Genomic DNA, 54620 nt, shown 5'->3' with positions numbered 1-54620 from the left:
ACCTCTACCAGCGCCTCACGCCCGCGGCCGCGGCGCCGTCCAAGGCGCAGGTGGTGTTGATCGACGCGCCCAGTCTCGCGGCGGTCGGCGGCTGGCCCTGGTCGCGCTACGTCATGGCCCGGCTGACCGAGGCCATCGCCAGCCGCGGGGCCGAGGCCATCGGCTTCGATTTCCTGTTCCCGGAGCCTGACCGCACGACGCCGGGCCTGTTCGCCGATCTCTATCCAGAACTGCCGCCGGCCACCGCCGCGGAGATCCGCAAGCTGCCCTCCATGGACGCGGTCTTCGCCCGGGTGATCGGCCGCAGCCCCGTGGTGCTGGCCCGCGCCGGCGTCGACCAGGGCTCCGTCGACGCCGTGGGGGCGGACGCGCCCCTGCCGCCGGAAGCTCAGTTCGCCGGGGCGGTCCCTGTAGGCCTGCCGATCTATCCGCAGGCCGTCGTCAACCTGCCGCTCCTCGACGGCGCGGCCCTGGGCCACGGCCTAGTGAACGGCCCCAAGGACCCCGACGGGGCGACGCGGCGCGTGCCGCTGCTGGCGAAGGCGGCCGGCGCGCTGACGCCCGGCCTGGCGCTGGAACTGGTGCGGGTGGCCGAGGGCGAGGATGGCGCGGCGCTGATTTCCCGCGCGGGACGGCTGCAGGCCGTGCAACTCGGCCGTCACCGCCTGCCGACCGACGCGCAGGGAGACCTGGCGCTGCGCTTCCGCGGCCTGCCGGGATCGGCCATCACCTCGGCGGCGGACCTGCTGCGCAGCGGCGTCCCGGCCAAGGCCTTCGCGGGTAAGATCGTGCTGGTGGGCCTGACCGCGGCCGGCACCTCCGACCTGGTCACGACGCCCCTGCAGACCCAGACCTACGGCGTGCTGGTGCAGGCCGAGGCGGTGAACGCCATCGCCGGCGCGGGCGGCCTCGACCGGCCGGACTGGGCGCCCCTGCTGGAGTGGGGCTTGGGTCTGGCCATGGCGCTGGCCGCCTGGTGGTTGACGCCGAGCCTGGGCCTGCGGGCCATGGCGGCGGGCGCGGTCGGGCTGGGCGTGCTGGTGGTGGGCGGCAGCTACCTCGCCTTCCTGCGGGGGCTGCTGCTCGATCCGACGCCGGTGCTGGGCCCCGGCGTGGCGACCGCGGCGGGGATGGTGGCGGTGCTGTTCGTCGAGGGTCGTCGGGCCCAGACGCAGCTACGCGCGGCCCTGGACGAGGAGCGCCTGTCGGCGGCGAAGATCGCGGGCGAACTCTCGGCGGCGAGCGAGATCCAGTCCGGCATGCTGCTGCCGCGCGCGGCGCTGCGCCGGGTCTGCGGCGCCGTCGAGATCGACGCTGTGCTGCAGCCGGCCCGCAGCGTCGGCGGCGACCTCTACGACGCCTTCATGATCGACCCCGGCCGGCTGTGCTTCCTGGTGGGCGACGTCACCGGCAAGGGCGTGCCGGCTTCGCTGTTCATGGCGCTGTCCAAGGCCCTGTCGCGCAGCTTCCTGATGCGCCCCCAGCTCGGCCTGGACGCGGCCCTGGACGGCATCAACGCCGAGCTCTCCCGGGACAACGGCCAGATGATGGCGGTGTCCCTGCTGGTGGGCGTGTTGGACCTCGCCGACGGGACCCTCGACCTGGTCAGCGCCGGGCACGAGAACCCGCTGCTGGTCGACGCCCAGGGCGCAGTGCGCGAACTTCGCCTGGATGGCGGCCCGGCCCTCTGCGTCGTCGAGGATTTCCCCTATCCGGTGGAGCGCCACGCGCTCGCCCCCGGCGAAACCCTGGTCTGCTTCACCGACGGGGTGACCGAGGCGCAGGACCCGCAAGGCCAGCTGTTCGACCGCGCGCGGGCCATGGCGGTGGTGGGCGGCCCGCCGCGGCCCTTGCCACAAACGGTCGATGCCCTGGTGGCCGCCGTACGCGCCTTCGAGGCCGGCCAGGAGGCGAGCGACGACCTCACCGTGCTGGCGGTGCGCCGCCTCTAGCGGACGATGATCTCCACGCGGCGGTTGCGCGGCTCGGCGGTGTTGTCCGGGGTCTGCACGAGGAGTTCGCGTTCGCCACGGCCGACGGCGCGGCTGATCGCCGGGTTGAGCCCCTGGGCGATCAGGGCTTCGCGGATGTCGCGGGCGCGTTTGAGCGACAGCATGTCGTTGTCGCTTTCCTTGCCGACGGTGTCGGTGTGGCCGGTGATCTGCACCTCGGCGCCCGGCCGCCTGGCGATCTCGGCGAACACCTTCTGCAGCTCCGGCTGGGACTCCGGCGTGAGCGTGGTGGCGCCCTCGACGAAATAGAGGGTGAAGTGCGCCGCCGGCGGCGGCAGGGCGTCGGTGAGCGCCGCATAGGCCTTGGGGTCAACCGGCTTGGCGGCGAATTTCGCGCCCAGCCGGGTCCGGGTGTTCTCGGCGGTCAACACGCCCTGTTCCGCGCCGGTCTTCGGATCGAACACCGCCACCGCGCCCACCTTGGCCCCGGGCTCGCCGGGCAAGAGGGTCACCGAGCCGCCGGGCGTCGATGCGCAGGCGGCCAGCAGCGGCGGCAGCGCCAGGAGCAGCCAGCGCCTCACGGCACGTCGACGACGAAGCGGGTGCCGCGCGCCGCCAGCAGCGAGGTGGGCGTCTTCACCTTCATGGCGTCCTTGTTTTCCTTGGCGATCTGGCCGGAGACGATGGCCAGCGAGCCGCGGTCGACCTGGGTCAGGGAGCTGCCCTTGTGGGTGGTGTCGTCGAACTCGAATTCGGCCAGCGCGATGTGGGCGTTCGGCCCGACCGCGAAACGGCTGTTGTCGATGAAGGTGATGCCGATGCGGCCGTCCTTGCCGGTGGTCAGCTCGTCCTTGACGTTGAGCGTGGCGCCGGCGGTGGCGGGGACGGTGCTCGTCCCGCGTACGATGCTGGCCTCGCCCGCCACCGTCTTGATGCGGCCGATATCGGCGGCGGCCGCAGCCGTCGACACAAACCCTGCGATCAGCAATCCTGCTGCGATCGTCCTGATCATCGCTTACCCCCAACGTCCGACAGGCCGCCCGTCATAGCAAAGCCTCGCGCCGAGTCCGACACCCAACCGGCGACGACCGTACGACTGGCGGTCGGGCCCGGAACGGTGACGCGCGCGCTATCGGCCGCGCGGACATTCGCCGGGACCGCGGGCCTGGGCGCCGACGCCTCCGACCGGCTGGCGGTGATCGTCGAGGAGTGGGTCGCCAACATCGTCGAGCACGGACGCCCAGCTCCGGACAGCCTGGTCACGCTGCGCCTGGAGAGGGCGGGGCAGGGCGTGCGGCTGGCGTTCAGCGATGCCGGCGTGGCCTTCGATCTTAGGGAGGCCGCCGACACGGGCCCTAACCTGGAGCGCGGCGGCGGTGCGGGTCTCGCGCTGATCGCGGCCTGGTCCGAGGTCGAGGACTACCGGCGCGTGCGGGGCCGCAACCGGCTGACGCTCAGATTGAGAAGCTGACGCCGCAGCCGCAGCTGGTCTTGGCGTTGGGGTTGCGCACCCGGAACTCCGCGCCGGCCAACTCGTCGACGAAATCGATCTCGGAACCCTTCAGCAGCACCAGGGACATCTCGTCCACCAGGGCCGCGGCGCCATCGCGCTCGATCCGCAGGTCGTCGGCCTGGGCGTCTTCCACCAGATCGAACTGGTACTGGAAGCCAGAACAGCCGCCGCCCTCCACCGCCACGCGCAGCATGACAGGCTTGCCCTCGGCCTGGCCGATGGCGTGGATGCGTTGCGCCGCGGCGGCGCTGAGGGTGAGGTCTGTCGTGGTCATGCCGGTTAGACGAATGAAACGCCTGCCCTATATGAGGGCGACTGCGGCTTCGACCAAGAGGCTGTCGCTATAGAGGGGTCAGATGGCCGCAACCTTGCCCGCCCGCGCGCCCTACGCCGAGGACCCCGCCCAGTCGCGGGGCCGCAAGGTCGCCGAGCCGGAAAGCCGCACGCGCACGCCCTTCGCCCGCGACCGCGACCGCATCATCCACTGCACCGCCTTCCGCCGGCTCAAGGAGAAGACCCAGGTCTTCGTGGCCCACGAGGGCGACCATTTCCGCACCCGCCTGACCCACAGCCTGGAGGTGGCGCAGATCGCCCGGTCCCTGGCCACGGCTTTGGGCCTCGACGCCGACCTCGCCGAGACCATCGCGCTGGCCCACGACCTCGGCCATCCGCCGTTCGGCCATGCCGGCGAGGACGAGCTGCAGATCCAGATGCAGGCCTTCGGCGGTTTCGACCACAATGTGCAGACCTTCCGGGTGGTGACCCGGCTGGAGCGCCGCTATCCGCGCTTCGACGGCCTCAATCTCACCTGGGAGACCCTGGAGGGGATCATCAAACACAACGGGCCGGTAGCCGATAAGCTGGAGAAGCCCTCCTGGAGCGCCATCGCCGAGTTCGACGCCGACTACGACCTGCGGCTGTCCGGCTGGGCCTCGGCCGAGGCCCAGGTTGCCGCGCTCGCCGACGACATCGCCTACAACAACCACGACGTGGATGACGGGATTCAGGCGGGCCTGTTCAACCTGGATGAGCTGAAATCGATCCCGCTGATCGGGCCGCATGTGGTGAGCGCCGAGGCTGACTTCCCGCAGTGCGAACCCGGCATCCTGCGGCTGGAGGCGGTCCGCCGGATGATCGGCGCCATGGTCGAGGACGTGCTGGCCGAAACCCAGCGCCGGGCCAAGGCGGACGGCGTGGCCTCGGCGGAGGATGTGCGCAACCTGGGCCAGGCCCTGGTGGCCTTCTCCCGCGACATGGCCGAGGACCTGGGCGCGCTTCGGGCCTTCCTGATGGAGCGGATGTACCGGCACTGGAAGGTGAACCGCACCCGCAGCCAGGCGCGGCGCATGCTGGCCGAGATGTTCCAGCTGTTCCTGGCCGAGCCCGACGTCCTGCCGGGCGAATGGTACGCCCGCACCCAGCACCGCAACGAGGCCGGCCGCGCCCGGGTGGTCTGCGACTATATCGCCGGCATGACCGACCGCTACGCCATCGAGGAGCACCGCAAGCTCTTCCACCTGGATTCGCTGCACTGAGCCGGGCTCAGAGGTAGGACGGCAGCTCCCCGTAGAAGGCCTCGACCCCGCGGGTCAGGGCGCTGACCATCTCCTGCTCGGCCTCGCTGACATAGGGGTTCCAGATGTCGAAGATCAGCACGGCGCGGGCCTCGCCGCTGTTGTTCCAGGCCTCGTGTTCGATGGTGTCGTCGAAAACAAAGGCCTTGCCGGGCTCCCACGGCCGCGTCTCCGCCCCAACTCGGAAGCCGCACCCGGGCGGCACGATCAGCGGCAGGTGGCAGATCAGGCGGGCGTTGTTGACCCCGGTGTGGGGCGGGATGCGGGTGCGCGGCTCCAGGATCGAGAACACCGCCGTCGGCGCCGAGCCCGGCAAGTCGCACTGCGGCCAGGCCTGCAGCGCCGCCACGGTCTTGGGGCAGCGGGCCATGTTGTCGGCCACGGCTTCGCCGGCCCGCCACAGATAGAAGACGCCCCAGCTGCGGGAGTTGTTCAGCGCCCGCCACTTCTCGTCCGGCGTGGCCTGCCGGGCGATGTAGGGCTCCAGCACCTCAGGGCCGTCGGCCAGGACGCCGATCAGCTCCTCGCGGATGTCGTCGGTCGCCGCCTCGATCGTGTCGAGCCAGGGGAAATCCTCGCGCGGGAAGAACTCAATGGCGGGCAGTTCGGGCACATAGAGGAAGGTGGGCTGCGGGCGGTAGACCCGTCGCTTCTGCAGATAGGTCGCCAGCGACTTGTCGAACCGGCCGGTGGCCTCGCCCGCGTGGCGGTCGCGGACCGGGCGCAGGTGCTCGTCCAGGAAGCTTTCCAGGGCGCGGCTGTTGGCCGCCACCACGGCCCGCGCGTGCTCGACGATCATGCGCATCTCTGGCGGAATCTGCGCGCCCGGCGGAATCATCATCATCGCCTTGCGGTAGGTCGCCGCCGCCGCCCGGGTGTCCTGCAGGTGTTCGTGGAGGGCCGCCACCTGCAGCAGGGCGCGCATGTTGGTGGGCTCGGCCAGCAGCACGCGGTTCAGCGCCGCCAGTTCCTCCTCGCGCCGGTTCAGGTCGCGAAGCGCTGTGGCCAGATTCAGCAGGTAGGCGGGATTGCCGGGCTCAGCCTTCAAGGCCAGCTCCAGGGCCGCCAGGGCGCCTGCCGGATCGCGCGCCAGGAGCTTGCGCCTGCCGATCTCGTTCAGGACCAGGGGATGGTTCGGCGCCTCGTTCTCGGCCTGCCGCATCAACCGCTCAGCGTCATAGGGCCGGCCGATCGCGGCGGCCTGGACGCTGGCGCCGACCAGCTCCCGGATGTGCTGATCCTGTGGCTTGGTCTCACTCAACTCGGCTTCACCCGTACGTGGGGCTCGAGTCGTCCCCGCGGTGGGTCGATTGCACGTATTATGTTTCTCTTATGTGTCTCGCATAATGAACTCGTCACGCGGCCGTCGGCCGCCGCGCGCCAAACTTCCGGCGTGGTCTGCGCACAGAAATCGGCGGGCAGGGCGGTTGGACGGGCGCGGGCTCGGCTAGACTGCCGCCTCTAGCGCGCGATTCGGCGATCCGGACGCGCCCCCGCGGGAGCCTTCGATGTCCGATCACGAGCGCGGCGCCTATACGCCTCCCACCGACGCGCCGCTCAGCTTCGACGCGCGCCAGCCGGTGCGCGGGGCGCGGCCCATGCCCTTCGCCCTGATCCTCTCGGCCCTGGTCCTGGCGGGCCTGGCGCTGGTGATGATGATGTTCTACCGCTCGGGCATCCGTCACGCCGGCCAGCCGCCGCAGGCGGTCGGCGCGCCGGTCGCCGCCATGAAGGCGCCGCCGCCCGACGAGGCCCAGCCGCAGGACCCCGCCGCCGGCCTGCAGATCTACAAGACCGAGGGCGGCAAGGCGCCGTCCGACGCCATCACCCCGAAGTTCGCGCCGCCGCCGGAGCAGCCGCAGTCGCGCGTCACCGTTCCGCCGCCGACTCCGCCGGTGACGGTCGCCCAGACTGCGCCCGTCCAGGCCGCGCCTGCGCCGACCCTGCGTCCGGCGCTTCCCGCCGCGCCGCCCGCCGCAGCGCCCGCGCCCAAGGTTGAGGCTCCGAAGGCCGCGGCGCCGCCTGCGGCCAAGCCTGTCGCAGTCGCCAAGACCGAGCCGCCTCCGGCGAAAGCCGTCCCGGCCAAGCCGGAACCCGCCAAGGCTGCGAAGGCCGCGCCTGCGCCTGCGCAGGCTCCGGCGGCCAAGGTGGCTGGCGTCGCCGCCGTGCAGATCGGCGCCGTCTCGTCCCAGGCCCTGGCCGACAAGGCGTGGAGCGAGGCCGCCGCCGTCGCCCCCGGCCTCGCCGCCGGCAAGGGCAAGAACGTCGAGAAGGTCGACAAGGACGGCAAGACCCTGTTCCGCGTCCAGGTCACCGGCTTCGGCGGCCGCGCCGCCGCCACCGCGTTCTGCGACAAGCTGAAGGCCGCCGGGAAGGCCTGCTTCGTCAAGTGAGCATCGCGGCGGCCATCCTGGGCTGCTCGGGCCTCACGCTGACGCCGGAGGAGAAGGCCCTCTTCCGGCGGGTGAGGCCCTGGGGCTTCATCCTCTTCAAGCGGAACGTCGCGACGCCCGATCAGGTGCGGGCCCTGGTGGACGCCCTGCGCGACACCGTGGGCCGCGCCGACGCGCCGGTGCTGATCGACCAGGAAGGCGGGCGTGTGCAGCGCTTGGGCCCGCCGCACTGGGGCCGCTATCCGCCGGGCCGGGCGTTCGGGGACCTCAGCGGCAACGACCCTCTGGTCCGCCGCGAGGTGACCCGGCTGGGCGCGCGGCTGATGGCGCACGACCTGGCGCAGCTCGGCATCAACGTCGACTGCGTGCCGGTGCTGGACGTGCCGGATCCCGCCGGCCACGAGATCATCGGCGACCGCGCCTATGGCCAGACGCCAGAGGAGGTCGCCTTCCTGGGCCGCGCCGCCGCCGAGGGGCTGATCGCAGGCGGCGTCCTGCCGGTGATCAAGCACATCCCCGGCCACGGCCGCGCCATGGCCGACAGCCACTTGGAGCTGCCGGTCGTCGAGGCCAGCCTGGAAGACCTGGACGCCCGCGATTTCGCCCCGTTCCGCGTGCTCTCCGACATGCCCATGGCGATGACCGCCCACGTCATCTACACGGCCATCGACCGCAAGCGGCCGGCGACGACGTCGACGAAGGCGCTGCGCAAGGTGATCCGCGAGGCCATCGGTTTCGACGGCCTGGTGATGACCGATGACCTATCCATGAAGGCGCTTAGCGGCGACTTCACCGAGCGGGCGAAGGCCAGCCGCGCGGCCGGCTGCGACGTCGTCCTGCACTGCAATGGGTCCATGGACGAGATGAAGGCGGTGGTCGACGGCGCAGGCGCCCTGAAGGGCAAGGCGGCGGCGCGGGCGACGGCGGCCCTGGCGCGGCTGGCGCGGGCGGTCGAACCCTTCGACGCCGCCGAGGCCCGGGCGCGCTTCGACGCGGCCTTCGACGGGCGGTTCGCGGCGTGAGCGCGACCTTCCAGCCCAGCCTGGACTTCGCCGCGGCGGCCAACGCCGCCGAGGACGGCGAGGCGCTGATCGTCGACCTCGAGGGCTACGAAGGCCCGCTGCACGTGCTGCTGGCGCTGGCCCGCAACCAGAAGGTCGACCTCCTGCAGCTGTCGATCCTGAGGCTCGCCGAACAGTACCTGGCCTTCGTGCAGCAGGCGCGGAAGGCGCAGTTCTCGCTGGCCGCCGACTACCTGGTGATGGCCTCGTGGCTCGCCTACCTGAAGTCGCGCCTGCTGCTGCCCAAGCCGGAGCAGCCCAAGACCGACGAGGCGCCGGCCGAGGAGATCGCCGCGCGGCTGGCCTTCCGCCTGGCCAAGCTCGACGCCATGCGTACGGCCGTCGAGGCCTTGCACACCCGCCCGCAGCTCGGCCGCGACGTCTTCGGCCGCGGCGATCCGCAGGCCATCACCGTGATCCCTTCGGGCCGTATCGAGGGCGACCTCTACGGCCTGATGAGCGCCTACATCGCCCAGCGGACCAAGGAGGCCAGCCGCAGCTATTCGCCGGCCACGCCCAAGGCCTATCCGCTGGAGGAGGCGAGGGACCGCCTGCGTCGCCTGCTGCCGGAGCTGGGCCGCTGGACGCCCCTGGCCGGGGTCGCGCCGATGGGGCCCCCCGGGCCCGGTGACGAGGGCCGGCCGGGCCGCGCCTCCTATGTGGCCTCGACGCTCTCGGCCAGCCTGGAGCTGGTCAAGGAAGGCGCGCTCGAGGCCCGCCAACTGGAGGCTTTCGCCGACATCTACCTGCGCACCCGCCAGGGAAAGGCCGCATGACGGGCGAACGCTCCCAGATCCTCCCCCTCAGGGGGAGGTGGCCTGAAAGGTCGGAGGAGGTTTCACCCGCGGACCCGGCTGATGGAACCCCCTCAGTCGCTCAGCGACGGCTCCCCCTGAGGGGGAGCATCTGTTCATGAGCGACGTCGTCCATACCGAGCGCGAGGTCGAGGCGCTGCTGTTCGCCGCCGCCGGGCCGCTCAGCGACGCGGACCTCGCCAAGCGCTTGCCGGAGGGCGCGGACGTGGCCGGAGCCATCGCCGCCCTGCAGGCCCGCTATCAGGGCCGGGGCGTCGAGCTGGTCGAGGTGGCGGGCCGTTGGCGCTTCCAGACCGCCGGAGACCTCGCCTGGCTGATGACCGACGAGCGGGACGAGCCGCGCCGGCTTTCAAAGGCCGCCCAGGAGACGCTGGCGATCATCGCCTATCACCAGCCGGTGACCCGCGCGGAGATCGAGGCCGTGCGCGGCGTCCAGGCCAGCAAGGGCACGCTCGACGTCCTGCTGGAGCTGGGTCTCGTGCGGATGCGTGGGCGCCGCCGTACGCCCGGCCGGCCGATCACCTACGGCACCACCGACGCCTTCCTGGAGCACTATGGCCTGGCCAGCGTCGGCGACCTGCCGGGCGCGGCGGAGATGCGCGCCGCAGGCCTGCTGTCGCTCGATTTGCCCGCCGACTTCGCCGTGCCGGACCCCAACGCGCCGGTGATGGACGAGGACCCGCTGGAGGACGGCGATCAGCCGGAGTTCCACACGGATTTCCTCGGGGAATAAACGGCGTAGTTTTAAGGTCTAACGCCTCGGAATGTCGCGTGGCGCGGCGTCCGAAGACCGATTATATAGCCCCTTGGATAGGGTCGCCGGGGCGCGACGGGTGAGGAGTTTTCGACGCCATGGGCGGACTTTCGATTTGGCACCTGATCTTCGCCGCGGTGGTCATCCTGCTGCTGTTCGGCGGCCGTGGGAAAATCTCCGGGATCATGGGCGACACCGCCAAGGGCATCAAAGCCTTCCGCGAAGGCCTGAAGGGCGAGGAAGAGACCGCCAAGGAAGAAGAGCCGGCGCCGCCCGCAAAGCCGCTGCCGAAGCCCACCGCCAAGCCCGCGGCCCGCGCGAGCGCGCCGCGCACCACCAAGGCCAAAACCACCGCTAAGCCGGCGGCGAAGCCCCGCGCGAAGACCAAGGCCTGAGCCTTCTTCCCGCGCAGACGCGGCCCTCCTTTCCCTTGCGCCTGAAACCGCGCTAAGCCCACGGCCATGTTTCCCGAAGGACGCGCAGTCGAATTCTTGGTCGCCGCGATCGTGGCGCTGATCGTGGTGGGTCCGAAGGACCTGCCGGTCCTCTTGCGCAAGCTCGGCCAGTTCATGGCCAAGGTGCGCTCCATGGCTGCCGAATTCCGCGCCAGCTTCGACGAGATGGCCCGTCAGTCGGAGCTCGACGAGCTGCGCAAGGAAGTCGAGGCCATGCGCAAGGGCCAACTCCCCGACCTGGTCGGCTCGCCGGAGATGACCCAGACCTTCAACGACATCCACCAGGGCCTCAGCGATGTGCACGCGGACCTGCAGACGCCGAACTACCCGTACGTTCCTCTACAGCCTGAGCCGATCGAGACCGCGCCGGCGCCGAAGGCCCGGAAGTCCCGCAAGGCCCCGGTGAAAGCCGCCAAGACCACGGCGGCCAAGGCGACAGCGCCCAAGGTGGCGGCGCCCAAGGTCACATCTCCCAAGGCCGGCGTGAAGACGGCCGCCAAGCCCCCCGCCGCCAAGCCCCCCGCCGCCAAGCCCGCCTCGGCCAAGGCCGCCAAGCCGCCCGCCAAGGCCAGGGCTTCGACCAAGGCCGCGCCGGCCAAGCCGCGGCCCCGCAAGGCGACCGCCTCGTGAGCGCCACCGACGACGACGAGATCGAGGCCTCGCGCGCGCCGCTGCTCGATCATCTGATCGAACTTCGCTCGCGGTTGATCGTCTGCATCCTCGCCCTGTTTGTGGCCTTCATCTTCTGCTTCGCCTTCTCGCAGTCGCTCCTCCTCTTGATGGTGCACCCCTACACGATCGCCCAAGGGCTGGTGGCGGTGCGGGCCAAGGCGCCACCTGAGGGCGGGGGCTTCTTGTCGAGTCTCGTCAACGCCTGGAACGGGGCGCGGGACATGTTCCTGGTGTTGATCGGCAAGCAGGTCGCGCCCGTGGCGCCGCCGGCGACCGACCTGATCTCCACCGCGCCGCTGGAAATCTTCTTCACCAAGGTCAAGCTGGCGGCGGTCGGCGCGGTGGCGCTGAGCTTCCCGGTGCTGGGCCAGCAGATCTACGCCTTCGTGGCGCCGGGCCTCTACAAGAAGGAACGCCGCGCCTTCCTGCCGTTCCTGATCGCGTCGCCCTTGCTGTTCGTCGCCGGCGCGGCCTTGGTCTACTTCACGATCCTGCCGTTCGTGATGTGGTTCGCCTTGCACCAGCAGATCGTCGACGGGCCGATCTCCGTGAAGCTGATGTCGCGGATCTCCGAGTATTTCGACCTGGTGACGGCGCTGCTGCTGGCTTTCGGCCTCTGCTTCCAGCTGCCGGTCATCCTCGCCCTTCTCGGGATCGCCGGCCTCGTGAACTCCAAGATGTTGATGGCCGGTTGGCGCTACGCGGTGGTCGTGGTCGTTGTGGTGGCCGCGATCATCACCCCGCCGGACCCGATCAGCCAGATCCTGCTCTCGGTGCCGATCGTCGGGCTCTACTTTGTCTCCGTCGGCTGCGTCTGGCTGATCGAGCGGCGGCGCAAGAAGGACGACGACGCCCAGGCGGCCTGAGCAAGCCTTGGCGCCCTCTCGAACGCACTCTAGAGAAGGCCGCTTCCCTTCCATCGGCGGCCGCCATGCACGATATCCGAGCCCTTCGCGAAAACCCTGAGCCCTATGTCAAAGGCTGGGATTCGAAAGGACTGTCCGGGTCCGGCCTGGTGGGCGAAATCACCGCCCTCGACGCCAAGCTGCGCGCCGCCCAGACCGCCTGGCAGACCGCCCAGGCCGAGCGAAATGACGCGTCCAAGAAGATCGGCCAGGCCAAGGCCGGCAAGGACGAGGCCGAGGCCCAGCGCCTGATGGCCCAGGTCGAGGCGCTGAAGACCACGCTGGAGACCGCCCAGGCCGAGGAGCGCGAGGCGTCGCAGGCGCTCAACGACCTCCTGGCCGGTCTGCCGAACATCCCGGCCGAGGACGTGCCGTGGGGCAAGGACGAGCACGACAACGTCGAGGTCCGCCGCTGGGGGACGCCCTTCGCCATCGCCAAGCCCAAGGACCACGTCGACCTGGGCGAGGGCCTGGGGCTGATGGACTTCGAGGCCGCCGCGCGGATGAGCGGGGCGCGGTTCGTGGTGCTGAAGGGGGAGCTCGCCCGGCTGGAACGGGCGCTGGGCCAGTTCATGCTGGACCTGCAGACCCGCGAGCACGGCTACCTCGAGGTCTCGCCGCCGCTGATGGTCAATGACGCGGCGGCCTACGGCACCGACAAGCTGCCGAAGTTCGCCGACCAGCTCTTCCAGACTACCGACGGCCGCTGGCTGATCCCCACGGCCGAGGTGCCGCTCACCAGCCTGGTGATGGGCCAGATCGTCGCCGAGGAAGAGTTGCCGCTGCGCTTCACCGCGCTGACGCCCTGTTTCCGCTCGGAGGCCGGCGCCTCGGGCCGCGACACCCGCGGCATGATCCGCCAGCACCAGTTCTATAAGTGTGAGCTGGTCTCGATCACCGCGCCGGAACAGTCGGCCGCCGAGCACGAGCGCATGGTGGAGTGCGCCGAGGCGGTGCTGAAGCGGCTGGAGCTGCCGTTCCGCACCATGCTGCTCTGCACGGGCGACATGGGCTTCGGGGCGAGGAAGACCTACGACCTGGAGGTCTGGCTGCCCAGCCAGGAGACCTACCGCGAGATCAGCTCGTGCTCCAATGTCGGCGACTTCCAGGCCCGGCGCATGGATGCGCGCAGCCGCGCCGCTGGCGAGAAGGGGACTCGCTTCGTCCACACGCTCAACGGCTCGGGCCTGGCGGTGGGCCGCACCCTGGTGGCGCTGATGGAGAACTACCAGGACGAGGGCGGCCGCATCGCCATTCCGCAGGCGCTGCATCCCTACCTGCCGGGCCTGACGCACATCGGCGGGCAGGGCTAGGTGCGCATCCTGCTCACCAACGACGACGGGATCCGCGCCGAGGGCCTGGCGGCGCTGGAGCGGATCGCGGCCCAGCTCTCCGACGACGTCTGGATCTGCGCGCCAGACGAGGAGCGCTCGGGCGCCAGCCGCGCGCTGACGCTGAGCGAGCCGATCCGGGTGCGCCAGCTCGACGAGCGGCGCTTCTCCACGTCCGGCACGCCCACCGACTGTGTGATGCTGGGCCTGCGCGAGCTGGTGACGGGGGCCAAGCCCGACCTGGTGCTCTCCGGCGTCAACCGGGGCGCGAACCTGGCGGAGGACGTGACGCTGTCCGGCACGGTGGCGGGGGCCATTGAGGCCATGGCGCTGGGCGTGCGCGGCATCGCCCTGTCGCAGATGGGCTTCTACGAGGGGAACAAGGGCTACGACGCCGCCGAGGCCTATGCGCCCGGCATCATCAGGAAGCTGGTGGCGGTCGGCTGGCCCGACGACGTGATCATGAACCTGAACTTCCCCGGCCGCCCGCCGGAGGAGATCACCGAGGTCGAGGTGACGCGCCAGGGGTTCCGCGACGCGCCTGTCCGGGTGATGGAAAAGCGCACCGACCTGCGCGGACGCGACTATTACTGGATGGGATTCCGCCAGGAGCGTTCGCAGCCGGCGCCCGGAACCGACCTGCGAGCGCTCTATGACGGAAAGATTTCCGTGACGCCGCTGCATATCGACCTCACGCACGGCGAGTCAGTGCACAAACTGCGAGGCGTGTTGGGCGGGCCGCCGCCCAAGGCCTAGGCGGCGATGGCTTGAAGATGGCGAAGAAGGACGACCAGGACAGCGCCGAGACGCGGCTCGCCCGCCTGATCCTCGCGCTGAGGTCGCAGGGGGTCAGCGAGCCCGCCGTGCTGGGCGCGATCGAGACGACGCCGCGCGAGGTGTTCACCCCGGACCTGTTCAAGGAACGGGCCTTCGAGGATTCCGCCCTGCCCATCGCCTGCGGCCAGACCATCAGCCAGCCGTTCATCGTCGGCCTGATGTCCCAGGCCCTGAAGGTCGACAAGCGCGACCGGGTGCTGGAGATCGGCACCGGCAGCGGCTACCAGACGACGATCCTCTCCAAGCTCTCGCGGCTGGTCTATACGGTGGAGCGCTACCGCACCCTGATGCGCGAGGCCGAGGCGCGCTTCAAGGCGCTGGGCCTGACCAACATCATCACCCGTTTCGGCGACGGCGGCGAGGGCTGGCCCGAACAGGCGCCCTTCGACCGTATTATGGTCACAGCTGCGGCGTCTGATGAGCCGAAGGCCTTGCTTTCTCAGCTTAAACCGAACGGCATCCTGGTGGCGCCGATCGGCAAGGGACCGGTGCAGAGCCTCAAGCGCTACACCGGCGATGGCAAGGGCGGCTTTGCGATCGAGGCGCTGACCGACGTGCGGTTCGTGCCCTTGCTCGACGGGGTGGCGAAGGAACTTTGACGAAGACGTGTGGCGCCTGCGGTGGTTTGCAGGTTGGCGGCGCGGGCCGGGTTAACCCAAGATCAACCCTAACGCCCCGACTCATGCCACGACCAATACCGGAGCGGCGATGACGCAATTTTCTCAGCGATCGATCCTTCAGCGGTCGGCCCTGATCCTGATGGCCACCACGATCCTCGGCGCCTCGCCGGCGCTGGCGGCGAGGCATGCGCCAAAGCCGGAAGAGGCGCCCAAGGCCGCCAACGGCAAGATCGTGACCCTGAAGGGCGAACGCGCCGCCTATGTGGTCAAGAAGGGCGACACCCTCGAGAAGATCGCCGACAAGCTCGACACCACCGTCGCCGAGCTGACCAGCGTCAACGGGATCAAGAAGACCGGCGTCCTGCAGCCGGGCGACGTACTGAAGGGCCCGGCGGTGGCCAAGAAGGCCTATGTGGTCGCCAAGGGCGACACAGTCTTCTCCATCGCCAAGCGCTTCCACGTGAGCGTCGATGAGCTGCGCTCGGAGAACGACCTTTCGGCCAGGACCTCGATCCGGCCGGGCCAGCAGATCCGCCTGCCGGACGACTATCGCGCCCCCGCGGTTGAGGCGGCTGAAGACCAGGCCGACAAGGAAGCCGACGCCGCGCCGGCGAAAGGCGCTAAACCCTCCCGCAAGGGTAAGACGCCAGCCGCCTCCGACGACACCGGCGTGGCGGCCGCCGCCGACCGCGCCGCCGGCGGCAAGGTGGTCACCCGCGAGGCCAAGGGCGAGAGCTATAAGGTCCGCAAGGGCGACACCCTCGCCAGGGTCGCCGACAAGCTCGACACCGACGTGGGTGAGCTCAAGCGGCTGAACCACCTGAAGGGCAACGCGGTGCGTCCCGGCCAGGTGCTGCGCGGCCCAAGCTTCGCCGAGCACGTCTACACCGCCGAGGCGGGCGACACCCTGGCCAACATCGCCGCGCGCTTCGGCGTCAGCATCGCCAGCCTGCGCGCCGAGAACGACCTCTCCAAGCGCGTGCTGAGCGTGCGGGCCGGCCAGAAGCTCTATCTGCCGGACGGCTATCACGACCGCAGCGCCCCCGCCGAGGAGCGGCCTTCGCGGTCCTATACACAGCCCTATCAGCCGCCGAGCCGCGGCGAAGATTTGACGCTGCCGGCCCATCCGATTCCCTACGCGCCGCCGCCGGGGGGCGTCCCGACGCCGCCGTCGGCCGCCCAACCGGCGGCGCCGACCACGCCGGCGTTGTCCGACGCCCAGGTCTCGCAGATGGCCAAGGGCCGCTTCCAGTGGCCGCTGACCGGAGCGATCCTGTCGGACTTCGGCCCCAAGGCCGGCGGCCAGCGCAACGACGGCATCAACATCCAGGCCGAGACCGGGGCGGCGGTGCACGCCGCGGCCGACGGCGACGTGGCCTACGCCGGCGACCAGGTCCCGGGCTTCGGCAACCTGGTGCTGATCAAGCATGCCGACGGCTGGGTCACGGCCTACGGCCACCTCGGCCGCGTCGACGTGAAGATGCGGCAGAAGGTCACCCAGGGGCAGCAGATCGGCCAGGCCGGCAATTCCGGCGGCGTGCCCGAGCCGCAGCTCCACTTCGAGGTGCGCTACGCGCCCAACCCGCTGGAGCGCGCCGTCCCGGTCGACCCGAAGCTGGTGCTGCCGAAGAACTAGAGCGGCAAGGGCCTGCCCAGTTCGCCCGCCAGGTCGCGGATGAACTGCCAGGCGACGCGGCCCGAGCGGCCGCCGCGCAGCTGGGCCCACTGCAGGGCGCGCCGCTCCAGGCCGCCCGCGCTGAGGCCATAGCGTTCAGCATAGCCCTCGACGGCGGCCAGGTAGTTGGCCTGGTCCATGGGCGGAAAGCCGACCCACAGGCCGAAGCGGTCGGAGACGCTGACCTCTTCCTCGGCGTCCTCCGCAGCGGCCACGAGCCCTTTGTCCTCGCCGTGCCCGCGCGGCATCAGGTGGCGGCGGTTGGACGTGGCGGCGAACAGCACATTGGCCGGCGGTCCGGAGACGCCGCCCTCCAGCGCCGATTTCAGCGCCTTGGCCGCCGCCGCGCCCTCCTCGAAGGACAGGTCGTCGCAAAGCACGACGAACCGCTCGGCCCGGCCGCGCAAGGCGTCGAACAGGGCGGGCAGGGCGGTGACCTGGTCGCGGTCCACCTCCACCAGCTTCAGTTCAGGCGAGGCCCGCGCCACATCCATGAAGGCGGCCTTTGCCAGTGAGCTCTTGCCGGTGCCGCGCACGCCCCAGAGGAGAGCATGGTTGTACGGCAAGCCATCGGCGAAACGCCGCAGGTTCTCCACGAACCGGTCCTTCTGCCGTTCCACGCCCACCAGGGCGGCCAAGGGCAGGGGATAGTCCGGCGCCGGATGGAAAGCCCCGCTGGCGGGGTCGTGGCGGAACAGCCGCGCGGCGGTGAAGTCGGGCTCAAGCGGGCGCGGCGGCGCCAGTCGCTCCAAGGCCTCGGCGATGCGGGTGAGGACGGGTTCCAGCTCGTGCGTCATGGCTGCGACACCTAACGGCTCCCGGTTCCATTGCAAATCGGGGTCGCAGCGCATAGCTTCCGCCGACTTTCGAGCGGGGGCCTCCCAAGGGCCGCCGCAATGATGCTTTCCGGAGAGGCCATGTTCGCCACCCCTGCCTATGCTCAAGCCGCCGGCGGCGGCCTCCTCGGCGGAGGCGGCCCGATGGACATGCTGGTCCAGTTCCTGCCGCTGGTCGCCCTGGTCGTTCTCTTCTACTTCCTGATGATCCGCCCGCAGCAACAACGGATGAAGGCGCACCAGACGATGTTGGGCGGCCTGAAGCGCGGCGACAACGTTGTGCTGTCCTCGGGCGTGCACGGCAAGATCGTCCGGGTGGAAGACGCCGACGTGGGCGTCGAGATCGCCACCGGCGTCACCGTCAAGGTGCGCAAGGCGATGATCTCCGAGGTGCAGGCCCGCGGAACCCCTGCGCCCGCCAACGACGCCAAGGTCTAGGGCGCTTCCCCCGCTATGATGAATTCCAGCCGTGTGAGGGTGTTCTTCGTCGTTATCGCGACGATCCTTGGCCTACTGTTCACCTTGCCGAACCTGTTGCCGGCCAATGTCCGCGACCGCCTGCCGGCGTTCATGCCGAAGTCGACCCTGCACCTGGGGCTCGACCTGCAGGGCGGGTCCTATCTGCTGTATTCGGTGGACACAGTGGCGCTGCGCGACGAGCGGCTGACCAACATGGCGGAGGACATCCGCACCCAACTGCACGACAAGAACATCGCCTTCACCGACCTGGCGGTGGTGAGCGGCCAGATCGGCCTTCGCATCACCGATCCCGCCCAGGTGACCGACGCTGCTAACGCCTTGCGCCAGACGGTCGGCGCGCCCCTGGCCGGCGTTCCCGGAGGCCGCGACGTCACGGTGACGCCCGGCGCCGATCAGCGCCTATTGGTGGCCTTTGTGCCGGAAGCCTTCGACGCCGAGGCCTCCAAGGCCGTGGAGCAGAATATCGAAGTCATCCGCCGCCGGGTCGACACGACCGGCGCCAAGGAGATCAATCCCGTCCGGCAGGGCAAGAACCGCATCGTCATCGAGGCGGCCGGTGAGAACGATCCGGAGAAGCTGAAAAGCCTCATCGGCCAGACCGCCAAGCTGACCTTCCAGATGGTCGACGACGGGGCCGCGCAGGAGGACATCGCCGCCGGCCGCATCCCGCCGGGCGACGAGCTGCTGGCCTCCACCGACGGCATCGCCCCTAGCTACATCGTCAAGAAGCGCTCGGTGGTCACCGGCGAGATGCTGACCAACGCCTCGCCGGGCTTCGACCAGCAGAGCGGCGGCTCGGTGGTGGAGTTCCGCTTCAACGGCCTGGGCTCCAGGCGGTTCGGCGACACCACTCGTCAGAACATCGGCAAGCGCTTCGCCATCGTCCTCGACAAGAAGGTGATCTCCGCCCCGGTGATCGAGACCGCCATCACTGGCGGGTCGGGCCGCATCACGGGCCACTTCACCCCGGAAAGCGCCAACGAGCTCTCGGTCCTGCTGCGCGCGGGCGCCCTGCCGGCGCCAATGAAGGTCGAGGAGCAGCGGTCGGTGGGCGCCGAGCTGGGCGCCGACGCGGTCAAGGCCGGCACGATCTCGGCGGTCGTCGGCTTGGTGGCGACCATGGTCTTCATGCTGCTGATCTATGGCTTCCTGTTCGGGGGGATTTCGCTGATCGCCTTGGGGGTCAACGCCCTGATGATCATCGGCGTCATGAGCTTCACCCAGGCGACGCTCACCCTGCCGGGCATCGCCGGCTTGATCCTGACGCTCGCCGTCGCCGTGGACGCCAACGTGCTGATCTACGAGCGGATGCGCGATGAACTGCGGTCCGGCAAGAGCCTGATCTCGTCCATGGACGCCGGTTTCGCCCGCGCCTGGGGCACGATCTTCGACGCCAACATGACCCACGTCTTCTCGGCTGTGATCATGTTCAACCTGGGCTCCGGTCCGGTGAAGGGCTTCGCCTGGACGCTCTTGATCGGGGTTTTCACCACCGTTTTCTCGGCGGTTCTCGTCACCCAAGTGCTTCTGGCCTGGTGGTTCAAAGCCGCCCGCCCGAAGACCCTGCCGATCGCGTAAGGACGCCAGCGCATGAAATTCTGGCCCTTCATCAAGGTTCTGCCCGTCCGCACCCACTTCCGGTTCGTGCGACTGGCACGGGTGTTCGCCTCGCTGTCGGTGCTGGCGATCATCGGTTCGTTGTTCCTGACGCTCTATCCGCTGAAGCCGCCGTGCGGCGGCCTGGCCTGCGGCATCGACTTCCAGGGCGGCACGGTGATGGACATCTCCACGGCGCCCCAGCCCGCCGATCCCGCGAAGATCCACGCCGCCCTGCAGGGGCTGAACCTCAACGAGACCGTCCAGACCGCCGGCGCCCCCGGCGCGGCGATCCTGCGGTTCGAGGCCCCCAAGGGCGCCGACATCAGCGCGACGGTCACCCGCGTGCAAGGGGCGCTGACCAAGGCGTTCGGCGCCGTCAAGTTCGCCAGCACCGACGTGGTGGGCCCGACCTTCTCCGGGGAGCTGCTCAGCAAGGGCCTCCTGGGCCTTGGCCTCGCGATCCTGGCGATGCTGCTCTACATCTGGTTCCGGTTCGAGTTTCAGTTCGGCCTGGGCGCCGTCGCGGCCCTGTTCCACGACGTCTTCCTGACCTTCGGCCTGATCGCCATCATGGGCCGCTTCGGCAAGATCGAGTTCGACCTGAGATCGGTGGCCGCCATCCTGACCATCATCGGCTATTCGATGAACGACACCGTCGTGGTGTTCGACCGGTTCCGCGAGAACCTGCGCAAGTACAAGTCGATGCCGCTGGGCGAGGTGATCGACATGTCGATCAACGAGATGCTGACCCGGACGATCATCACCAGCCTGACCGCGGTCATCGCCCTGGTGGCGCTGGCGGTGTTCGGCGGCCCGACGCTCTACGGTCTGTCGGTGATTATGCTGTTCGGCATCGGCATCGGCACCTATTCCTCGATCTATATCGCCGCGCCGGTGATCATGCTGTGGGGCGTCAAACGGGGCGCTGCCGACGAGCCGGCCGAGCCCCTGAAGCCCGCGACGGCCCGCTAGGCGAGGGGCGGCGGCATGGCCCGCGACGCGCCCTCCATCGACGCCTACGGCGAGGGCGGCTTCCGCCTGTCCGGGGAACGGCACGAGGGCTCGCTGCTGATCGTCGGCGACGTGGCGCAGGCCTGGCCGGTGACCGCGCTCTCCGAGCTGACGGTGGAGAGTCTGGCGCCGGTGTTCGCCGCCGGCCGGGCTGAGGTGGAGTTCCTGTTGTTGGGCGTGGGCGCGCGCAACGCCCAGCCGCCACGCGCCATCCGGGAAGCGCTGCTGGCCGCCGGCTTCGGGCTGGAATTCATGGACACGCCCGCCGCGGCCAAGCTCTACAACGTGCTCACCTCCGAGGGCCGCCGCCTGGCGCTGGCCCTGATCGCCGTCTGACCTCGAAGCTCGACCGTTTCCGCCTGCGGCAAACTGCCCTATAGCTGAGTGTCAGGGTAGGATTCTTGAGGGGCATAAAATGGCCGGACTGCTTTCCAATTTCCGCAACACTTTCATCGTCGGCTTCCTGCTGGCGGTGGTGATGATCGTCGCCTACGCCATGGGGCCGCAGGGCGCGGGGCCGATCTTCGTCCAGGCGGTCATGCGCTGGATGCATGTGTTCTTCGGCATTCTGTGGATCGGGCTGCTCTACTACTTCAACTTCGTGCAGATTCGGGTGATGCCGGCCGTCCCCGCCGAGCTGAAGCCGGGCGTCTCGAAATACATCGCGCCCGAGGCGCTGTTCTGGTTCCGCTGGGCGGCGTTGGCGACGGTGATCATGGGCTTGGCGATCGCCGGACAGCGCGGATACATCGTCCAGACCCTGAGCTTTGGTCTGGCTGGCGCGGCCGATCCGACGAGCCGCAAGCAGTACGCCCTCCTGGGCCTGGGCATGTGGCTGGGCATCATCATGATGCTGAACGTCTGGGGCATCATCTGGCCGAACCAGAAGCGGGCCCTGGGCCTGGTGGAAGCCGACGCCGACACCAAGGCCAAGGCCGCGCGCATGGCCATGCTGGGCTCGCGCACCAACATGATGCTGTCCCTGCCGATGCTGGTCGCCATGACCATGTCGCAGACCATCTTCGGCTGAAGCCGGGAACGAGCATGGGAAGGCCCGCCTTAACCGGCGGGCCTTTTCATTTGCGGCCATGAGCGAAGACATCAGCCCCCTCGACCTCGACGCCCAGATCCGGCGGATCGACCCGGACCGCTGGCTGTCGAGCCGCTTCATCGCCGACCCGCGGGCCCGCGCCGACGTGATCGCCCTCTACGCCTTCGACAACGAGCTGGCCCGAGCCCCTAAGGTCGCCTCCAACGCCCTCCTGGGCGAGATCCGCCTGACCTGGTGGCGCGAGGTGCTGGACGAGGTCTTCGAGGACCGCGCCGTGCGCCAGCATCCCGCCGCCCAGGCGTTGGCCGAGGTGGTCAGCCGCCGCGGCCTCGACCGCGCGCCGCTGGAGACCCTGATCGACGCCCGCTACCGCGAACTCGACCGTTCGCCCATGGGCGAGGGCGAGGCCCTGGACTGGGCGCGCGACACCGGCGGCCTCACGGCTCTGCTGGCCGCTCAGGTGCTGGACCCGGCGACGGACGCCAAGATGGCGCTGGCCGGCGGCTCGGCCTGGGCGCTCGGCCGGCGGCTGGCGGACGCGCCGGAGCTGCGCCCCGCCTTCCTGCGGGTGATCCACGCCGCGCGCAGCGCCTCGCGCGCCCTCAGCGTTGCGGCCTTTCCCGCCGTCGCCCACGCCGCCCTGGCCGGCCGGCCCGCCAGCAACGACTTCGCCCGGCGGCTGCGGCTGACCATCGCTGTGGCGCGCGGGAAGATCTGAAGGCGAAAGCTACTCCGCGGCGAGCGCCGGGGCGCCGGCGATCCACGCGTCGAGGTCGGCGAGCGCGCGTTCGCCCATCAGCCGCTTCTTGGCCCGGCCGCGCTCCTTGTGGGGCAGGCGCTTGCCGTCGGCGCCGTGGCGCGGCGGCTCCAGCGGCGGCAGCAGGCCGTAGTTGATGTTCATCGGCTGGAAGGAGCCCGCGCCGCCGTCGAGGTGCCCGCCGGTGATGTGGCCGATCAGGGCCCCAAGCGCCGTGGTCGGCGGCGGCAGGACGACGGCGCGGCCCAGGCGTTCGGCGGCGGCGAAGCGGCCGGCCAGCAGGCCCACCGCGGCGCTCTCCACATAGCCCTCAACGCCGGTCACCTGGCCGGCGAAGCGGAGGCGCGGATCGGCCTTCAGCCTGAGCGAGGCGTCCAGCAGGGCCGGCGAGTTCAGGAAGGTGTTGCGGTGCAGCCCGCCGAGCCTTGCGAACACCGCCTTCTCCAGCCCCGGGATCGTGCGGAAGATCTCGGTCTGGGCGGCGTGCTTCAGCTTGGTCTGGAAGCCCACCATGTTCCAGAGCGTGCCCAGCGCATTGTCCTGCCGCAGCTGGACGATGGCCCAGGCCTTCTCCGCCGGCTTGTGGGCGTTGGTCAGGCCGACCGGTTTCATGGGCCCGTGGCGCAGGGTCTCGCGGCCTCGCTCGGCCATCACCTCGATGGGCAGGCAGCCGTCGAAATAGGGGACGTGCTCCCAGTCCTTGAACTCCGACTTCGGACCGGCCAGCAGGGCGTCGATGAAGGCGTCGTACTGCGCCTTGTCCATCGGGCAGTTGATGTAGGCGGCCGCGTCGCCGCCGGGGCCTTCCTTATCGTAGCGCGACTGGCGCCAGGCCACGTCCATGTCGACGCTTTCCAGGTGCACGATGGGCGCGATGGCGTCGAAGAAGGCGAGCTGGCCCTCGCCGGTCAGCGCCAGGATGGCGTCGGAAAGGGCGGGCGAGGTGAGGGGCCCGGTGGCCACCACCACGCTGTCCCATTCGGCCGGCGGCAGGCCCGCGACCTCGCCGCGTTCGATGGCGATCAGCGGATGGGCCCCCAGCCGCGCCGTCACAGCTTCGGAGAAGCCGTCGCGGTCCACGGCCAGCGCGCCGCCCGCCGGCACCTGGTGCGCGTCGCCGCAGGCCAGGATGACCGACCCCAGCCGGCGCATCTCCGCGTGCAGCAGGCCCACCGCATTGCCGGTCCAGTCGTCGGCGCGGAAGGAGTTGGAGCAGACCAGTTCGGCCAACCGGTCGGTCTGGTGGGCGTCGGTGCCGCGCACTGGACGCATCTCGTGCAGCACGACCGGGACGCCGGCCTCGGCGATCTGCCAGGCGGCTTCCGAGCCGGCCAGGCCGCCGCCCACCACATGTACAGGCTGTGTCATCATGCGTGGCTAACTAGCAACGATCCGGACGGATCGCGAGCGGGGCCTTGCGCACGGTGGGGCCCAGCCCCAACCTTGCATCCAAAGGGGGGCCGACTCGTTCCAGTTGATACGGGGCCGGGCCCGAAGGACGAGGATGTCGGGGTTTTCAGCTACTGAAGCGGCGCTCGAAGGGTTTCGAGTCACACGCGAAAATCCCAAAGCGTTCGGCGTTTGGGTAATCGTGAGCTTCGCCATCAGCGTCCTGGGAGTCGTCATTGACGGCTTCATGCCAGGAAGCATCAAGGCGGGCCTCGACGCGATAAATGCCGAAGAGGTTCTTACGCCCCAGCAATTCGTCGACACCTTAATTCTGATCGCGCCGATCCTGGTCCTCGGGCTGGCTGTGCTGAGTGTGATGGCGGCGGCGGTTTATCGGCTGATCTTCCGTCATGACGATACTCGTTTCGGCTACCTCCGCCTGGGAGCCGACGAGTTGCGGCTCATGGGGCTGACGGTGATCTTCATGGGTATCGCCATCGGCTTGGTCGTCAGCGTGGGGATGGCGGTCGGCGTCTTGGTCGTCCTGATCTCGACCGTGGTTCCGGCGGCGGCGACCTTCGCGAGCTTGGTCGGAACGGTCTTCTCGTTCGGAGTGATTATCTACGTGCTGGTGCGCCTATCTCTGGCGCCCGTGGCGACTTTCGCCGAGCGGCGGCTGGCGATCTTTGAGTCCTGGACCCTGACCCGTGGCCAGTTCTGGCCGCTGTTCAGCGCCTATTTCCTGGCTGTGATCTGCATCATCGCGGTCGGGGTGTTGCTGATGACCGTTTTCGCCGGCGTTGCCGGGGCTGTGGCGCTGATGATGGGTAGACAGCTTTCCGATGTGAAAGCGATATTCGCTGCGGATGGTGCGAACCTTCGAAGCCATCTCAGCATCGGCGTGATCGCTTATGCGATCGTCAACAGTGTGTTGAGCGCCCTCTACAACGCGGTGATCGCTGCGCCAGGAGCCGTGGCGTACCGGGATCTGCACGGCTGGCCGCCGGCTCAGCCGCTCAGCGTCCAGCCCGAGGCGGGCTGAGGCCCGCGCGCCATGGGCGCCTTTTCCGCCAGCGACGCGGCCCTGGAAGGCTTCCAGGTGGTGCGCACCCGTTGGCGCCTGGTCCTGGGCTGGTGCCTGTTCTCGGTGGTGAGCTTCGTGGCCCTGGTGATCCTGGCGGTCATCGGCATCGTCATCGCCGCCCTGGCCGCCCGCTCGCAGGACCAGGCGAACCTCATGGGCGCGGTGATCGGAGGGACGGTGCTGGGCCTGGGCGGAGCGGCGGTGCAGTGGGTGGTGCTGGCCGCCCTTTACCGGATGGAACTCCGGCCCGCGGCCCCGCCCGGACTCTATTACCTGCGCTTCAGCCGCGACGAACTTCGGCTGTTCGGCCTCTACCTGACCGTGATCGTGGTCTTCGTCCTCCTGATGACCTTAGGCGCGATGCTGCTGCGGGGATTGGAGCAGATCAGCGGCCCCGCCGCGGCGGTGGGGACTGCGGTCTTTGTCGTCCTGGTGATCTGGCTGGTGATCCGCACCAGCCTGGCCGGCCCGGCCAACTTCGCCCTCGGCCGCTTTGGCCTGGCAGATTCCTGGCGGCTGACCAAGGGGCGGTTCTGGGCGCTGTTCGGCATGATCGCCATGGCGCTCTGCCTGCTGGTCCTGATCGCCGTCGTGCTCTTCATCGTCACCGCCCTGATCCAGGCGGCGATCGGCGGTTTCCACACCCTGGCGCCGGTCAGCCTGTCCGACCCGCAGGCCTTCGCCGAGCGGCCCGGCGCCTACGTCTTCGCCCTGATCGCCGAGCTGGTGGTGGCGCCGGTCTATATGCTGATCGCCCAGGCCCCGTTCCTGGCCGCCTACAAGGCGCTCACCGCCCTGGAGGCCGAGGGCGAGGCAGCCTAGGCCGAGGCGCTGGGCCGCGCCGAGACGCGGTCGTGCCAGGCCTTCAGGTTCTCATGCTCAGGCTCCAGCGGCAGGCCGATCCAGCCTGCGAAGTCGACGGTGGTCAGCAGGCAGATGTCCGCCATGGTGAAGGTCTCGCCGGTCAGCCAGGGCCGGTCCGCCAGCTCGCGGTTCAGCCAGCGCTGGGCGCCCTTGTAGGTCTCCTTGTTGCTCTCGCCGAAGTCCTTGTACTGGGTCAGCAGGGCCGCCGTGCGGGGATGGGCGTGGCGCCAGAAGTTGCCCACCGGCATCATGACCGTGAACTCGGTGCGCCGGGTCCACATGTCGACCAGGGCCTTCTCCACCGGCGTGGTCCCGAACATCGGCGGCTCGGGGTGGACCGCGTCGAAGTAGCGGCAGATGGCCACCGTCTCGGAGATGCAGGTCCCGTCGTCGAGCTCCAGGGTCGGCAGCTGGCCCATGGAGTTCTTGGCGCGGAACTCCGGCGACTTGTGCTCGCGCTTCATCATGTCGACGCGCGTCTCGGGTAGTTCGACGCCCTTCTCCGCCAGGAAGATGCGCACCCGGCGCGGATTGGGGGCTGGGTTCGGCGCGCCGTAGAGGATCATGTTGGTCGTTCCCTAGGTTATTCATCCCTCCTCTTCAGGGGAGGGTGGTCGGCGCAAAGCGCCGGACGGGTGGGGGGTTCTGGTTCAAACGGGAGCTTAGCCGGAGGATTCACCTCTTGTCGAAGGTCGAGCCTCGAGCGCGAGAACAATCGCATCCATCACACCATCGATATCCCCGCGCACCGCCGCATGCGGAAAGCGCATGACCTGATATCCGGCCCGCCAGAGCACCGCGTCGCGTGTGGCGTCGTGTTCGGATTGAACCGGCTCATTGTGATGGCCGCCGTCTAACTCCACGACCAGCAATCGTCGATGCAGACGAAGTCGAGGTAGTAGCCTTGGAAGGGCCGCTGCCGGCGCAAGTGGTGGCCGCGAGCATGCAGTTGCTTGAGCCGACGCCACAGCCAGATCTCCGGCTCGGTCATGCTGTTGCGAAGGTTACGCGCCCTTCTGGTCTGCGCTGTGACCAACCCAGAATCCCCCACCCTGGCCGCTGCGGCTTGTCCCTCCCCTGAAGAGGAGGGATTGTTTAGGCGCTGACCGTCTTCCGGGCCGGCTTGGCCTTGGCCGCTTGCGCGCGGCGCCGTTCCGCCTGGCGTTCCAGCAGTTCGGCCAGGTATTTGCCGGTCCAGCTGTTGGCGCTGGCGGCGACCTGTTCCGGGGTGCCGGTCGCGACCACCTGGCCGCCGCCGTCGCCGCCTTCGGGGCCGAAGTCGACGATCCAGTCGGCGGTCTTCACCACGTCGAGGTTGTGCTCGATGACCACCACGGTGTTGCCCTGGTCGACCAGTTCGTGCAGCACCTCGAGCAGCTTCTTGGTGTCCTCGAAGTGCAGGCCGGTGGTGGGCTCGTCCAGGATGTAGAGCGTCTTGCCCGTCGCCCGGCGCGACAACTCCTTCGAGAGCTTCACCCGCTGGGCTTCGCCGCCGGACAGGGTGGTCGAGGACTGGCCGACCTGGACATAACCCAGGCCCACCCGGGCCAGGGTTTGCATCTTCTCGCGCAGCACCGGCACGGCCTTGAAGAACTCCGCCGCCTCGTCCACCGTCATGTCAAGAACATCGGATATGCTCTTGCCTTTGAACAGGATTTCCAAGGTCTCGCGGTTGTAGCGTTTGCCGTGGCAGACGTCGCAGGTGACGTAGACGTCGGGCAGGAAGTGCATCTCGATCTTGATCAGCCCGTCGCCCTGGCAGGCCTCGCAGCGGCCGCCCTTGACGTTGAAGCTGAAGCGCCCGGGGCCATAGCCGCGGGCCTTCGCCTCGGGCAGGCCCGCGAACCAATCGCGGATCGGCTGGAAGGCGCCGGTGTAGGTGGCCGGGTTCGAGCGCGGCGTGCGGCCGATCGGCGACTGGTCGATGTCGATGACCTTGTCGAACAGCTCCAGCCCCTCGATCCGTTCGTGCGGGGCCGGCGCGTCGGAGGCGTTGTGCAGTCTTCGCGCGGCGGCCTTATACAGAGTCTCGATGGTGAAGGTCGATTTGCCGCCGCCGGAGACGCCGGTGATGCAGGTGAAGGTCCCCTGCGGGATCTCGGCGGTGACGTTCTTCAGGTTGTTGCCGGTGGCGCCGATGACCCGCAGCACCTTCTTCTTGGAGATCGGCCGCCGATCCCGCGGCACCTCGATCTCGCGTGCGCCGGAGAGGTATTGGCCGGTCAGGCTGCGCGGCTCGGCCATGATCTCTTCGGCCGTGCCCTCGGCGATGATCTCGCCGCCGTGGACGCCGGCCGCCGGGCCCATGTCGATGACGTGGTCGGCGGTGAGGATGGCCTCCTCGTCGTGCTCCACCACCAGCACCGAATTGCCGAGGTCGCGCAGGCCCTTCAGGCTGACCAGCAGGCGGGCGTTGTCACGCTGGTGCAGGCCGATGGACGGCTCGTCCAGCACATAGAGCACGCCGGTCAGGCCCGAGCCGATCTGGCTGGCCAGGCGGATGCGCTGGCTCTCGCCGCCCGAGAGCGTGCCCGAGGCGCGCGACAGGTCGAGATAGTCCAGGCCTACGTTCACCAGGAAGCGCAGGCGGTCGGATATCTCCTTCAGGATCCGCCGGGCGATCTCCATCTGCTTGTCGGTCAGCTTGCCGTCGAGCGTCTCGAACCAGGCTGCGGCGTTCTTGATCGAAAGGTGGCTGACCTCGCCCACATGCTTGCCGTCGATCTTTACGGCCAGGGCCTCGGGCTTCAGCCGGTAGCCGTGGCAGGCCTCGCAGGGGGTCTCCGACTGGTAGCGCGCCAGTTCCTCGCGCACCCAGGAGCTGTCCGTTTCGCGCCAGCGGCGCTCCAAGTTCGGCAGCACGCCCTCGAAGGTCTTGTTGACCTCGTACTTGCGGGCGTTGTCGTCGTAGACGAAGCGGACCTTCTCGTCGCCCGACCCGTGCAGGATCACCTGCTTGGCCTGGTCCGGCAGCTTGTAGAACGGCGTGTCCATCGAGAAGTCGTAGTGGCGCGCCAGGGCCTGCAGGGTCTGGGTGTAGAGCGGCGAGGGGCCCTTCGCCCAGGGCGAGATCGCGCCCTTGTGCAGGGTCTTGTCCTTGTCCGGCACGATCAGGTCGGCGTCGAACGCAAGCTTCATGCCCAGGCCGTCGCAGACCGGGCAGGCGCCGTAGGGGTTGTTGAACGAGAACAGCCGGGGCTCGATCTCGCTGATCGTGAAGCCGGAGACCGGGCAGGCGAACTTTTCCGAGAAGATCAGCCGCTTGGGCTCTTCCTCGGTGGGATCCTTGTCGGCCCATTCGGCCACCGCGATGCCGTCGGCCAGGCGCAGGGCCTGCTCGATGGAGTCGGCGTAGCGGGTCTCAAGCCCGCCCTTGGTGACCAGCCGGTCCACGACGATGTCGATGTCGTGCTTGAACTTCTTGTCGAGGGTTGGCGCGTCCTCGATGGGGAAATACTCGCCGTCGATCTTCAGGCGCTGGAAGCCCTGCCTCTGCCAATCGGCGATCTCCTTGCGGTACTCGCCCTTGCGGCCGCGCACGACCGGGGCCAGCAGGTAGATGCGCTCGCCCTCGGGCAGGGCCGTCAGCTTGTCGACCATCTGGCTGACGGTCTGGCTCTCGATGGGCAGGCCGGTGGCCGGTGAATAGGGCACACCCACCCGCGCCCAAAGCAGGCGCATGTAGTCGTGGATCTCGGTCACCGTGCCCACGGTGGAGCGCGGGTTGCGGCTGGTGGTCTTCTGCTCGATGGAGATCGCCGGCGACAGGCCCTCGATCAGGTCCACGTCCGGCTTGCTCATCAGCTCCAGGAACTGGCGGGCGTAGGACGACAGGCTTTCCACATAGCGGCGCTGGCCCTCGGCGTAGATGGTGTCGAAGGCGAGCGAACTCTTGCCGGAGCCCGATAGCCCGGTCAGCACCACCAGCTCGCCGCGCGGGATATCGACGCTGACGTCCTTGAGGTTGTGCTCGCGCGCGCCACGCACGCGGATGAAGTTCTGATGGTCGGCCATGCTGTCCCGGAAACGCGAATACGCCCCAAGAAGTCCCCTTGGGGAGGGTCCTGTCGAGCGCTTGTCCAATGTAGGTTCGCGAGTCAGTGATATCACGTGAACATAGGCAGAACAAACACCTCGCGGCGAGGCGCCGCAGCCCGGCTGCTGACACCACGGTGGCAGCAGGGCGCGCAAGGCTGAGCTAGGATGGCGCCATGACCGACACCGACGCCATCCGCTGGCCCGACCGCTATGCGCCCGCCCTCGCCCCGATCCACGTGGTCAACGACCTGGCCATGGCCGCGCCGCCGGAGGCGGTCTGGGCCGTGCTGATCCGCGCCGCCGACTGGCCAGGCTTCTACGCCAACGCCTCCAAGGTCGTGGTGGAGGGTGGCGGGCCGGACCTCGGCGCCGGCGCGCGGTTCAGCTGGAAGACCTTCGGCGTCGACCTGAAGACCCAGGTCCTCGAGTTCGAGCCGCCGCACCGGATCGCCTGGCTGGCGATGGGAACGGGCGTCGAGGCCTACCACGCCTGGCTGATCCAGCCCGCGCCCGGCGGTAGCCACGTGGTCACCGAGGAGACCCAGTACGGCGTCGCCGCGCGGGCGGGGCGGCTGTTGTTCCCCGACCGCATGGAGCGCTGGCATCAGCGCTGGCTGGAGGGCCTGGCCGAGGCCGCCGAGCGCTAGGCCCGGTCGATCCGCGCCAGGTAGCAGCCCCAGCCGACCGTGTGGGCGTGGAGGTAGGCGACCTGCGGGTTGGCGAACAAGCGGGCGATGGCGGCCTCGATCTGCGGCCTCGGCGCATAGTCGGCGTCGATCATCATGCCGTCCTCCCGAAACGCCCGGAGTGAGACGGCGTCGCGGGCGGTAAGCGCCCCCGGCAGCTCGCCGACCGTACGGCGGGTCTCGCGGGCCTTCTCGTTGACGAAGATCGCGTGGCGGGCGCGGAACGGTGTGTCCGCCGGCTGGTGCTCGTAGTTGAGTAGCAGGACGGTGTCGCCGACCTGGGCGTCTTCCAACTCGACGCGGCTGGGATAGCCGGTGGGGCTGTCCACGACCTTGCGGACGACGCCTTCGGCGGCCAGCGCCTCGTCGGACAGTCCGAACAGCGGCGCGAACGGTTCCAGCGGCAGGCCGGTGACGGCGTAGGATTGGGATTGCGGCATAAGGGCCTCCTTTGCGGCCCGGAACATCGGCGCCGCCGGCCTCAAATCCAATCCGGCGAAATCAACACAGGTCCGAAAGCCGCGAAGGGCGGCGCTCGCTACTGGACGTCGCCAGCGCCTTCCCACTTGCGCAGCCTGGCCTCTTCGGCGGCGTAGGCGGCCTCGACGCATTTGCGGGTCGAACACCGCATCCGCGCCTGTTCGCCGGCCTCGGCGATCCTCCTGGTCTCGCCCAGGGTGTCGCGGGTCTCGGCGTTGGCGACCAGGGCGCTGACGCGACGCTCCTGCTTGCCCCAGTCGCCCGGCGAGAAGTGGTAGGGCGGCTCCACGGCCGGGGCCGCAGCCGCGGCGGGCGTGGCGGCGGCTGCAACGTCGGCGGGCGGCGTCGTCGCGGCCTGGGGGTCAGCCGCAGGCGCGGCCGGAGCTGGCGCTGCGGCGGCCGAAGCTGGGGCGGGCGCAGCGGGCGCGGCAGCTTGCTTGGGCGAACAGGCCACGGCGCTCAGCGCCAGGGCTGAAACCATCATCCAGACCGATACGCGCATGCGACCCTCCCTGGCTTTGATCCGCAGGATCAGCCGCCAGCGCTTGCGGTCAAGCTTTCTCTGGCGCGGGAGGGCGGCGGCGTGGGCGCGGTCGCAGCCTCTTCGATCAGCCATTCGCGGAAGGCCTTCAGCCCGCGCTTCGGCGGCTGGCCGGGCAGGACGAGGTGGAAGCGCGCCGGCGTGGCGGTGAAGCCGAAGGGCGCCGCCAGCCGCCCCGCGGCGATGTCGTTGGCGACGTAGATCCAGGGCGAGATACCGACGCCCAGGCCGGCGACCGCGGCCTCCTGCAGATAGAACATGTGCTCGTATTCGCGGCTCTCCGGCTCCGGTGGGATCGGGATGCCGGAATGCGCCGACCATTCGGCCCAGGCCTGCCGGTGCGAGCGCGTGTAGAGGCGCGGCGTGTGGGCGAGGTCGAGGCCGCCGACGGCCAGCTCCGGCGCGACGATCGGCCCATGGAAGTTGTCCAGGAAGGGCGTCGCGGTCAGGCCCTCGCCGGCGACGGTCTCGGCCAGGCGGATGGCGGCGTCGAAGGGCTCACGGGTGAAATCCACCGGCCCATAGGCCTCGGTCACCCGGATCGACAGGTCCGGATGGCGGGCGTGGAAGCCGGGCAGGCGCGGGATCAGCCACTTCATCGCGAGCGTGCCGACGCAGGAGACGTGCAGTTCGCGGTCGGCGGCGGCGCGCACCTCACGGAACAACTGCTCCAGCTCGTCGAAGGTGCGGCCGAGCGAGCAGGCCATGCGCTCGCCGGCGTCGGTGAGTTTCAGGGCGTTGCGCGGGCCCTGGGTCAGTTTCACGCCGCAGAGCGCCTCCAGGCCACGCACCTGGCGGCTCACCGCCCCGTGGGTGACGCAGAGTTCGTCGGCCGCCAGGCTCATCTTGCCGAGCCGGGCGAAGGCCTCAAAGGCGCGAAGCGCCGTCAGCGGCAGTTGGCTGCGCTTGGCCATGGATGCCTCGCTTCTTTGTGAGCTGACCTCAAGTATCAGGGCGGCCGCCGGCGCCCGCAAACGACATCTCGGCGCCTCGTTCGTGAGTTCAGATCACATATACCAGCCGCTTGGCGGCCAGCCTAGAAGGGCGCGGTGACCTGCAGGCCCTTGCCGCCGACCTTCACACTCTGGTCCGGCAACCACTCCGACTTGGGCTCGCCGGGCGGGATGACAGGGTCGTTGGCGGAGGCGGCCTTGTCGGCGGCCTTCTGGGCGGCGCCGGGCTTGGCGAAGATGGCGCTGGCCAGGGTGCGGGTCGATCGCTGCTCGGCCGGCGTCACTGTCGGCCCCCGCGTTGCGGAGAGGTCGGAGGTCACCGGCGGCTTGACCGTCAGCGCCGAGTCCTGACCCGGCGCACGGTTGGTGTCATAGGCGTCCTTGGCCGCGGGCGAGGGCGGGTCCGCGAGCGCCGCGCCCGCGGTAACGGCGAGCAGGATCGCGGCGAGGGCCGGTGTGAGCGCCTTGTAAGACCTGGTCTGCGTCATGGCAGCGGAACCCCCTGGGAGCGGCTTGGTTGCGCAAGCTTCAACGTAGTCCCGCGCACGGCCGTCCGCCAGGGGGCGCCACGGCTCAGGTGGCGGTTCTGCGCACGGAATCACCCATCACGCGAAAGACGCCGTCCGCCCGCGCGCAGATCTGGCCGTCGGCGGTGACGAACGCCTGGGCGAAGGTGAGCGTGCGGCCAGGCTTCACGAACACCGTGTCGAACTCCAGCCACTGGCCCTCGAAGGCCGAGGCCAGGAAGTCGACGCCCATGCTGACGGTGAGCAGGCCGCCGATCTGGCCCAACCGGCGCGCACAGGACAGGCCCATGGCGTTGTCGCAGAGCGCGGCGATCAGCCCGCCGTGGGCGAAGCCACGGCTGTTGGTGTGGGCCTGGCCGATCTTCAGGCCCAGCACTACGGCGCCGTCGGTCTTGCGGGCATAGAGCGGCTCCCAGGGATCGGTGAGCGGGCTCTTCCGGTCATGCCGCTCGAAGCCCAGCGGCGGGGCGTAGGTCTCGGTCTGCATGGCTGCCCCCTCACGCCGCGGCCGCGAGCTGGGCGAGGCTTTGCAGCGTGCCCACGCAGGCCCGCGCCGCCTCCTGGCCCTTCACCCGGAAGTGGCCATGGAAGAACCGCTGGTGGATGTCGTGCTCGTGGAAATGATGCGGGGTGAGCACCACCGAGAAGATCGGCGTCTCGGTGGCCAGCTGCACCTGCATCAGGGCCTGCACCACCGTCTGGGCGACGAACTCGTGGCGGTAAATCCCGCCGTCCACCACGAAGGCCGCGCCGACGATGGCGGCGTAGCGGCCGCTGCGGGCCAGGGTCTGGGCGTGCAGCGGGATCTCGAAGGCGCCGGGCGTCTCGAAATGGTCGACGGTCTCGGGGCCGAAGCCGAGGGCCGCCATCTCCTCAAGGAAGCCCACATGGGCCTGCTCGACGATCTCGCGATGCCAGAGCGCGTGGACGAAGGCGATGCGCGCGGCGCGGAAGGCGCCGTTGGCGGTGGGCAGCTCCAGCGCGGGCGCCGGGGCGGTCTGGGTCTTTGCAGCTTGGGTCATGGTCATCTCCCTGACGGGTTCGAGGAACCACGACTCAGGGAGACGCCGTCGGCGCGCGGGCGTCGGCCAGGGCCGGGCGCACTCTCCGTCAGCGGTTCTCATAACCGGACTCTAACCGTCGGCCCCGGGATCGCACCGGTGTCTGCTTGTCCCTGAAGCCGTCGCCGGCCCCAGGCGCCCGCGGGCTCGTCCCCCCGAAGCGCCGCAAGACGCAAAGGAGGGCATTACCGCCGGTGGGGACTTTCACCCCGCCCTGAGAACGTAGATCGCCGGGTCGTTCGGCGACGAAGCGAGGTTAGCGCCGTGGCGGGAAGAGTCAAACGCTTGTTTGAATTTACGCCCGCTTGTTGAGCGTGATGGCGGTGGCCGCGGCGGGGCGGGACTGGATGCCGGTCGAGCCATAGCTGACGCCGCGATGGCGCTGGCTGGCGACCTCCTCGGCGATGGCGCGGACCAGGCCTTCGGTGACGGTCTTGGCGGCGCCAACCGCCCGGGCCTGGCGGGCCAGCACGGCGTCGAAGGCCTCGCTGGACCGGCGCAGGCGCTTGCGCAGCTCAGCCGGGGCGCCGGAGATCAGCGCCGGATTGGCCCGCACCCGGGTGGATTCGTGCCGGTAGAGGTTGGCCAGGCGTCCAGTCTCCTCGACGAACCGCACGGCGTCCTGCGGCCGGCGGGACTCGAAGGCCTTGGCCTGATCGGCGACCAGTTCGGTCAGCCGGTCGGTCAGCAGGATCAGTTGTTCGACGCGTTCGGCGGCGATCTCGGGCGTGACGCTCATCAGTGCAGTCCCTGCATCTTCAGCATTTCCTTCTGGACCGAGGCGGCCAGGCCGACGCCGCCGGCGGCGACCATCTTGTTGGCCATGGCCTCGGCCAGGAACGACTTGAACATCTGGCCGCCCTGGCCGCCGCTGAAGGCCGGATCGGTGCTGTCGTCCTCGGTCTCGAACATCTGGCCGATCATCGCCGAGAGGAACGAGGCCTCGAACTTCTGGGCGGTCTTGTGGATCTCGCCGCGCTTGGCGAGTTCGGCGGCGCTGGGGGCGGTGGCCGTGGACGCGGCGGGCGTCAGCAGGCTGGCCGGGACGGCGGCGGCGGTCAGGTCGGTCATCACTGAACCTCGATGTCGGCTTGCAGAGCGCCGGCGCTCTTGATGCTTTGCAGGATGGAGATCATGTCGCGCGGCGTGACGCCGAGGGCGTTCAGGCCCGCGGCCAGGGAGGCCAGCGAGGCGCCTTCCTTGAGGATCACGAACTTCTTGCCCTTCTCCTCGTCCACCGAGACGTCGCTCTTGGGCACGACGACGGTGGTGCCTTGCGACAACGGATTGGGCTGGCTGACCTGGGAGCTTTCGCGGACCGTGATGGTCAGGTTGCCCTGCTGGATCGCCACGGTGGAGATGCGCACGTTCTCGCCCATGACGATGACGCCGGCGACCTCGTCGATCACCACCTTGGCCGGCGCGTCGGGCTGGACGGTGAGGTTCTCAACCTGGCCCACGAAGCTGACCATGTCCTGGCCGTTCACCGGGTGGATGGAGACAACCCCGGGGTTGTCCATCTGGGCCGCGCCCGGGAAGCGCGCGTTGATCACGTCGGCGACGCGCTGGGCGGTGGTGAAGTCCGGGTTGCGCAGAGTCAGGCGCAGCTTCTGCATGTTGGCGAGCTGGAAGCCGGTGTCCTTTTCCACGAGGCCGCCGCCGGCGATGCGTCCGGCGGTGGGCACGCCCTTGGAGATCGAGGAGCCGGACGCGCCCTGGGCGCTGATCGCACCGGTCTGCACCGTGCCCTGGGCGGCGGCGTAGACATCGCCGCTTACCGACACCAGCGGCGTCATCAAGAGCGTGCCGCCCAACAGGCTCTTGGCGTCGCCGGCCGAGGACACGGTGACGTCGATTCGCTCGCCCGGGGTGGCGAAGGCCGGCAGGTTGGCCGTCACCATCACCCAGGCGATGTTCTTGGTGTTGAGCTGCAGGTCCGCGGCGCGGGTGTTGATGCCCAGGCGCTCGAGGAAGGACTCCATGCTCTGCTTGGTCATGGCGTTGTTGCGCAGGGCGTCGCCGGTGCCGTTCAGGCCGACCACGACGCCATAGCCGATGAGCTGGTTGTCGCGGACGCTTTCGAAGGTGACGATGTCCTTGATCCGCGACTTGGCGGACGCGGCGCCGGCGCTGAGCGCCAGGCCGGCGGCCAGGAGGAGGACAGAGACGGCGCGGCAGGTTGAACGCATGGAACCCCGGATGAAGCAGCTTCGCGCCAGCTCCATGCGATCCGCGTGCCAGTTGCGCGCGGCCTGAAACATCAGGGAAAACAGAGGAGAGCGGCAGGCTGACGCGGCTGCGGCGGATTCCTCGCGGCAGTTTTTGCCCGGCATTAACCATGCCGCAAGCGTTGCGGCCGACAACAGGGTAAGACTCGCCATCGCCCTCAGGATTGAACGCCAGCATGAAGGTCACCGGCCCAAGCGGGATCGGATCGTCCTCGGGAGCCAGCCCGGCGCGCACCGGCGGGGGCGGCGAGGGATTCCGCATCGCCACGCCCGAGACCGCCGGCGCCACCAGCCAGGTCGGCTCCACGGGCGCCACGCGGGGCGTGATGGGCGTCGAAGCCCTCCTGGCCCTGCAGGATGTCGGCGGGCCGCTGGAGCGCAAGCGCCGCGCCGTGCGCCGCGCCGGCCGCATCCTCGACGTCCTGGACGACATCAAGATTGGAATGCTGGAAGGCGAACTCTCCGCCGGCGATCTCGACCGTCTGCGCCGCGCCATCCGCGACGAGCGCGAACTGACCGACGACCCGCATCTGGAAGCGGTGCTGGACGACATCGAACTGCGCGCAGCTGTCGAGATGGCCAAGCTCGAACGGTCGGATCGTGCGGCCTAAAAGCACGCGCTCCAGAGGGCCCGTTGAAACCACTGTTTTGTTTGCTATAAGCGCCGCGCGTGTCTCGGGCAGTGCAGGGGGCTCGGAGTGTCTATGAAGGTGTCCGCCGCGTTGGTTGAAAGGCCGGACTACCGTCCTTCCGAGGACGAAGAGTTCATGAACGAGCGTCAGCTTGAGTATTTCAGGCAGAAGCTCATCGACTGGAAAGAGGACATCCTCCGCGAATCTGGAGAGACCCTCAAACATCTACAGAGCGAGACTGAGAACCATCCCGACCTGGCGGACCGCGCCTCGTCGGAGACCGACCGCTCTCTTGAACTGCGCACCCGTGACCGGCAACGCAAGCTGATCTCCAAGATCGACGAGGCCCTGCGCCGGATCGAAGATGGCAGCTACGGCTATTGCGAGGAGACCGGCGAGCCGATCGGCGTCGCCCGCCTCGACGCCCGCCCGATCGCCACGCTCAGCCTGGAGGCCCAGGAGCGCCACGAGCGCCGCGAGCGCGTCCACCGCGACGATTGAGTTGGGTTCGGAACCGCGTTTTTGCCATTCCGCAATCTCGCGCCTATATATGCTCAAAATGAGCATTTCTCTCCGACGGCAAATCGGCCCTAGGTGAGGGGTCGAAACCGGCGGAGCGGTTCTGTGAGCCACCCCTTCCACGCCCTGCACACCCACGGCTTCGTCCGTGTCGCCGCCTGCACGCCGGCGGTGGCCGTGGGCGACCCCGGCTTCAACGCCGCTGAGACCCTGGTCCTGGCCCGCGAGGGCGACGCCCGCGGCTGCGACCTGATGCTATTCCCGGAGCTGGGGCTGTCGGCCTACGCCATCGACGACCTCCTGCTGCAGGACGCCCTGCTGGCGCGGGTCGAGGCCGAGATCGCGGGCCTGGTGGCGGCCAGCCGCGAGCTTTCGCCCGTGCTGATCGTAGGCGCGCCGGTACAGCATTCGGGGACGCTCTACAACTGCGCCGTGGTGATCGCGCGCGGCCGGATTCTCGGAGTCACGCCGAAAAGTTTCCTGCCCAACTATCGGGAATTCTACGAGAATCGCTGGTTCGCGCCGGGCGCTGGAATCTCCGGGCTGACGGTCCGCCTGGCCGGGCAGGACGCGCCCTTCGGGACCGACCTGGTGTTCGAGGCCGCCGACCTGGCCGGCTTCAGCTTCGCCGCCGAGATCTGCGAGGATTTTTGGGCGCCCGCGCCGCCGTCGACCCGCGCGGCCCTGGCCGGGGCGCTGATCCTCTGCAACCTGTCGGCGTCGAACATCGTGGTCGGCAAGGCCGATGACCGCGAGCTGCTCTGCGCCTCGCAGTCCATGCGCTGCCAGGCCGCCTACCTCTATTCCGCCGCCGGGCCGGGCGAGAGCACCACGGACCTGGCCTGGGACGGGCAGGCGACCATCCACGAGCTCGGCCGGCTGATGGCCAAGACCGAGCGCTTTCCGCAGCACGCCCAGATGGCCATCGCCGACATCGACGTCGACCGTCTGCGCCTGGAGCGGCTGCGCACGCCGACCTTCAACAACGCCGCCGTCGCCGCGGGCCGGCCGGAAGCCGCGTTCCGCAAGGTGCGCTTCGACCATCAGCCGACCTTCGAGGACATCGGCCTTCTGCGGCCACTGGACCGCTTCCCCTTCGTGCCGCACGACCCGGCGCGGCTGGACCAGGACTGCTACGAGGCCTTCAACATCCAGGTCCAGGGGCTGATCCAGCGCCTGCGCTCCACCAAGGCCGAGCATCTGGTGATCGGGATTTCGGGGGGGCTCGATTCCACCCACGCCCTGCTGGTCGCCTGCCGCGCCTTCGACGTCATGGGCAAGCCCCGCGCCGACATCCTGGGCTTCACCATGCCCGGCTTCGCCACCAGCGAGGGGACCAAGTCCAACGCCTGGGCCCTGATGAACGCGCTCGGCGTCACGGGCCAGGAGATCGACATCAAGCCGGCCGCCCGCCAGATGCTGGCCGACATGGACCACCCCTTCGCCAGGGGCGAGCCGGTCTATGACATCACCTTCGAGAACGTGCAGGCGGGCCTGCGCACCGACTATCTGTTCCGCCTGGCCAACCGCCATGGCGGTTTCGTGCTGGGCACGGGCGACCTCTCGGAGCTGGCCCTGGGCTGGTGCACCTATGGCGTCGGCGACCAGATGAGCCACTACAACGTCAACGGCTCGCTGGCGAAGACCCTGATCCAGTATCTGATCCGCTGGGTGGTGAAGTCGGGCCTGCTGGAGGAGACCGTCACCAAGACCCTGATGGCCATCCTCGACACCGAGATCTCGCCGGAGCTGGTGCCCGCCGACGTCTCGGGCGCGATCCAGTCGACGGAGGCCAAGGTCGGCCCCTACGAGCTGCAGGACTTCAGCCTCTACCATATCACCCGCTATGGCCTGCGGCCGTCGAAGGTGGCCTTCCTGGCCTGGCACGCCTGGCGCGACGCCAAGGCCGGCGCCTGGCCGCCCAACTTCCCCGAGGACGCGCACCACCAGTACGGCCTGGGCGACATCAAGGCCTGGCTGAAGGTCTTCCTGTTCCGCTTCTTCGAGATCAGCCAGTTCAAGCGCTCGGCCATGCCCAATGGGCCGAAGGTGATCTCGGGCGGCGCGCTCTCGCCGCGCGGCGACTGGCGCGCGCCGTCGGACGGCACGGCTAGGGTGTGGCTGGAGGAGCTGGAGGCGAACGTGCCCTAGTAGGGCGTCCCGTCCTTGTGGGTGAAGCGGCCGTCGGCGGCGGCGCTGATCATGTCGATATCGGAACATGTGGTCAGGTCGTCGGGCGAGCGGGATCCGACCTCCAGATAGACCGCCGTCGCCCGCGAGCGGTTGATCATGTGGTGGCCGTTCCCCGAGGCCTTCGGGAAGGCCGCGCAGTCGCCTGCGCGCAGCACCGTCTCGCCGCCGTCCTCGATCAGCACCAGTTCGCCCTCGAGCACATAGACGAGCTCGTCCTCATGGCTGTGCCAATGGCGCTGGCTCGACCAATTACCGGGCGGCAGGCGCATCAGGTTGACGCCGAAGTCCTTCAGGCCGCCGGCGTCGCCCAGCCGCTGGCGGATGCGATCGGCGCTGAGGGCGGCGAAGGGCGGCGGGTAGCCCACGCCCTGGCGTTCCGGGACGGCGGCGATGTCGATCTTGGGCATGGGCTCCTCCCGCTCTCAGGTGATCGCCGTCAGCATCGGCAGCTTGCCGGCCTTCGGGCCCGCCAGCAGCGAGGGCACCACGTTCTCGATACGGTCGACCACGTTCCAGGCGCCCATGAAGCTGGGCGGCGTCAGCTTGGCGTCCACGGTGTGCTGGAAGAGGCCGAACAGCGGCTGCCAGAAGTCGTCGGGATTGTAGAACACCACCGGCCGGGCGTGCAGGTCGAGGCGGCGCCAAGACAGGAGCTCCACGACCTCTTCCAGGGTGCCGATGCCGCCTGGCAGGATCACGAAGCCGTCGGATTCCTCGAAGAACTTCTGTTTCCGCTCGTGCATGGAGCGGACGATGATGTGCTCGACGCTTTCCAGCGCGCGCTCCTTGCCCACCAGGAAGTCGGGGATGATCCCCAGCACCTGGCCGCCGGCCTCGTGCGCCCCGCGCGCGCAGGCGCCCATCAGCCCCACGCCGCCGCCGCCGTAGACCAGGCGCAGCTTGGCCGCCGCGAGCGCATGGCCGAGGTCGCGCGCCGCCGCCAGCCAGGCGGGCTTGGCCGCATCGGAGGAGCCGCAGAACACGCAGACGGACTTCAGGCTGTCGGGCGAGACGCCCATCAATGGATACTCCCCATCAATCGATACTCTGGGAGGATTCGCGCATTGTCGGCGCGCGGCGAAAGCCCGATTAGCTAGGCCCTGGACCCAGGAGTTTCAACCGAGCCGTGGTTTCCGCCAGATCGACCTTCCTTTGGCTCTGCGCCGCTCTCGCCGTGGCCGGCTGCAACGGCAAGCCGCCGACCGCTGGAGCCGCCAGCGGCGGGGAGAGCGCCGGCGACAGCGCGCAGGAGAGCGACCTCGCGCCGCCCCGGGTCGAGCTGGTGCAGGGCGGGATCGGCGGCGTGACCCTGCTGGGCAGCGCCCCGGCAGGCGGAGAGGTCCGTCTGGCGCAACCGACCGGCCAGGCGCTGCTGGCGTCGGTGGACACCCAGGGCCGCTGGGCGATCGCCGTGCCGCCCGCCAACGAGCCGCGGATCTTCGGCCTTTCGGTCGCCGTCCGCGGCCGCCGCGCCCAGGCCGAGGGCTATGTGCTGGTGACGCCGACGGGGCAGGCGGCCCTGCTGCGCGCCGGGACCAGCGCGGTGCGCCTCGATTCCCTTCCGCAGCCTGGCCTGCGCGCCGTCGATTTCGACCGTGGCGGCGGCATGGAGGTCTCCGCCGTCGTTCCCGCCGGAGCCACGGTGGTCGTGCGCCTGGACGGACACCAGGCGGCCGAGGGGCGGGCGGACGCGGCGGGCCGCTATCGGGTGAGCCTGGGCGGCTCCACGGGCGTCAAGCCCGGCCTGCATCAGGTGCAGCTGTACGGCGACGGCTTCACCGACCAGGTCGCGGTGCAGATCTCCCCGGCGCAGCCTCTTGCGCAGGGGCCCCTGCATAGCCAGCTCACCCCTGTCGGCCTGCGGGTCGACTGGATGACGCCCGGCGGGGGCGTCCAGTCCACCCTTCTCGTCCACTGACGGAGCCTTTTCGCTGGCCTTCGCCCATCCCGGAATGACCGGCCGTTTCGGCGGCGCGCCCGCGCCGGCCGGGGTCAAGTTCAGCTTCTGGCGGTCGATGGCCGATCTCGGGCGGCTGGTGCTGCGCTCCGGCGCGCCGTTCTTACGGCTGCGGATCGCCGCGGCGCTGGGCCTGGTGATCGTCGGCAAGTTCGCCGGCGTCTGGGCGCCGGTGGTGCTGGGCGATGCGGTGAGCGGCCTCAAGGGGCCGCTGCAGAGCGGCGTCCACAGCCTGCCCATGGCCTTCGTGACGGGCGCGGTCGCCTATTCCGCCCTGACCCTGTTCTCGTCCTGGATCCCCTATGTCCGCGACGCCATCTTCACCCGCGTCTCCCAGGCGACCATGGCCAAGGCGGCGGTGGAGACCTTCCAGCACGCGCTCTTGCTGTCGCTCGACTTCCACCAGAGCAAGCAGATGGGCGCCCTGTCGCGGATCATCGACCGCGGCTCGCGATCCACCGACTTCCTGATCCGCAGCGTGGTGTTCAACATCGGCCCCACGGCCATCGAGCTCGTCATGGCGATGGCGGTGCTGGAGGCGCGGCTGGGCTGGCGTTTCGCGCTCACCACCTTCGTCACCATCGTCATCTACACCGTCGTCACCTTCCGGATCACCGACTGGCGGCTCGGCCATCGGCGCGAGTGGGCCGAGGCCGACTCCAAGGTGGCCGGCCTCTCGGTCGACGCCCTGATCAACTACGAGACGGTGAAGACCTTCGGCTCGGAGGACCGGGTGGTCGCCGACTACAGCCGCGCCATGGACCGCTACATCGACGTCAGCGTGCGGGCCAACACCTCGCTCAACATGCTGAACGGCGCCCAGTCGCTGATCCTCAACCTGGGGCAGGCGGCGATGACGGTGATGGCCGGCGCCGCGGTGGCCGGGGGCGCCCTGCGGATCGGCGACATCACCATGGCGATCCTCTTGCTGCGCGGCCTCTACCAGCCGCTCGGCATGCTGGGCTTCAACTACCGCGAGATCCGCCAGGCCTTCATCGACATGGAGCAGATGGTGGAGCTGCGGGCCGTGGCGCCCGACATCCGCGACGCCGAGGACGCCCAGGATCTGCCGCCGGCCAGCGGCAAGGGCGCGGCCCTGGCCTTCGACGAGGTGGGCTTCCAGCACGACGCCCGCTCAGTGGGCCTGCGCGACGTGAGCTTCGCCGCCGCGCCGGGTACGACCACGGCCCTGGTCGGGCCTTCAGGCTCGGGCAAGACCACGGCGGTGCGCCTGGCGCTGCGGCTGCTGGACCCGCAGGCCGGCCGGGTGCTGATCGACGGCCTCGACATGCGCCAGGTGAAGCAGGCGGCGCTGCGCCAGGCCGTCGCCCTGGTGCCGCAGGACGTGGCCCTGTTCAACGACACCCTCTACGCCAACATCGCCTTCGCCCGGCCGGGCGCGGGGCCGGAGGAGGTGCGCGCCGCCGCCGAGGCCGCCGAGCTCGGCCCCTTCATCGACAGCCTGCCAAACGGCATGTCGACCCTGGTGGGCGAGCGGGGCCTGAAGCTCTCCGGCGGCGAGCGCCAGCGGGTGGGCATCGCCCGCGCCCTGTTGGCCGATCCGCGCTTGCTGATCCTCGACGAGGCCACCAGCGCGCTGGACGGCCCTACCGAGGCGGCGATCCAGGAGACCCTGCGCCGGGTAAAGGCCGGCCGCACCACCCTGGTCATCGCCCACCGGCTCTCCACCATCGTCGACGCCGACCAGATCCTGGTCCTGCGGCGTGGCCGCATCGTCGAGCGGGGCACGCACGCGGAGCTGCTGGACAAGCGCGGGGAATACGCCGCGCTCTGGAAGCGGCAGACGCGGGAGACCTAGTCCGGCCCGAGGGCCCAGGCGCGCGCGTCAAGCGGTCGTCGGAAATCGCGCGCCGCTTTTTGTGCATCGATGACTCTTTACGCAGATCGGCTCCCATCTCGCGCGGCATCGCCCATATCTCGTGCGTCGCCAGCGCTCGGTGCTGCGGCGCCGACCTCGGCTCATGAGAAGCTGAACTTGCATAGGACTGAAACCATGAAGACCCGGATGATCGCTTCCCTCGGTTGCGCCATGGCCCTTGCCGGCGCCCTTTCGGCCCATGCCGCCGGTCAGAGCGAGGCGGATGCGGCGCGCGACATCGAGCGGCAGCCGGTCCAAGTCGTCGTCAAGGCCCATGACCTCGATCTCACCAGCCAGGACGGGTCGGCCACGATGCTGCAACGCCTCAGCCGCGCCGCCCAGGAGGCCTGCGGCGCGTCGAGCTTCAGCGTGCCGGACTACCGCTGGGCGGTGAAGCGCTCGGACTGCTATCGCGGCAGCATGTCCCGGGCCGTCGCCGATCTTGGCGCGCCGGCCGTGACGCGCCTCTACGAAGAGCATCCGGTGTTGGCGTCCAACTGACGCCAGTGCGAGGTCTCAGCGGGCGGGGATAGTCTTTCCCATCCGCGTCAGCGGCACGGGCGCGCCGCCGCGGGCGTCGAGGATGTCTTCGATCGGCGTGAAGCCGTAGCTCTCGTAGAGCGGGCGGCCCGACATCGTCGCCATCAGCTCCAGGCGGCGGAAGCCCTCGGCGCGGGCGGCGTCTTCGCAGAGGGCCAGGATCAGGCGGCCGACGCCGCGGCGGGCGAAGTCAGGGTGGGTGTACATCGCCCGGACCCGGGCGGCGTCCTCGGCCGGATCCAGGAGTTCGGGATCGCGTCCGGGCGTGTGGTCGCCGCCGTAGAGGGTGGCCCTTCGGCTCCAGCCGCCGCAGCCGGCGATGCGGCCGCCGTCCTCGACCACGAAGTAGGTCCGATCCGCCACCAGCTGGCGGTCCAGGCCCATGATGGTGCGGCTGGCGGCGATCTGCTCGGGACTGAGGAAGCCCCTCTGCAGCTCGCCGATGGCGGCGGCCATAACCGCCTCCAGGGCGGGCAGGTCGTCCGGGCCCGCCAGGCGGGAAGTGAGCCCCGCCACGCGCCTATTCCGCCGCGCGGGGGACTTCGTAGGGCTTCACCGGCGCAGGCTGCGCCGGCGCGCCGCGGGCGAAGCGCCAGAGCCCGCCAAACCGCTGTGACATCACCTTGGGCGCGGCGAGCAGCACGGGGGTCAGCACAAGGGTCAGCAAGGTCGCGAAGGAGAGGCCCCAGACCACCGCGCCAGAAAGCTGCACCCACCACTCCGACCCCGGCGCCTTCAGCTCGATATGGCCGGTGTGGAAGTTCGGGTGGATCTGGAACATCAGCGGCAACAGGCCCACCACCGTCACCAGGGTGGTCAGCATCACCGGGCGGAAGCGCTGGGCGGCCGCGCGCGTAGCCGCCTCGTCGGCCGGATAGCCCTGGCGGCGCAGCTGATAGAAGGTGTCCACCAGCACGATGTTGTGGCCCACGACGACGCCGGCCAGCGAAACCACGCCCGTGCCCACCAGGATCACCGAGATGTAGTCGAAGGTGTGCAGCAGGTTCACCTGGATGCCCAAGAGGACGCCAACGATGGACAGGGCCACCGCCGAGAGCGTCACCAGCACCCCGTAGAAGCTGTTGAACTGCCAGAGCAGGATCACCCCCATCAGGAACAGCGAGACGCACATGGCCACCACGAAGAAGTTGGTGGCGTTCTGGCCTTCCTCATCGGCGCCCACGAACTTGACGTGCACCTCGGGATCGATGGCGGCCTTGGCGATCCAGGGCTTCAGCTGGGCGATCTTCTGGTTGGCGGCGACGCCCTTCAGGGTGTTGGCCTGGATCAGCACCAGCCGCTGGCTTTCCCGCCGCTGGATTTGGGTGACCTGCTGGGCCGGCGCGCGCTTGACGAAATAGCTGGCCGGCACCGGGCCGGACGGCGTGGTGATCTTCAGCTGGTCGAAGGCCGCCACGGTGCGCGCGTCGCCGGGGAAGCGGAGGCGGATATCGAGCTCGTCCTGGGCGTCGTCGGGGCGGAAACGGCCCACCAGCACACCCTCGGTCATGAACTCGATGGCCTGGCCCACCGACAGCACGTCGACGCCATAGCGGCCGGCGGCCACCCGGTCGACGGTCATGTTGTACTGAATGCCCGGCGAGGTGCGGTTGTCCTCCAGGTCGATGAGCTGCGGGTCGGAGGCCAGCTTGGCCTTCACCAGGTCCGCGGCCTTGTCGAGCACTGCGGGGTCGTGGCTGGAGAGCTGGACCTGGATGGCCTTGCCGATCGGCACGCCGCTTTCCGGCTCGCGCACCTCGACCTTCATGCCGGGAAGGTCGGTCACGCGGGCGCGGATGGCGTCGGAGACGTCCTTGCCGCGCAGGCCGCTCTCCTTGCGGTCCTCGTACTTCTGGAACTCCACCTCGATGCGGCCGATGGTGTCGTTCGGCGCCGACCCCGGGCCGCCGTTGGAGACGATGCCGCCCGAGCGGACGTACATGGAATCGATGCCCTTGATCCCGACCAACCGGCTTTCAACCTGGCGCATCAGGAGGTCCTGCGCCTCGGGCGAGAGGTTGCCGCGCGCCTTGACGTAGACCGTCACGGAATCGGGGTCCTGGTCGAGGAAGAACTCGGTGCGGTGCGGCGTCATGACGAACCAGCCGCCGATGAGGACGATGATGACGAAAGTGCCCGCCAGCGTCCGCAAGGGGTGGCCGCCCAGGTAGGCGACGGTGCGGGCGTACCCGCCCATGAAACCCGCCATCTCGCGCGGGTCGCCGTGCTCGGACTTCTCGATCTCGGCCAGGTGCTCGGCGTCCATCGACGAGGCGCGGCCGAACATCGAGCCGATGGCCGGGGTGAAGATCAGCGCCACGAAGATCGACGCGCCCAGGACGAAGAACAGGGTGAGCGGCAAGAAGCTCATCATCTTGCCGGGGATCGAGTTCCAGAACATGAACGGCAGGAAGGCGCACAGCGTCGTAAGGGTGCCGTTGATCACCGGCCAGAACATCCGCTTGCCGGCGGCGGCGAAGGCCTCGGTCTTGCTTAGGCCCTCGGCCATCTTCCGGTCGGCGTACTCCACCACCACGATGCCGCCGTCCACCAGGATGCCCACGGCCAGCACCATGCCGAACATCACCATCTGGTTGAGGGTGACGCCCATCATGTTGATCATCATCAGCGCGATCAGGAAGCAGATCGGGATCGCCAGGCCCACGATGATCCCCTGGCGGATGCCGAGGCTGGCCACCACGATCATCATGACCAGCAGGCTCGCCATCAGGATGCCGCTCTCCAGGATGTTGAGGGTGCGGGCGATGAAGTCGGAATTGTCGTAGGTGAAGTCGACCTTGACGGTGGACGGCCAGCGCCTCTGCTCCTCGGCCACCACGCGCCGGACGGTCTTGACGGTCTCCAGCAGGTTCGCGCCGTTGCGCTTGGTGACGTCCAGCGCCACCGCCGGCTGGCCGTTGAAGCGGGTGATGAAGTCCGGCTCCTTGAAGGTGCGCCGCACGTTGCCGATGTCGCCGATGGTGATGATCCGGTCGCCGTTCTTCTTGATCGGCAGGGCCAGGATGTCGGCAGGGTTCTGCACCACACCGGGCACCTTCATGGCGAACATGCCCGCGCCCGAGCGCAGGTCGCCGGCCGGCACCAGCTGGTTGTTGCGGGCGATGACGCTGGAGAGATCGGTGGCGGTGACGTTGTAGGCCTCCATCCGCAGGGGATCGATCGTCACGTCCAAAAGCTCGTCGCGCGCCCCGCTCTCGAAGGCCTCCTGGATGCCCGGCGAGGCCTCCAGCCGCTCCTTCAGGTCCTTGGAGATCCGCGCCAGCTCGCGCTCCGGCGCCTCGCCGTGCAGCACCACGCCGATGATCGGCTGATCGGAATAGCTCTGTTCCTCGATGATCGGCTGCTCGGCGTCGGGTGGGAAGCGGCCGCGGGCCAGCTCCACCTTGGCGCGCACATCGGCCAGCGCGCGGTCCTTGGAGAAGTTGGGCTCGAACTCCAGGGTGACGATCGCCTCGCTCTCGCGGGCCACGGCGTTCATGTGCTTGACGCCCTGGATGGTCTGCAGCTGCACCTCCAGCGGCTTGACCAGCAGGCGCTCGGAATCCTCCGGGCTGACGCCGGGGAACGGCACGACCACGTAGATGTAGGGCAGGTTGATGTCGGGGTTGGCCTCGCGGGGCATGGAGAAGTAGGCGAAGAGACCGAACAGGCACGCCACCAGAGTGACGCCCATCACCACCTTCTTGCGCTTGATAGCTCCGTCGATCAGGGCGCCGATCATCGCGTTCCTCCGGTGTCGCGGGCGCTAGCGCGCCTGGGCGACACGAACCTTCTGGCCGTCGGCGACATAGGACTGGCCGACGGTGATCAACTGCACAGGGCCCTTGAGGCCGGTCACCCAGACGCCGTCGCGGGTCTCCTCCAGGATGCCGATCGGAGCGAAGGCCACCCGGCCGTCGGCCTGGACGTAGCGCACGCCCTGGCGGCCGGCGGCGTCCAGCACCAGGGCCGAGACCGGGACCAGGTGCGCCGGGCCGGACCCCGCGCCCACATGCAGCTCCGCCGACAGGCCGGACCGGATGTCCAGCTTCGGATTGGGCGCGGTCACCTCCAGATGATAGGTGCGGGTCTGCGGGTCGGCGTCGCGGGAGATGTAGCGGATGCGGCCGTTGATCTCCTGACCGGACACCAGGCGGGCGTGGGCGAGGGCGCCCAGCTTGACGCTGGCGGCCTGGGTCTCCGGCACGTCGCCGACGATCAGCAGGGGATCGATCTCGATCACCGTCCCGCAGGGCTGGCCGGGGCTGAGGTACGTCCCGACCTCAGCGTCGCGATGGTCGAAGACGCCGGTGAAGGGCGCCTTGATGTCCACCTGGGCCAGCGCGATCTCGGCCTGGCGCACCGCGGCGCTGGCGGCGTCGAGGTTGGCCTGGCTCTGCAGCACCTGGGTGGGCGAGCGGAAGCCCTTCTTGGCCAGTTCGTCGTTCTGCTGCTGGGTGAGTTGGGCCGACTTAGCGGCGGCCTTGGCCTGGTCCAGCGCCGCCTGGCGCGCATCCACCGCGAGGCGGCACAACACCTGGCCCTGCTTCACATAGGTGCCCTGGAGCACCGGCGCGGCGGCGACCACGCCGGCCGTCTCGGAGCGGAGCACCACCGTACGGGTCGCCTGTGTCCGTCCACGGACGACCACGTCATAGGTGCGCACAACCTCCGGCGTCATCTGGGCCTGGACGGTGGGCGGGCCAGCGACGGGGGCGGTGGTCTTGGCGTGGGCCGTACTGGGGCTCGCGACGCCGAGCAGGGTGCGCACGATGAAGTAGAGCGCCACCACGCCGGCGACGGCGATGACGAACACATATTGCGACTTCATGCGCATCCGGTTGACCGGGCCCCCAATGTTTCCCCTTCGCGAATCAGCGTCGCTGTTGCGCGTTCCCTCTCATCCTAGAGGTTTTGGGCGCATGTGATGCCACCGTTACGCGAGTTCGAAGCTGAAATCGCCGTGAGTTTGGCGCCACGCCGTTTATGAGTGGTTCGCAGGGTTCTATTGCAGCACGGGAATGCGGAGCACGCCGCGTGACCTCGTGTCGCGCGGGCTTTGGACGTAGGGGACGACGCGCGTGAAATATCTGCACACCATGGTCCGGGTGACCGACCTGGAGGCCTCGCTGGACTTCTATTGCGACAAGCTCGGGCTGGTCGAGGCCTCGCGCAGCGACAATCCCGGCGGCCGTTTCACCCTGGTCTTCCTCTGCGCGCCCGGCGACGAGGCGGCGGCGAAGGCGGCCAAGGCGCCGATGGTCGAGCTGACCTTCAACTGGGATCCGGAAGCCTATGAGGGCGGCCGCAACTTCGGCCACCTGGCCTATGCGGTGGACGACATCTACGCGACCTGCCAGCGGCTGAAGGACAAGGGCGTGACCATCAACCGGCCGCCGCGCGATGGGCGGATGGCCTTTGTCCGCTCGCCGGACAATATCTCCATCGAGCTCCTACAGGCGGGTCCGGCGCTGGACCCGGCCGAACCCTGGGCCTCCATGCCCAACGTCGGGGTCTGGTAGGGTTCAAGCGGCGGCCTTGAGTCGTCTTCCGGAGGCCCGAGATGGGCGAAATCCCGCAGGTGGGCGAGCCCGCGCCATTCTTCGCCGCCGCCACCGACGGCGTCGAGCGCTACAGCCTGGACGTGGTGGCCGGCCGCTGGATCGTCTTGATGTTCTTCGGCACCGCGGGCCAGCAGGCGCCGGCCGACGGCCTGGCGCTCGCCATCCAGCGCCGGGAGCTGTTCAACGGGACCGATGCGGCCCTGTTCGCCGTCAGCATCGATCCGAACGACCGGGCCCAGCGCGGCCTCGTCAATTCCGACCCCGGCATCCGCTTCTTCTGGGACTTCGACCTGGCGGTGACCCGGCTCTACGGCGCCGCCGACGAGGCCAACTTGCAGCCCTGCCTGTTCCTTATCGACCCGGCCTTCCGCATCGCCATGAGCGCGCCGATCGAGGCGACGGGCCTGGTGCTCGACCGGCTCGAGAAGGAACTGCGCGAGGCGCCGGGCCAGGAGGCGCAACTCGCCCCGGTGCTGACCCTGCCGCGGATCTTCGAGCCGGAGTTCTGCCAGGCGCTGATCGCCTACTACCACGCAGGCGGGGCTACGGAATCCGGCTTCGCCAAGGACGTCGATGGCCGGACGGTGCAGCGGATCGACACCTTCCTGAAGCGGCGCAGCGACGTCTTCATCGAGGACGAGACGGTGATCGCGGCGATCCGCGACCGGCTGGAAAAGCGGCTGTTTCCGATGATCCGCCGCGGCCTGGGCTGGCAGCCGCAGCACATCGAGCGCTACCTGGTCAGCCGCTATGGCGACGAGCAGCTGGGCTTCTTCTCCCGACACCGCGACGACGTCACCGCCGGCACGGCGCATCGCCGGTTCGCGGTCTCGCTGAACCTCAACGACGGCTACGAGGGCGGCGAGCTGGTGTTCCCGGAGTTCGGGATGCGCACCTATCGGCCGCCGCCGGGCGGGGCGACGGTCTTCAGCTGCAACATGCTGCACGAGGCGACGCCGGTGACCAAGGGCGAGCGCTTCGTCTTCGTGCCCTTCCTTTACGACGAGGAGGGCGCGCGCATCCGCCAGCGCAACCTCGGCAAGGTCGCCCCCGACCTGCGCGGCAACCGCCAGCAGCGCCGAGCCAAGCGCGACCGCTAAGGCGCGCGGCGGATCATCGAAAGCAGGGAGGGGCGCTTGGCGTCACGTAAGGGATCGAGCGTCGGGGCGACGGCCGCCGGGATCGGCATGGCGGTGGGGCTTTGCGGCCTGGGCGCCCTGTCGATGATCTACCAGGACTACGCCCTGCAGTGGGAGCCGGTCCCGGCGTCCTGGCCGCAGCACGCGGCGATGGGCGCGCTCTCCGGCCTGATCCTGCTGGGCGGCGGGGTGATGATGGCCATGACCCGCTACCGGGCGCTCGGCGCAGGCGTGGCGGGCGCGTTCATCGGCCTGTGGGTCCTGGGCCTGCACCTGCCGAAGGTGGTCGCCCGGCCATCGGACCTGACAGAGTGGCTGGCGTTGGCGGAATGCTCGGCCATGGCGCTGGGCGGCTTCCTGCTGCGGCGCGAGGCGTTGAGCGGCCCAGGGCGGCTCTCCGATATCGAGGTGCGGCTGTTCGGCCTCTGCTGCCTGGTGTTCGGCCTGTCGCACTTCGCCTATGCGAAGTTCACCGCCGCCATGGTTCCTGCCTGGCTGCCGGCGCGGCTCGATCTCGCCTACCTGACGGGGGCGATCCATGCGCTCGCCGGCCTGGCGCTGATCGCAGGCTTCCAGCGGCGCTGGGCGGCGGCCGTCGAGGCCCTGATGATGACCTCCTTCGTCGTGCTGGTGCACCTGCCGCGGGTGGCGGCCCACCGCGGCGACCGCACCGAGCTCACGCTGCTGTTCGTGGCGGTGGTGCTCAGCGCCTCGGCCTGGATCGTGGCGACCTCGCGCACCGCCGCGCGTCGCTGACGGCGGCGAGGGCGCCCTTCCACCTCAACTCCGCGGGCTTCGATCGGGTGATGTTCTCCGATCAGTGTTGCACATGAGAATGACTTGCAATCGCAGGGGGTTGAGTCTTACTGCGGACGCCACGTCGTTCGTTGTGGAGCTTTCATGTCCGTCTCGCGTCTGCGTTCTGCTCACCGCTTCCTGGCGCTTTGCGCCGCCTCCGGCCTCGCCCTGGCCCATGCCGCCCGGGCGGCGGACGACGCGGGCGCGCCGGCGGTCAGCGAAGTGGTGGTGCGCGGGCAGCAGGCGGACGATCGGGCCGACAGCGCCCTGAAGACCGCGACCCCGCTGGTCGAGACCCCGCAGTCGATCAGCGTCGTCGACGGCCAGGAGCTGGACCTGCGGGTGGTCCAGAACCTCAACGAGGCGCTGCGCTACACCGCCGGCGTCGGCCCCGACACGCGCGGCAACACCGCCGGCCGCTACGACCAGCAGACCTTGCGCGGCTTCGTCCCGGACCAGTACCTGGATGGCCTGCGGGTGATCGGCTCGGTGAACGGCTACGCCGTGCCGCAGCTCGACCTGGGCTTCCTCGACCGCATCGAGGTGGTGAAGGGCCCGGCCTCGGTGCTCTACGGCCAGGCGAGCCCGGGCGGCCTGGTGGCGCTCTCCAGCAAATTGCCCACCCTCGACAACTTCGGCGAAGTCGCGATCTCCGGCGGCAGCTATGGAACGGCGCGTGCGACCTTCGACCTGGGCGGCAAGCTGGACGAGGAGGGGACCTTCAGCTTCCGCCTGGACGGCACGGGCTACCGCTCGGACACCGAGACCTCGCATGCCCTGGCCGAACGCTATGGAGTGAGCCCGGCGCTTACATGGCGGCCGGACGACAAGACCAGCTGGACCTTGCTCTACGTCTACCAACACGACCCGAAGGGCGGCGACTACGGAGCCATGCCGATCCAGGGCTCGCTGCTGCCCAACCCCAACGGCCAGATCCCGCGCGACTTCTACGATGGCGAGCCCGGTGCGGAGCGTTTCGACCGCACCCAGAATGCGGTGACCTCGCTGTTCCGCCGCGACCTGGGCGTCAGCGACTGGGTGTTTCGCCAGAACCTGCGGTTCATGCGCACCGAGACCAGCTACCTCAGCGTCTATCACGACGGATTCACCCCGCCGGACCTGACGACCATCGACCGCTTCGTGGCCCTGGCCAACGAGGCGGTGGACGCCTTCACCGTCGACAATTCCGTCGCCGGGACCCTCCACACCGGGCCGGTGACCCACACCATCGTCGCGGGCCTGGACTACCAGCATACGGGCCAGGAGGAGGCGGCCGGTTTCGGCGGCTCAGCCCCGCCGCTCGACGTCTTCGCGCCGGTCTATGGCGGGACGGTCACGCCGCCGGCCGTCAGCTTCAGCGTCCGCCTGAACCTGCAGCAGACAGGGCTCTACGCCCAGGACCAGCTGGCGCTGGGCGGCTGGCGGCTGGTGCTGAGCGGCCGCGAGGACTGGGTGGACGCCTCGCAATTCGACCGGCTGGCCAAGACCACCAGCGCCTTCGACGAGCACAAGTTCACCGGCCGCGCCGGGCTGCTCTACCTCTTCCCGAACGGCGTCGCGCCCTACGTCTCCTATACGACCTCGTTCCAGCCGCAGACCTCCACCGACAAGAACGGCGACATCCTGCCGCCCACCGAGGGCGCGCAGACCGAGGCCGGTGTGAAGTACCAACCCAAGGTCTGGAACACGCTGCTGACCGCCGCGGTCTACGATCTGCGCGAGACCAATGTGGCCACCCAGGACCCCAGCGCGCCCTTCGGGTTCGGCTCGATCGCGGCCGGCGAGATCCGCTCGCAGGGGGTGGAGCTGGAGGCCTCGGCGCAGCCCCGCCAGGGCGTCACGCTGAAGGCCAGCTACACCTACATCGACAACCTGGTGGTGAAGGACAATTCCGGCCTGCAGGGCGCGCGGCCCTATGGCGTGCCGCAGGCGACCGCCAACGCCTTCGGTTTCTACACCGTGCAGAACGGCCCGCTGGTGGGGCTCGGCATCGGCGGCGGGGTGCGCTACCTCGGCCGCAGCTTCAACGGCGTGGCGGGCGGCCCGGCGGCGGGGACCCTGACCATTCCCGACACGACCCTGGTGGACCTGCTCGCCAGCTACGACCTGGCGCGGCTCAATCCGTCGCTGCACGGCCTGACCTTCAACCTCGACGCCACCAACCTGTTCGACCGGCGCTACGTCTCGTCCTGCTATTCGACCATCTGGTGCTGGTACGGGTCGGGCCGCGACGTGCAGGCCAGCCTGCGCTACCGCTGGTGAGCCCGACCGCGGCCCTGATCGCCGCCTGGGGGCTGACCGTAGCGGGCGTCGTCCTGCTGCGGACGGCCTGGCGGGCGCGGGCGGGCGGCTGGCGCATGGCTGCGGGCTGGCTCGCGCTCGCGGCGGGCGTGGTCGCCTGGCGCGGGACCGGCGTCGCCTGGGACAAGGCGGTCGCCTTCGGGCTGTTGGCGCCCTTGCCGCCGGCGCTGGTTCTCGTGGCGGCCTCCGCCAGGCTGCCAGGGCGCTGGCGGCGCGCCGGGCCTGAGCCCCGCACGGCGATCGAACCGGCGTCCAACGCCGACCGGCTGTGGCGCGGAGTCGGGCGGACCCTGCTGGCCGGGCCCCTGGCGCTGGCGGCCGCGGCGGGCCTTTGCAGCGCCCTGGCCGTGAAGGCGCCCTGGCAGGAGGCCGACCGCTTCATCCTGGCGCTCTTCCTCCTGCCGCTGGCCTGGGCGGCCGGCGCGATCTGGGCGACGACCGACGCGCGGCTGGCGCGGGTCGCCGCGGGCTTGGGGGGCCTGGCGCTGGCCGGCTTCGGAGCCGCCGCCCTGTGACGCCGCGCCCGCCGATCTGGCCGAAGGTCCCGCCGCGGTTCACGGCCGCCGTGCTGGCCAGCCACTCCGTGATCGCGCTGGCGCTCAGCGCCCTGATCTACCTCGTCTGCCTGACTGGGACGGTGAGCGTCCTGGTGGATGAACTGAAGCTTGTCGAACAGCCATCGCCGGCCGCCGCGGCCCCGCGGCCAGGCGCGCTCAACCGCGCGATCGCTGAGGTGGCCGCCAAAGCCGTGCCGGGCTCGACGATCTATGCCCTCGCGCCGGTGACGCCGCGCCAGCGGCTGTCCGTCAGCACCAACGGTCCCGGCGGCGAGCAGGCCTTCGTCGCCGACGCCGATGGCAGGGTCTTCCCCCTGCGCGCCCCCTTCACCGACTTCGTCACTGAGCTGCACATGACGCTGACCGCTCCGGCGCGTTGGGGCTCACTGATCGTGGGCC

58 protein-coding genes and 1 pseudogene (1 of these 59 running past the window's edge) are annotated in these 54620 nt (G+C 69.5%); 35 read left to right on the top strand and 24 right to left on the bottom strand.

The features are described from left to right. A protein-coding gene (locus E8A49_RS16760; protein ID WP_293383957.1) for a CHASE2 domain-containing protein crosses the window boundary here: on the top strand, window positions 1-1952 show its 3' portion. It extends 64 nt beyond the left edge of the window; the window shows 1952 of its 2016 coding nt (coding positions 65-2016); its start codon lies off the left edge, out of view; the stop codon is at window positions 1950-1952. Here the strand turns inward: E8A49_RS16760 and E8A49_RS16755 are convergent. Further along, entirely contained in the window at window positions 1949-2533 is a 585-nt protein-coding gene (locus tag E8A49_RS16755) for an OmpA family protein (protein WP_293383954.1), read from the bottom strand. The two genes, E8A49_RS16760 and E8A49_RS16755, sit on opposite strands and share 4 nt — an antisense overlap. Beyond that, window positions 2530-2964 (bottom strand): FecR domain-containing protein, encoded by a 435-nt coding sequence (locus E8A49_RS16750; RefSeq protein ID WP_293383951.1) that lies wholly within the window; start codon window positions 2962-2964, stop codon window positions 2530-2532. The genes E8A49_RS16755 and E8A49_RS16750 overlap by 4 nt, the downstream gene beginning before the upstream one ends. Before the next feature lie 105 nt (window positions 2965-3069). On the opposite strand from E8A49_RS16750, the gene E8A49_RS16745 reads away from it, so the two are divergent. Continuing rightward, entirely contained in the window at window positions 3070-3423 is a 354-nt protein-coding gene (locus tag E8A49_RS16745) for an ATP-binding protein (protein ID WP_293383948.1), read from the top strand. Here the strand turns inward: E8A49_RS16745 and erpA are convergent. Then, window positions 3407-3739 carry an iron-sulfur cluster insertion protein ErpA gene (erpA, locus tag E8A49_RS16740; RefSeq protein WP_293383945.1) on the bottom strand — a complete coding sequence of 111 codons (333 nt, stop codon included), beginning with the start codon at window positions 3737-3739 and terminating at the stop codon, window positions 3407-3409. The genes E8A49_RS16745 and erpA overlap by 17 nt on opposite strands. An 82-nt stretch (window positions 3740-3821) precedes the next feature. On the opposite strand from erpA, the gene E8A49_RS16735 reads away from it, so the two are divergent. Then, window positions 3822-5000, top strand: coding sequence for a deoxyguanosinetriphosphate triphosphohydrolase (locus E8A49_RS16735; protein ID WP_293383942.1), 1179 nt, complete (start codon window positions 3822-3824; stop codon window positions 4998-5000). Between the two features lie 7 nt (window positions 5001-5007). On the opposite strand, the gene E8A49_RS16730 is transcribed toward E8A49_RS16735, so the two are convergent. Then, the gene (locus E8A49_RS16730) at window positions 5008-6300 is read right to left on the bottom strand and encodes an aspartyl/asparaginyl beta-hydroxylase domain-containing protein (RefSeq protein WP_293383939.1); all 1293 of its coding nucleotides are present in this window, start codon (window positions 6298-6300) and stop codon (window positions 5008-5010) included. Window positions 6301-6547: 247 nt separating this feature from the next. Here E8A49_RS16730 and E8A49_RS16725 point away from each other — a divergent pair, with 247 nt between their 5' ends. From E8A49_RS16725 to E8A49_RS16675, 11 genes and pseudogenes are all read left to right on the top strand, one after another. Further along, entirely contained in the window at window positions 6548-7432 is an 885-nt protein-coding gene (locus E8A49_RS16725) for an SPOR domain-containing protein (RefSeq protein ID WP_293383936.1), read from the top strand. Next, window positions 7429-8454, top strand: a complete 1026-nt coding sequence (gene nagZ, locus E8A49_RS16720; RefSeq protein ID WP_293383933.1) for a beta-N-acetylhexosaminidase — start codon at window positions 7429-7431, stop codon at window positions 8452-8454. The genes E8A49_RS16725 and nagZ overlap by 4 nt, the downstream gene beginning before the upstream one ends. Beyond that, a complete protein-coding gene (locus E8A49_RS16715) occupies window positions 8451-9269 on the top strand; it encodes a ScpA family protein (RefSeq protein ID WP_293383930.1) in 819 nt (272 codons plus the stop codon). Before nagZ ends, E8A49_RS16715 begins: the two co-directional genes overlap by 4 nt. A gap of 136 nt (window positions 9270-9405) precedes the next feature. After that, on the top strand, window positions 9406-10041 hold the full coding sequence (scpB, locus tag E8A49_RS16710; protein WP_293383927.1) for an SMC-Scp complex subunit ScpB: 636 nt from the start codon (window positions 9406-9408) through the stop codon (window positions 10039-10041). Between the two features lie 119 nt (window positions 10042-10160). Continuing rightward, window positions 10161-10328: pseudogene (locus tag E8A49_RS16705) on the top strand (twin-arginine translocase TatA/TatE family subunit); the annotation flags it as partial. A 225-nt stretch (window positions 10329-10553) separates the two neighbouring features. Next, on the top strand, window positions 10554-11147 hold the full coding sequence (gene tatB / locus E8A49_RS23220) for a Sec-independent protein translocase protein TatB (protein WP_366928831.1): 594 nt from the start codon (window positions 10554-10556) through the stop codon (window positions 11145-11147). Next, the gene (tatC, locus tag E8A49_RS16695; protein WP_293383924.1) at window positions 11144-12055 is read left to right on the top strand and encodes a twin-arginine translocase subunit TatC; all 912 of its coding nucleotides are present in this window, start codon (window positions 11144-11146) and stop codon (window positions 12053-12055) included. The genes tatB and tatC overlap by 4 nt, the downstream gene beginning before the upstream one ends. Window positions 12056-12120: 65 nt before the next feature. Beyond that, window positions 12121-13407, top strand: a complete 1287-nt coding sequence (serS, locus tag E8A49_RS16690) for a serine--tRNA ligase (RefSeq protein ID WP_293383921.1) — start codon at window positions 12121-12123, stop codon at window positions 13405-13407. Further along, a complete protein-coding gene (gene surE, locus E8A49_RS16685; protein WP_293383918.1) occupies window positions 13408-14181 on the top strand; it encodes a 5'/3'-nucleotidase SurE in 774 nt (257 codons plus the stop codon). A gap of 17 nt (window positions 14182-14198) precedes the next feature. After that, window positions 14199-14861 (top strand): protein-L-isoaspartate(D-aspartate) O-methyltransferase, encoded by a 663-nt coding sequence (locus E8A49_RS16680; protein WP_293383915.1) that lies wholly within the window; start codon window positions 14199-14201, stop codon window positions 14859-14861. 109 nt (window positions 14862-14970) lie between these two features. Beyond that, a complete protein-coding gene (locus E8A49_RS16675) occupies window positions 14971-16518 on the top strand; it encodes a LysM peptidoglycan-binding domain-containing protein (protein WP_293383912.1) in 1548 nt (515 codons plus the stop codon). Here E8A49_RS16675 and E8A49_RS16670 read toward each other — a convergent pair. Beyond that, the gene (locus E8A49_RS16670) at window positions 16515-17354 is read right to left on the bottom strand and encodes an ATP-binding protein (RefSeq protein WP_293383909.1); all 840 of its coding nucleotides are present in this window, start codon (window positions 17352-17354) and stop codon (window positions 16515-16517) included. The genes E8A49_RS16675 and E8A49_RS16670 overlap by 4 nt on opposite strands. A gap of 120 nt (window positions 17355-17474) precedes the next feature. On the opposite strand from E8A49_RS16670, the gene yajC reads away from it, so the two are divergent. The 6 genes from yajC to E8A49_RS16640 all read left to right on the top strand — a co-directional run bounded on the left by yajC (window position 17475) and on the right by E8A49_RS16640 (window position 22252). Next, window positions 17475-17831, top strand: coding sequence for a preprotein translocase subunit YajC (yajC, locus tag E8A49_RS16665; RefSeq protein WP_293383906.1), 357 nt, complete (start codon window positions 17475-17477; stop codon window positions 17829-17831). Window positions 17832-17846: 15 nt separating this feature from the next. Beyond that, complete coding sequence (gene secD / locus E8A49_RS16660; protein ID WP_293383903.1) at window positions 17847-19451, top strand: protein translocase subunit SecD; 1605 nt, start codon at window positions 17847-17849, stop codon at window positions 19449-19451. 12 nt (window positions 19452-19463) lie between these two features. Beyond that, complete coding sequence (secF, locus tag E8A49_RS16655) at window positions 19464-20444, top strand: protein translocase subunit SecF (RefSeq protein WP_293383900.1); 981 nt, start codon at window positions 19464-19466, stop codon at window positions 20442-20444. 15 nt (window positions 20445-20459) lie between these two features. Beyond that, window positions 20460-20819 (top strand): Mth938-like domain-containing protein, encoded by a 360-nt coding sequence (locus tag E8A49_RS16650; protein ID WP_293383898.1) that lies wholly within the window; start codon window positions 20460-20462, stop codon window positions 20817-20819. A 79-nt stretch (window positions 20820-20898) separates the two neighbouring features. After that, window positions 20899-21513, top strand: a complete 615-nt coding sequence (locus E8A49_RS16645; protein WP_293383895.1) for a urate hydroxylase PuuD — start codon at window positions 20899-20901, stop codon at window positions 21511-21513. A gap of 58 nt (window positions 21514-21571) precedes the next feature. Next, a complete protein-coding gene (locus E8A49_RS16640) occupies window positions 21572-22252 on the top strand; it encodes a squalene/phytoene synthase family protein (protein WP_293383892.1) in 681 nt (226 codons plus the stop codon). 9 nt (window positions 22253-22261) lie between these two features. Here E8A49_RS16640 and trmFO read toward each other — a convergent pair whose 3' ends face one another. Beyond that, window positions 22262-23662: a methylenetetrahydrofolate--tRNA-(uracil(54)-C(5))-methyltransferase (FADH(2)-oxidizing) TrmFO gene (trmFO, locus tag E8A49_RS16635; RefSeq protein ID WP_293383889.1), complete on the bottom strand. Its 1401-nt coding sequence runs from the start codon at window positions 23660-23662 to the stop codon at window positions 22262-22264. Window positions 23663-23795: 133 nt separating this feature from the next. Here trmFO and E8A49_RS16630 point away from each other — a divergent pair, with 133 nt between their 5' ends. Then, entirely contained in the window at window positions 23796-24722 is a 927-nt protein-coding gene (locus tag E8A49_RS16630; protein WP_293383886.1) for a hypothetical protein, read from the top strand. Window positions 24723-24734: 12 nt separating this feature from the next. Beyond that, a complete protein-coding gene (locus E8A49_RS16625) occupies window positions 24735-25586 on the top strand; it encodes a hypothetical protein (RefSeq protein WP_293383883.1) in 852 nt (283 codons plus the stop codon). Here E8A49_RS16625 and E8A49_RS16620 read toward each other — a convergent pair. The 4 genes from E8A49_RS16620 to uvrA all read right to left on the bottom strand — a co-directional run bounded on the left by E8A49_RS16620 (window position 25583) and on the right by uvrA (window position 29642). Next, the gene (locus E8A49_RS16620) at window positions 25583-26194 is read right to left on the bottom strand and encodes a glutathione S-transferase family protein (protein WP_293383880.1); all 612 of its coding nucleotides are present in this window, start codon (window positions 26192-26194) and stop codon (window positions 25583-25585) included. The genes E8A49_RS16625 and E8A49_RS16620 overlap by 4 nt on opposite strands. Window positions 26195-26290: 96 nt before the next feature. Next, window positions 26291-26491, bottom strand: a complete 201-nt coding sequence (locus tag E8A49_RS16615) for a DUF559 domain-containing protein (protein ID WP_293383966.1) — start codon at window positions 26489-26491, stop codon at window positions 26291-26293. Next, window positions 26482-26679: a DUF559 domain-containing protein gene (locus E8A49_RS23215; RefSeq protein ID WP_366928830.1), complete on the bottom strand. Its 198-nt coding sequence runs from the start codon at window positions 26677-26679 to the stop codon at window positions 26482-26484. The genes E8A49_RS16615 and E8A49_RS23215 overlap by 10 nt, the downstream gene beginning before the upstream one ends. Before the next feature lie 44 nt (window positions 26680-26723). Then, window positions 26724-29642 (bottom strand): excinuclease ABC subunit UvrA, encoded by a 2919-nt coding sequence (gene uvrA, locus E8A49_RS16610; RefSeq protein ID WP_293383877.1) that lies wholly within the window; start codon window positions 29640-29642, stop codon window positions 26724-26726. A 197-nt stretch (window positions 29643-29839) separates the two neighbouring features. Here uvrA and E8A49_RS16605 point away from each other — a divergent pair, with 197 nt between their 5' ends. Continuing rightward, window positions 29840-30313 carry an SRPBCC domain-containing protein gene (locus tag E8A49_RS16605; RefSeq protein WP_293383874.1) on the top strand — a complete coding sequence of 158 codons (474 nt, stop codon included), beginning with the start codon at window positions 29840-29842 and terminating at the stop codon, window positions 30311-30313. Here E8A49_RS16605 and E8A49_RS16600 read toward each other — a convergent pair. The 9 genes from E8A49_RS16600 to E8A49_RS16560 form a co-directional block, all read right to left on the bottom strand. After that, entirely contained in the window at window positions 30310-30792 is a 483-nt protein-coding gene (locus tag E8A49_RS16600; RefSeq protein WP_293383871.1) for a DUF1203 domain-containing protein, read from the bottom strand. The genes E8A49_RS16605 and E8A49_RS16600 overlap by 4 nt on opposite strands. Window positions 30793-30890: 98 nt before the next feature. Beyond that, window positions 30891-31334 (bottom strand): hypothetical protein, encoded by a 444-nt coding sequence (locus E8A49_RS16595; protein WP_293383868.1) that lies wholly within the window; start codon window positions 31332-31334, stop codon window positions 30891-30893. A gap of 29 nt (window positions 31335-31363) precedes the next feature. Next, window positions 31364-32287 (bottom strand): LysR substrate-binding domain-containing protein, encoded by a 924-nt coding sequence (locus tag E8A49_RS16590; RefSeq protein ID WP_293383865.1) that lies wholly within the window; start codon window positions 32285-32287, stop codon window positions 31364-31366. Between the two features lie 122 nt (window positions 32288-32409). After that, window positions 32410-32814, bottom strand: a complete 405-nt coding sequence (locus E8A49_RS16585; protein ID WP_293383862.1) for a hypothetical protein — start codon at window positions 32812-32814, stop codon at window positions 32410-32412. An 85-nt stretch (window positions 32815-32899) separates the two neighbouring features. Next, window positions 32900-33340 (bottom strand): PaaI family thioesterase, encoded by a 441-nt coding sequence (locus E8A49_RS16580; protein ID WP_293383859.1) that lies wholly within the window; start codon window positions 33338-33340, stop codon window positions 32900-32902. A gap of 10 nt (window positions 33341-33350) precedes the next feature. After that, the gene (locus E8A49_RS16575; protein WP_293383856.1) at window positions 33351-33875 is read right to left on the bottom strand and encodes a 6,7-dimethyl-8-ribityllumazine synthase; all 525 of its coding nucleotides are present in this window, start codon (window positions 33873-33875) and stop codon (window positions 33351-33353) included. A gap of 334 nt (window positions 33876-34209) precedes the next feature. Then, the gene (locus E8A49_RS16570) at window positions 34210-34653 is read right to left on the bottom strand and encodes a flagellar basal body protein (RefSeq protein ID WP_293383853.1); all 444 of its coding nucleotides are present in this window, start codon (window positions 34651-34653) and stop codon (window positions 34210-34212) included. Beyond that, a complete protein-coding gene (locus tag E8A49_RS16565; RefSeq protein ID WP_293383850.1) occupies window positions 34653-34985 on the bottom strand; it encodes a rod-binding protein in 333 nt (110 codons plus the stop codon). The genes E8A49_RS16570 and E8A49_RS16565 overlap by 1 nt, the downstream gene beginning before the upstream one ends. Continuing rightward, the gene (locus E8A49_RS16560; RefSeq protein WP_293383847.1) at window positions 34985-36103 is read right to left on the bottom strand and encodes a flagellar basal body P-ring protein FlgI; all 1119 of its coding nucleotides are present in this window, start codon (window positions 36101-36103) and stop codon (window positions 34985-34987) included. The genes E8A49_RS16565 and E8A49_RS16560 overlap by 1 nt, the downstream gene beginning before the upstream one ends. A gap of 215 nt (window positions 36104-36318) precedes the next feature. On the opposite strand from E8A49_RS16560, the gene E8A49_RS16555 reads away from it, so the two are divergent. The 3 genes from E8A49_RS16555 to E8A49_RS16545 all read left to right on the top strand — a co-directional run bounded on the left by E8A49_RS16555 (window position 36319) and on the right by E8A49_RS16545 (window position 39444). Then, window positions 36319-36753: a flagellar assembly protein FliX gene (locus tag E8A49_RS16555; RefSeq protein ID WP_293383844.1), complete on the top strand. Its 435-nt coding sequence runs from the start codon at window positions 36319-36321 to the stop codon at window positions 36751-36753. Between the two features lie 93 nt (window positions 36754-36846). Continuing rightward, entirely contained in the window at window positions 36847-37275 is a 429-nt protein-coding gene (gene dksA, locus E8A49_RS16550) for an RNA polymerase-binding protein DksA (protein WP_293383841.1), read from the top strand. A gap of 123 nt (window positions 37276-37398) precedes the next feature. Continuing rightward, window positions 37399-39444 (top strand): NAD(+) synthase, encoded by a 2046-nt coding sequence (locus tag E8A49_RS16545; protein WP_293383838.1) that lies wholly within the window; start codon window positions 37399-37401, stop codon window positions 39442-39444. Here the strand turns inward: E8A49_RS16545 and E8A49_RS16540 are convergent. Then, the gene (locus tag E8A49_RS16540) at window positions 39441-39893 is read right to left on the bottom strand and encodes a cupin domain-containing protein (RefSeq protein WP_293383835.1); all 453 of its coding nucleotides are present in this window, start codon (window positions 39891-39893) and stop codon (window positions 39441-39443) included. The two genes, E8A49_RS16545 and E8A49_RS16540, sit on opposite strands and share 4 nt — an antisense overlap. Before the next feature lie 15 nt (window positions 39894-39908). Next, a complete protein-coding gene (locus E8A49_RS16535; RefSeq protein ID WP_293383832.1) occupies window positions 39909-40505 on the bottom strand; it encodes a TIGR00730 family Rossman fold protein in 597 nt (198 codons plus the stop codon). A 107-nt stretch (window positions 40506-40612) separates the two neighbouring features. Here E8A49_RS16535 and E8A49_RS16530 point away from each other — a divergent pair, with 107 nt between their 5' ends. The 3 genes from E8A49_RS16530 (at window position 40613) to E8A49_RS16520 (ending at window position 43823) form a co-directional block, all read left to right on the top strand. Beyond that, a complete protein-coding gene (locus tag E8A49_RS16530; protein ID WP_293383829.1) occupies window positions 40613-41404 on the top strand; it encodes a hypothetical protein in 792 nt (263 codons plus the stop codon). A gap of 34 nt (window positions 41405-41438) precedes the next feature. Further along, entirely contained in the window at window positions 41439-43262 is a 1824-nt protein-coding gene (locus E8A49_RS16525) for an ABC transporter ATP-binding protein/permease (protein ID WP_293383826.1), read from the top strand. Window positions 43263-43469: 207 nt separating this feature from the next. Continuing rightward, window positions 43470-43823: a UrcA family protein gene (locus E8A49_RS16520; protein ID WP_293383823.1), complete on the top strand. Its 354-nt coding sequence runs from the start codon at window positions 43470-43472 to the stop codon at window positions 43821-43823. A 15-nt stretch (window positions 43824-43838) separates the two neighbouring features. Here E8A49_RS16520 and E8A49_RS16515 read toward each other — a convergent pair whose 3' ends face one another. From E8A49_RS16515 to E8A49_RS16505, 3 genes are all read right to left on the bottom strand, one after another. Next, a complete protein-coding gene (locus E8A49_RS16515) occupies window positions 43839-44318 on the bottom strand; it encodes a GNAT family N-acetyltransferase (RefSeq protein WP_293383963.1) in 480 nt (159 codons plus the stop codon). Between the two features lie 64 nt (window positions 44319-44382). Further along, complete coding sequence (locus E8A49_RS16510) at window positions 44383-47604, bottom strand: efflux RND transporter permease subunit (protein WP_293383820.1); 3222 nt, start codon at window positions 47602-47604, stop codon at window positions 44383-44385. A 24-nt stretch (window positions 47605-47628) separates the two neighbouring features. Next, entirely contained in the window at window positions 47629-48693 is a 1065-nt protein-coding gene (locus E8A49_RS16505) for an efflux RND transporter periplasmic adaptor subunit (protein ID WP_293383816.1), read from the bottom strand. A 250-nt stretch (window positions 48694-48943) separates the two neighbouring features. On the opposite strand from E8A49_RS16505, the gene E8A49_RS16500 reads away from it, so the two are divergent. The 6 genes from E8A49_RS16500 to E8A49_RS16475 all read left to right on the top strand — a co-directional run. After that, on the top strand, window positions 48944-49384 hold the full coding sequence (locus E8A49_RS16500) for a VOC family protein (RefSeq protein WP_293383813.1): 441 nt from the start codon (window positions 48944-48946) through the stop codon (window positions 49382-49384). A 41-nt stretch (window positions 49385-49425) separates the two neighbouring features. After that, on the top strand, window positions 49426-50526 hold the full coding sequence (locus E8A49_RS16495) for a redoxin domain-containing protein (protein ID WP_293383810.1): 1101 nt from the start codon (window positions 49426-49428) through the stop codon (window positions 50524-50526). A 36-nt stretch (window positions 50527-50562) separates the two neighbouring features. Beyond that, on the top strand, window positions 50563-51321 hold the full coding sequence (locus E8A49_RS16490; RefSeq protein WP_293383807.1) for a DoxX family membrane protein: 759 nt from the start codon (window positions 50563-50565) through the stop codon (window positions 51319-51321). A 144-nt stretch (window positions 51322-51465) separates the two neighbouring features. Then, window positions 51466-53625 carry a TonB-dependent siderophore receptor gene (locus tag E8A49_RS16485; RefSeq protein WP_293383804.1) on the top strand — a complete coding sequence of 720 codons (2160 nt, stop codon included), beginning with the start codon at window positions 51466-51468 and terminating at the stop codon, window positions 53623-53625. Then, window positions 53622-54179 (top strand): hypothetical protein, encoded by a 558-nt coding sequence (locus E8A49_RS16480; RefSeq protein WP_293383801.1) that lies wholly within the window; start codon window positions 53622-53624, stop codon window positions 54177-54179. Before E8A49_RS16485 ends, E8A49_RS16480 begins: the two co-directional genes overlap by 4 nt. Then, window positions 54176-54620: PepSY-associated TM helix domain-containing protein (locus tag E8A49_RS16475; protein WP_293383798.1), on the top strand; the 445-nt coding region annotated here is incomplete at its 3' end. The genes E8A49_RS16480 and E8A49_RS16475, both read left to right, overlap by 4 nt.

Origin of the sequence: Phenylobacterium sp. (assembly GCF_004799515.1) — a bacterium.
In the GTDB taxonomy this organism is placed as follows: Bacteria; Pseudomonadota; Alphaproteobacteria; order Caulobacterales; family Caulobacteraceae; genus Phenylobacterium.
The sequence above is the reverse complement of the archived record's forward strand: the minus strand, read 5'-3'. Positions and strand labels throughout refer to the sequence as shown.

Bases quoted from the DNA above. Each gene is read 5' to 3' on its own strand.
- E8A49_RS16485 (WP_293383804.1), top strand. From the start codon at position 51,466: ATGTCCGTCTCGCGTCTGCGTTCTGCTCACCGCTTCCTGGCGCTTTGC.
- E8A49_RS16515 (WP_293383963.1), bottom strand. From the start codon at position 44,318: ATGGCCGCCGCCATCGGCGAGCTGCAGAGGGGCTTCCTCAGTCCCGAG.
- E8A49_RS16575 (WP_293383856.1), bottom strand. From the start codon at position 33,875: ATGACCCAAGCTGCAAAGACCCAGACCGCCCCGGCGCCCGCGCTGGAG.
- E8A49_RS16650 (WP_293383898.1), top strand. From the start codon at position 20,460: ATGGCCCGCGACGCGCCCTCCATCGACGCCTACGGCGAGGGCGGCTTC.
- E8A49_RS16595 (WP_293383868.1), bottom strand. From the start codon at position 31,334: ATGCGCGTATCGGTCTGGATGATGGTTTCAGCCCTGGCGCTGAGCGCC.
- E8A49_RS16505 (WP_293383816.1), bottom strand. From the start codon at position 48,693: ATGAAGTCGCAATATGTGTTCGTCATCGCCGTCGCCGGCGTGGTGGCG.
- E8A49_RS16620 (WP_293383880.1), bottom strand. From the start codon at position 26,194: ATGATCCTCTACGGCGCGCCGAACCCAGCCCCCAATCCGCGCCGGGTG.
- E8A49_RS16680 (WP_293383915.1), top strand. From the start codon at position 14,199: ATGGCGAAGAAGGACGACCAGGACAGCGCCGAGACGCGGCTCGCCCGC.
- serS (WP_293383921.1), top strand. From the start codon at position 12,121: ATGCACGATATCCGAGCCCTTCGCGAAAACCCTGAGCCCTATGTCAAA.
- yajC (WP_293383906.1), top strand. From the start codon at position 17,475: ATGTTCGCCACCCCTGCCTATGCTCAAGCCGCCGGCGGCGGCCTCCTC.
- E8A49_RS16625 (WP_293383883.1), top strand. From the start codon at position 24,735: ATGGGCGCCTTTTCCGCCAGCGACGCGGCCCTGGAAGGCTTCCAGGTG.
- E8A49_RS16495 (WP_293383810.1), top strand. From the start codon at position 49,426: ATGGGCGAAATCCCGCAGGTGGGCGAGCCCGCGCCATTCTTCGCCGCC.
- E8A49_RS16735 (WP_293383942.1), top strand. From the start codon at position 3,822: ATGGCCGCAACCTTGCCCGCCCGCGCGCCCTACGCCGAGGACCCCGCC.
- E8A49_RS16605 (WP_293383874.1), top strand. From the start codon at position 29,840: ATGACCGACACCGACGCCATCCGCTGGCCCGACCGCTATGCGCCCGCC.
- E8A49_RS16630 (WP_293383886.1), top strand. From the start codon at position 23,796: ATGTCGGGGTTTTCAGCTACTGAAGCGGCGCTCGAAGGGTTTCGAGTC.
- E8A49_RS16565 (WP_293383850.1), bottom strand. From the start codon at position 34,985: ATGACCGACCTGACCGCCGCCGCCGTCCCGGCCAGCCTGCTGACGCCC.
- scpB (WP_293383927.1), top strand. From the start codon at position 9,406: ATGAGCGACGTCGTCCATACCGAGCGCGAGGTCGAGGCGCTGCTGTTC.
- E8A49_RS16670 (WP_293383909.1), bottom strand. From the start codon at position 17,354: ATGACGCACGAGCTGGAACCCGTCCTCACCCGCATCGCCGAGGCCTTG.
- dksA (WP_293383841.1), top strand. From the start codon at position 36,847: ATGAAGGTGTCCGCCGCGTTGGTTGAAAGGCCGGACTACCGTCCTTCC.
- E8A49_RS16570 (WP_293383853.1), bottom strand. From the start codon at position 34,653: ATGAGCGTCACGCCCGAGATCGCCGCCGAACGCGTCGAACAACTGATC.
- E8A49_RS16585 (WP_293383862.1), bottom strand. From the start codon at position 32,814: ATGACGCAGACCAGGTCTTACAAGGCGCTCACACCGGCCCTCGCCGCG.
- E8A49_RS16535 (WP_293383832.1), bottom strand. From the start codon at position 40,505: ATGGGCGTCTCGCCCGACAGCCTGAAGTCCGTCTGCGTGTTCTGCGGC.
- trmFO (WP_293383889.1), bottom strand. From the start codon at position 23,662: ATGATGACACAGCCTGTACATGTGGTGGGCGGCGGCCTGGCCGGCTCG.
- E8A49_RS16675 (WP_293383912.1), top strand. From the start codon at position 14,971: ATGACGCAATTTTCTCAGCGATCGATCCTTCAGCGGTCGGCCCTGATC.
- E8A49_RS16640 (WP_293383892.1), top strand. From the start codon at position 21,572: ATGAGCGAAGACATCAGCCCCCTCGACCTCGACGCCCAGATCCGGCGG.
- E8A49_RS16520 (WP_293383823.1), top strand. From the start codon at position 43,470: ATGATCGCTTCCCTCGGTTGCGCCATGGCCCTTGCCGGCGCCCTTTCG.
- E8A49_RS16645 (WP_293383895.1), top strand. From the start codon at position 20,899: ATGGCCGGACTGCTTTCCAATTTCCGCAACACTTTCATCGTCGGCTTC.
- uvrA (WP_293383877.1), bottom strand. From the start codon at position 29,642: ATGGCCGACCATCAGAACTTCATCCGCGTGCGTGGCGCGCGCGAGCAC.
- E8A49_RS16580 (WP_293383859.1), bottom strand. From the start codon at position 33,340: ATGCAGACCGAGACCTACGCCCCGCCGCTGGGCTTCGAGCGGCATGAC.
- E8A49_RS16525 (WP_293383826.1), top strand. From the start codon at position 41,439: ATGACCGGCCGTTTCGGCGGCGCGCCCGCGCCGGCCGGGGTCAAGTTC.
- E8A49_RS16600 (WP_293383871.1), bottom strand. From the start codon at position 30,792: ATGCCGCAATCCCAATCCTACGCCGTCACCGGCCTGCCGCTGGAACCG.
- E8A49_RS16510 (WP_293383820.1), bottom strand. From the start codon at position 47,604: ATGATCGGCGCCCTGATCGACGGAGCTATCAAGCGCAAGAAGGTGGTG.
- secD (WP_293383903.1), top strand. From the start codon at position 17,847: ATGATGAATTCCAGCCGTGTGAGGGTGTTCTTCGTCGTTATCGCGACG.
- E8A49_RS16555 (WP_293383844.1), top strand. From the start codon at position 36,319: ATGAAGGTCACCGGCCCAAGCGGGATCGGATCGTCCTCGGGAGCCAGC.
- E8A49_RS16590 (WP_293383865.1), bottom strand. From the start codon at position 32,287: ATGGCCAAGCGCAGCCAACTGCCGCTGACGGCGCTTCGCGCCTTTGAG.
- secF (WP_293383900.1), top strand. From the start codon at position 19,464: ATGAAATTCTGGCCCTTCATCAAGGTTCTGCCCGTCCGCACCCACTTC.
- E8A49_RS16750 (WP_293383951.1), bottom strand. From the start codon at position 2,964: ATGATCAGGACGATCGCAGCAGGATTGCTGATCGCAGGGTTTGTGTCG.
- E8A49_RS16540 (WP_293383835.1), bottom strand. From the start codon at position 39,893: ATGCCCAAGATCGACATCGCCGCCGTCCCGGAACGCCAGGGCGTGGGC.
- E8A49_RS16725 (WP_293383936.1), top strand. From the start codon at position 6,548: ATGTCCGATCACGAGCGCGGCGCCTATACGCCTCCCACCGACGCGCCG.
- erpA (WP_293383945.1), bottom strand. From the start codon at position 3,739: ATGACCACGACAGACCTCACCCTCAGCGCCGCCGCGGCGCAACGCATC.
- E8A49_RS16560 (WP_293383847.1), bottom strand. From the start codon at position 36,103: ATGCGTTCAACCTGCCGCGCCGTCTCTGTCCTCCTCCTGGCCGCCGGC.